Raw genomic sequence first — 57,671 nt, 5'->3', positions numbered from 1 at the left:
AGCAACCCGAACGATTTACAAAAGCATATTCAGCAAACTAAGTTGGAGCAGCAGCAAAAAGCTGAAGAGCTCAATAAAGCGCGCCAAGAAGAATTAAAGCAGCGCGAGCAAGTCGCCCGTGTTAAGCAAATTTTAGAGCATCATAATCAAGAGTCAATTCGCGGTGAGCGTACCTTTAACTTCACTTATGAAAATAAAGTGAAAGGGCTTGATGTGAATGAGCAAACGCAAAAGGCGCTCTCGGGCGGGCGTTTAGCTATTTGTGTGTTAGAAGGTCAGTTTTACGTATTAGAAGATGAGCCTGCGCGTAAAGTGGCTGAGGTGGATGAAAAGTATATTGTGTTTCATGTTGAGCCTGAAAATAAAGCCAAAGATGAAGACGATCCGTATGCTGATTTTGAAGTGCCAGACGATCTTATTTGGTAAGCCTATTAAGTATCTGCTCAGTTACAGCAAGCTAGTATGTGTTTTATGAGGGATACACGTATTTGTTCTGATTGATCGTCAAACCTTACCAAGGACGTATGCTTTTTAAAGATTTATTGACTACAATAATCACAACCGTTTTTTTTAACCGTAAAAAGAAGAGTAAATACAATGAGCAAGATAAAAACACTTTTATTAGGCGCGGGTATTGGTTTAGCCGCAAGTTTTTCATTTTCAGCAGCCGCTGCAGATGGCGCTGCACTTTACACAGCTAAAAATTGTCAAACATGTCATGGTGCAGAAGGTAAAGCACCTATTATGGCGATGTACCCTAAACTAAATGGTCAAAACAAAGAATATTTAGTAGCGCAAATGAAAGACATCAAGTCAGGCGCTCGTAACAACGGTATGTCTATGGCGATGAAAGCGATGGTTGCGACTGTGACTGATGAAGAATTTGAAGCGATTGCCGATTACCTATCAAAAGTACAATAACCGTTAACGCTAATTAAAAAGAGCCACACCTATGTGTGGCTTTTTTATTTGGTGATTGCCATCATGCTAATACTCATTTAGACTTCTAAACATCTACAATCACTAGCGCTATGCTGTGTTTTAAAAGGCTTGTTATGTTTGATTTACCCCAGCTCAATTTAAAAAATAAAGTATCAGAACAAGAGTGGCAACTACGTGTTGATTTAGCCGCATGTTATCGATTAGTTGACCATTTTCGTTGGGGGGATTTAATTTATACGCACCTTTCTGCTCGCCTACCGGGCACTGATCATTATTTAGTGAATGCCTTTGGCTTAACGTTTGATGAGATCACTGCATCTAACTTAGTCAAAGTAGATTTAAATGGCCGCATTATTGACGATACACCCTTTAATATTAACCCTGCAGGGTTCACTATTCACAGTGCCATTCACGAAGTACGTGAGGATGCACATTGCGTTATACACCTGCACACAAAAGAAACAATTGCGGTTGCAACACAAAAAGAAGGGCTGTTACCGCTAAGTCAGTATTCGATGTTTTCATTGCCGTCTCTGTCTTACCATGGCTATGAAGGTTTAGCGGTGAATGACGATGAGCGTAAACGCCTGCAAACAGATTTAGGCACCACCAATCATATGCTATTGGTCAACCACGGCGGTTTAACAGTAGGCCCAACGGTAGGCGATGCGTTTATGCGCTTTTATGACCTTCAGCGTGCCTGTGAAATACAGTTAGCCATTCAATCAAGTGCGCAAGAAGCGGTGGCTGTGCCTCAAGCTATTATTGATAACATTTATAACCAAGCGAACGTCGTTCACAGCGGCAGTACAGGGGGCCAGCTAGCATGGCCTGCCATGTTACGAAAAGCGTATCGTCTTGATCCTAGTTTTGCAAAATAACCCACTGAAGGTTAATAAGGAATTTTTATGAAAGTAAATCGCGTTGAAGTCTTTGATATTCATTGCCCTGATCGTCCTGCATGGACGCCGGTATTTGTTCGTATTCATACCGATGAAGGTATTAGCGGTGTGGGTGAAGCAGGTCTTGCATACGATTTAGGTCACAGTGCAGCTGCTGCGATGATCAAAGAAATGGCCGATGCCTTTTTAATTGGCCATGACCCGTTTCAAACTGAAAAACTATGGTCGCGCATGTTGCGTGAAAGTTTTTGGGGTCTAGGCGGTGGGCCGGTGGTTTACGCAGCAATGAGTGCGATTGATACGGCACTTTGGGATATAAAAGGTAAAGCATTAGGTTTACCGGTTTATCAGTTGCTTGGCGGTAAAGTTAACGACAAGCTGCGTACTTATGCATCACAGCTGCAGTTTGACTGGGACAGTGAATTTAAAGCGCTGGTACAGCCACAAGAATATGCAGAAGCGGCACTAAAAGCGGTGGCGGAAGGTTACGATGCGGTAAAGGTCGATCCAATTCAATACGATAAAGACGGCAACACCTATTACGACCGCACAAATATTATTTCTCGTCCAGAAATGAAACTATACCGCGCACGTATGCAGGCTATTCGAGAGGCCGTGGGTGACGAAGTAGATATTATTTTTGAATGTCATAGCTTACCAGGGGCGACATCGGCAATTCAAATTGGTGAAATTGCAGAAGAATTTGATTGTATGTATTTTGAAGAGCCGGTGAATTACTTAAACCATTCATTACATGCAAAAGTGGCTGACAAAGTGGCTGTGCCTATTGCAGGCGGCGAGCGCTTGTATAACCGCTGGGGTGTACGTCCTTATTTAGAAGATCAAAGTATTGATGTACTACAGCCAGATATCGGCTTATGTGGTGGCTTTACCGAAACTAAAAAAGTATGTGATTACGCTGATATTTTTGATGTGCGTATTCAGGCACACGTATGTGGAGGGCCGGTTGCAACGGCGGCATCATTGCACTTAGAAACAGCGATCCCTAACTTTTTAATTCACGAGCATCATACTTACGCGATTAAAAAGTGGAATAGAGAGCTATGCTTACAAGATCCACAACCTAAAAATGGTTTTTTTGAAGTATCTGAAGAACCAGGTCTTGGGATTGAGCTTAACGATGAAATTGTAATGCGCTCACAACGCGTAGAAATAAAATAGTTTACTCTGTTGAGGAATAGCCGGTAAGTGAGTTGTCACTTACCGGCTTTTTTATCGCTGTGGGTTTATTTTACAAAGTACTTGTTTTAGTTCAATGGTTGCTTTGCTATCAAGGTGGCGAACAAAACAGCGCTCTCCCTTAGTCACGAGCTCAAATTGATCTGGCATATTAAGTTGCTTGCCCAAAATAGGGTTGCCCTGAGGATCTTTATGATTAAGTTGCTCAAGGGTAACTGTGCTTGAGGTGACAAAAACATCGTCTGCTAATTGAACCTGCGAGCTATGCAGCAGCTGCGCAATTGCGTCGGCTACTTTAGCGCTATTAGGCTCAATTAGTAACGCATGTTGCAATTTAGGTGTGGGCTCTGAGCTTTGTGCTAAGCACCCACTTAAAAATAGCGAAATTGCAGTTATTGCTAATAAAATCTTCATTGCTTATCTCATGTTATCGCTAAGAATAATATTCTGTTTAAGTACAGTCTGAATTCGCGCGTCTTTTACTTCAGGCATATCGGTGGCGATAGTGGGCGCAAAACCGAGAACACTATTTATTGAGCTTGGGGCTGGGCAACTGCCGGTTGCTCTATAACTAAGTGCGGTATTAAGTAAGCCTTCACTTGCATCACCTAAGCGTTTGCTAAAGTCATCGGCAACAGCACAGCCTGCAATAAGTACGGGCTGGCGCGCATTATCAATGGTATTTTGCGGTGCAAAGCCATCTGAATATTCACCAAAACCTTTGTTATTTTCGCCAGTAAATTGAATGGTAAAATAAGTAGTGTCGCAGTTATCGGTTGGGTAAAAGCCATACGGTTTACCACAGGTGCCAGCCCCTATCTGAATAATTTCAACATCGGCTCCGCGCAGCCCGTTAATTATAGCCTCACTGGCTGAGCAGGTGCTGCTGGTGGTGAGTACAAATACCCGATCTAAATTTAACGTTGGTAATGGGGTGCCTGCAGCTATTGCAGGGTTATTTTCAAACCCGACAAAACGATTTGTAAAGGGCATGGGGGTCAGTGTTTGCCCTGTGATAGGGTTGGTATTGGGATATTTATCGTTAAAAATAGTGCGTTCAAATATTTTGCCTTGGGTATTGCTACCTGCCACCATGTAGCCTACTTGGCTGGCCATTTGTAACAAACCACCGCCGTTATAGCGCACATCAATGACTAAATCTTTAATGCTGCTGGCAGCGAGTTGGTTAAAGGCGTTGTAAAGCTGCGTTTCGGCTATCGCGTTGTGGCTATTAAATTGAAAGTAACCCACATCGCCGTTTGCTAAATCAGTACGTACGTTCATTACTGGTTGCGACTCGATATTTTGAGATGTGAGCGTAACAATGCGATTTTCATTAGTGCTGATATCCCTAAATACAAATTCGGTAACTTTACCTGTTTGTTCTGGGAATAAACCTGCGTTAATAATAGCTACCTCGCTTGATGAGGTCGTGTTAATAAAATCAACACCATCAACTTCTAAAAGCTCAAAGCCCCTAATAATATTTTGATTACTAGCAGGGGTATTTGGCTCGGTATAGCTAACAATTGCTTGGCGCGGCGCACTACCAGCGATTATTTTTATATTAAAGCCATAACCAAAGCTTAGGCCTGATTGATTTTGTCTTTGCCACTCATCGGTTGGCAAACTAAAGTGAAAGTTATCTTTTTTCGCACCCGACTCAGTCAGTTGCTCCGTTTTTAAAGTATTAAAGTAATCAATGACGCCTGACGTTAATGCCGGATTAGTATCAATAATTTCGTCGTACCATAAGTAGGTTTCGTTACTCCAAGAGCGTAGCCAGTTTTTTTCATTAATTGCTTGGCATTGACCTTTAAATTGCCCTGAGCTAGCAAATACACCAGAAGCCCAGCCGCTATTGTCTGTTGTTGGGTTAGTCGCATTGTCGCTACCTCCACCGCCACAACCTGTTAATAAAGCGGCTAGCGAAAAAGGGAGTAATGTGTATTTGAGAGAAGATGAATTAAGAATGGCCATACGCATGCTCGTTTTTTAAACTGTTGAGCTAAATATAGCGGTTTTCATTTAGAGTTGATAGAGGCGCGCAGCATTTTTGTAACTCAAATGTTGCCATGTAAGATCATCGCTACATAGGCTTCGATAATGTTGCCATAACTCATTGTAGTTAATGTTAATTTGGCACACGGGGAAGTTGCTGGCAAACATCACTCTTTGCATACCAAAATGCTTTAAAATATGTGTAAAACATAGGGTTTGCTGCTCGCTATTAAGCATGAGTAATTCAAAGCCTGAAAACTTCATCGCAACATTAGGCTGCTGTGCGAGTAATTCAATGGCGCGTTGCCAGTTAGCAAGGTTGTGTGCAAGCCCTGCGTGATTAATGATGATTTGTAAGTCACTAACTTGGTTGGCATAAGAAATAAGTTGCTCGGTGATGTTGAGGTTTTCTATTTCAAATTGCGCTTCAAAATGCAGTTTTAAGTGGCTCAAGTGGCGCAGGTTATCGAGACAATGAGGGTTCAATAAGCGCGTGGCATCATGACCTTCAGTGATATCTCTAATGCCGACAAGGGATGAATGTTTTAGATGTTTAAGTGCTAGTTTAAATGCGTTATTTGGCTGGTTAATTGTTGCAAAGCTAATCGCTTTGTAAGGTAGCCTTTTTATATGCTTTGCTAACCAGTTTAATTCATTAATAGGTTGCTCATTATCAAAGCCAGCTTCTATATGCACTAAACCAACGAGTTCAAAGTCCGTACTTTTGATTAGTTTAGCAACGCTAATCGGTTGTTTTATTTTATCTAAGTTAGGCCAAGCGGGTGGGTTAGCACCTTGCAGCCAGGTGTATTGACCCTCCAGCAAATTAAAAAAATGCACATGCGGGTCAATAATTTTAGTACTCATTGCGCTGTGTAACCGCCATCAATGCGTTGCAAACTGCCGGTAATAAAGCTGGCTTCTGGACTTACTAAAAAGTTTACCAGTGCTGCAACTTCATCGGCTTGGCCTAAACGATTAAGTGGTTGTAAAGCAGCTTCTTCGGCAACAATATCTGCCTTATTTGCGCCACTTTTTTTGCAGTATGCATCAATCGCATTATGAAATAACGGTGTTTCTATGGTGCCAGGACACACGGCATTAGTGCGAATATTAAAGCTTGCGTAATCTAAGGCGGTGGTTTTAGCCATCGAAGCCAGTGCATGTTTAGTCAGGTTATAAGCAAATGAGTTTTGTTTGCCAATAATGGCCTGATCTGAGGCAATTAACACAATAGCGCCATCTTGTTGTGCTTTCATGGCTGGTAATACGCTTTGTATAGCCGCGTACGCACCTTTAACATTCAGTGCCATTAACGCATCGAATGTCGCTTCATCGGTTTGCTCAATTGTGGCACTTAGGTGCTTGCCAGCATTTGAAACAAGTACATCAATGCGTTGTGTTTTTTCAATAATAGCCTGTATACACTGACGTACGGTGGTTACATTACTAACATCACATTGATGAAAAACACCACTCTCACTGGGTTCAATATCTAGGTTATGAACCTGATAGCCGTTCATTAATAATCGCTGAACCACAGCAAAGCCAATGCCTTTAGAGCCACCGGTTACTATTGCAACTTTTGACATACTTGTTCCTTTAATTAGCAATTAATGTGCGTGGCCGCAACCACCTTCAGCATGAACATGACCGTGAGAAATCTCTTCGTTTGTTGCTTCTCGAACTGAGACAACCTCAACATCAAAAGTCAGCGTTTTACCAGCAAATGGGTGGTTTAAATCACAATCAGCATTAAAGCGGCCTACTTTTACAATGGTTACTTGGTGGCGACCTTGGTTTGATTGCACCATAGCAGTCATGCCTGGTTTCCATACTTTTACATCACCTTGAAGGTGCTTAAGCGGAATGCGCTGAATTAAGTCATCAACACGCTCACCGTATGATTCACTTGGAGATAACGTAACGCTAAATTTATCACCAGCGGCTTTACCTTCAAGTGCGGTTTCTAAACCGGGTAGCATGCCTTCGCTGCCGTGAATATAACTTAATGGCGCGTCGTTTAGGCTGCTTTCGATTTGTTCACCCGCTTCGCTTAGGGTGTAATGAAATTCAACGGCCGAATTTTTACTGATTTGCATGCTTGTCTCTTTGAGTTTTAAATTAATTAAAGGCAATTTTACGCGAAATACTGCGCTTTAGAAACTTAACGTGGATGATTTAATGTATTTTGTAAGTCGAGTAACAGATCTTTTTTCGCCGGGGTAGTTTTTGGTGTCGCGGCTTGAGGTATAAATAAAACCAACTGAGTCCCAGGCTTTAATACGCTTGAGGCAGATAATTTATTCCAACGCGCTAAATCGCTATGAGCAACGCCGTATAACTGACTTATATTCCAAAGGTTATCACCGGGTTTTACGTGGTAATCTACCTCGATGGTTGGAATGATTTGCTCTTTTTGTTCTAGATAAGGGCTTATTTTATAGTTAATAGTGAGTGACTCAGGCAACGTTTGCGGCTCCCCTAAAATAAGCTTTTCGCCAACGCCAATAAAGTTATTTTGCTTATTATTGAGCTGTTTTAATACTTCTAAAGGCAGGCCAAAATGCCTAGCAATACCGTACAGCGTGTCATTTTTCTTAACGATGTATTCGCCTGCAAAATTGGCTTTAAAAAAGCGGTTTTTTAATAAAGCTTGTTGCTCAATAGGGAGTAACAGAGTGTGCGGTCCATGGGGGGAGCTTTGATTTTTTAAATAACCCCGATTAAGGGCATGCAGTTGTTTGGCGCCCATGCCAGAGAGCTTGGCCATAACTGAAAAATCAAACTGTTTTGCCACATTTAGCGAGGTAGTCAGTGCTTTATAAGGAAGCTTTGGCCGTTTAAAATTTGCCTTAGGGTGTTTCACTAAATAGCTCAGTGCTAATAGTTTTGGTACATAGTCAGCGGTTTCTTTTGGCAGTGTTAGTGCCCAAAAGTCAGTTGATTTACCTCGTTTTTGATTGCGTTTTATAGCGCGCTTAACTCGGCCTTCACCGGTATTATAGGCCGCAAGTGCATGTAGCCAATTACCATCAAAACGTTTATGTAAATAGCTCAAGTAATCAAGTGCCGCATCGGTTGAGGCTAATACATCCTGGCGTCCGTCGTACCATTGATCTGATTTAACCCCAAAATGATGCGCGGTTGCTGCAACGAGTTGCCACACTCCCACAGCGTGCTCGCTTGAGCGTGCGGTAGGTCTAAAGCCACTTTCTACAAACGGTAACAAGGCGAGCTCCATCGGCAAGCGCTTTTGCTCAACTTTTTTTACAATATGGTATAAAAAAGGCGCTGCACGTCGAGACACTATTTTTAAATAATTAGGCTGTTTTAAATACCAGTTAATGCGTTTTTTTAACGCCTGATTTTGCTCAACCGGTAAATGTAAGTTATCAGCAATATGTGCCCATAACTCTGTGGGTTGAGCTATTTCAGGGGCTTTGGGGGTGGCTTTTTTATTAATGACTTTGTGAGTGTTTTTAGAGGTCGGCGTATTTGATAATGCCGGTTTTGACTCTACAGGTGTGGGAACTGCAGGCGCAATGATCTCTGGCTGAGTGGTTTTACAGCTGCATAGCAATACAATGGCAAAGCATAAGATCAAGTGACGCATTTTGTTCCTTTTTAAAAAATATATTTCCATATTTTAACACAATCCATTGTGTTCAGTTATTGACTGTTTTTAGCGCGAAGTAATCCCGATTGCAAAAATAAGTGACTTGATTTTATATCAAGTGGTTCTTGTTGATAAGGTTTTAGTGCCTCACTAGGGAAGTTTTTTTGTAATTGCTCAATACTGGCTTCAGGGTTATTTTTAGCATGCTCCGTAATCGCTTCTAAAAACGTGAGTGACTGTTTTAGTTTAACTTTATCGACTAAATCGCCATGTCCAGGAATAAAAAGTGACAGCGTATTATTATTTATATATTTTTTTAATAAGCGTTGCCATTGCTTAAGCTCGCCATGCCCAGGGTAAGGTAACCAATCGATGATATCACCACCAATTAAGGTTTTACCTTTGTCGGCAAGTAGTGTTAAATCGCCATTAGTATGTGCCTGATGCGGGTTTATAGTGAGTGTATAGCCACCTAAATCTAACGTTTTAGATTCACTAATACTCATTTTTGGTGGTGTTAATTGATAGTCTTGCCAGCGAAATAAGCGCTTTTTAGCGCGGGTAAGCTTTTCTCGCCATTGAACTTGCTCAGCATCGGGTAAGGTGGCTAATCGTTGATAGCTCAGCTCAATGCTTTTCTCGAATCCCTCTAACTTGTCTGTTAAGGCTTGCTGGTAAAGCGAAAAGTCGTTAGCGACTTGTTGGTGAGTAATAAGTTTTGCGTCTGGGAAGTAATGCTGCATAACCGCCATCCCCAGTAAGTGATCGTCATGAAAGTGGGTTGCAACTAAATAACACAAAGGCGTCTTTAGACGTTGTTTTAGCTCAGTTACCAGTTGTTCTACCGCCGCAAAGTTACCACTGGCATCAACGAGTAATGCACATTCACTGCCTTCAATTAATACTTGGTTAGAATCGTAAAAACGAAGTCTTTCAGGTTGCTTAAGAAATTGAATATTAGCTGACAACGGTTGCCACTCAATTGCCGCCTCACTTTTTGTTTGCATAAACAAGCAAATTAAAGGCAGTAAGCACTTACCTATTTTTTGAGCTTTACTTAAAAATGGTTGCATCTTTATCTCTAGCTGTATTTTTGACGGTAAAAACAATAAAAGCGCAAAATGCGCTTTTATTTAGTGTGCTCAGAGTTCGAGCTTAAGTAGTGACTCAATTTATCAATGAGTTGATCTTGATATTCAAGCTCAACTGATTTTTGAGTTTTCGCTTCAAGCAATTCGTGGCTTAAATTTAAGGCAGCCATAAGTAATGCTTTTTGATCGTTTCTGACTGTTGAACGTTGTTTCATTTGTTCAACTAAATCATTCAGATTTTTGGCGGCCGCTTTTAGTGCCTCTTCTTGCCCCGCAGGACAAGCAAATTGCTGCTCTTTACCAAGCAATTCAACAGTGACTCGCTGGTTTTGCAGCTCAGACATTAGCTTGCCTGTTGCGCGCTTTGTAATTTATCTAACAATGATGACAAGGTGGTACTTGCATCTTTTTGTTTTTCTTCATTTTCAAGGGCTTCTAACTGCAATAACTCATTTTCATCAAGTAGCTTGCTGTTTTGCTCTTTAAGCTCTGAAATATCAGTTTGTAACTGATTATTACGGGTAATTAGTTGGTCGATCAGTTGTTCGAGTTGTTGAAGAGTGTTGTTGTTCATAAATGCGCTCATATAACTGTAATTAATGTCATGCAAATGTAAAGCAAAGTGTGTTTATTTGCCAGCATTTACGCTGGTTTTAGGTGATTTTTATTCTATGTTAAGGGATAATTCACGCTATTGGCTTTTTCATTCAGAAGCGGTTCACGTAAACCCCCGCTTTTGCTGGTATCGATTGTCAAAGTAGTGTGCTTATGGTTCACTGATTTTATTAAATAGCGTATGGTGAAAATAAATAATGCTTAGTTACAGACACTCCTTTCATGCGGGTAACCCTGCTGATGTACTTAAACATTTAGTGTTAGCGCAAGTACTGGGTTATCAAACAATTAAAGATAAGCCGCTTGACTATATTGATACGCATTCGGGGGCTGGTTTTTTTGAGCTTGCTGCACCTGACGCGCAAAAAACCCAAGAGTACCAAGATGGCATTGAAAAACTGTGGCAACATACTAGCCAACACAGTGCCTTAAATGACTACATTGAACTAATAAAATCATTTAATGAGAGCGCATCGCTGGCGTTTTACCCAGGCTCACCAAAAATAGCCGAGCACTTTTTACGCCGTCAAGATAAGGGCTGGTTTTTTGAGCTGCATCCGCGAGATTTAGTCTTACTTGAAGAAAACATGCAAGGTAAGCGTTCTATTCGTGTACGCGGCGAAAATGGGTTTGCAGGCTTAATTGGTTTGTTACCGCCAGCTTCGCGCAGAGCCTGTGTGTTAATAGACCCACCTTATGAAATAAAAGACGATTACAATACGGTAGTACAAACCATTGTTAAAGCACATCAACGCTTTGCAACAGGGACTTACATGATCTGGTATCCGGTTGTGGACAGAGAACGTATTGATAATATGGAGCAGGGTTTAATTGACGCGGGCATTAAAAATATTCAATTATTTGAATTAGGTACTGAAGCAGATACAGAAGTACATGGTATGACCGCCTCTGGAATGATAGTGATAAATCCACCCTGGAAGCTGAAACAAACTATGGATGACGTGTTACCTGAACTAGTAAGCTTGTTGAGTAAGCCAAGTGGCTTTTATCGCAGCGAGCAGTTAGTTGCCGAATAAAAATAAATAAGCCTAGTTTAACTGGGCTTATTTATTTGCTTAGATGCGGAGTATTGTTACGCTTAATTAAAAGTAAACAGCGTTAAAGGTTGCAAGTTGCTTGCCTGCCTCATTTTGTAATACTAATTTTTCACCGTTAATTTGCCATTGCGTTGCTGCTTGCAGCACACCCGCCATGGCGCTTTCTTGTTCCATATTTTCATGACACATTTTTTGCGTGGTTGCTAACTGCGTAAAAGTAACCGTTTGCTTCGATACTTCATAACCGCCATTAAAGTTATTGCACCCTAAAAAACCGTGCACAGTGTTGTCACTATTAAATTGAATAAATGGCTCTTTAGTATTCACTTCAACGGGATTGCCATCGATTGAAACGGCTTTGAAGTAGGTATTTACTAAGTCAACGTCTGGCTTTGACGCTACTTTTGAAACAATAATTTCTAAAGGCTCTGATGAGGCCGTATTAGCAAAAGGCGAGTTACTTGTTGTGCTGGTGTAAAGTAAGTTTCCTTGATTATTAATGGTTGCGCGCAAGCTGTAGCGATGGGCTGGATCAATTTTTTCAAGGTTGTATTCAAGGTCTACTTTATACGGCGGTGCGCCTACTAAATCAATTACCTGCTCAGAAATAACGGTTGCTGCCACATCCATTTTTGACACATCAACCAAGGTAACGGTTAGCTGTGAATTAGGCGCTAATAGGCTGCGATCTAGGTAGCTAACTTGTACTGGTAGAGAGGCTGTTGTTTGTTTCACAGCACTATTTTGCTGTGTGGTGTCATCGTTACATGCGCTAAGCATAAGTGTGCCACTTGCTAAAAAACATAGGCCAGCAACCGACTTTAAGATTGAGTTTGGCTTTCGTGAGAACATAACAGTTCCTAGATATAATTACGGATATAAACAGTAGCATACGGCTAAGTTACTTAATCATCGCTTAACTTGTAAATACAGCCAATACAGAAAGTTGAGATATAAAAAAAGACGCTAGGCGCCTTGATTCGTTACTTATTTTTTAACGTATTTAGTTAAAATTACAATACGTTGTCCATCAACACGCCCTTCAATATGTTCTGGGTTGCTGGTTAAGCCAATATTGCGCACAGCAGTACCGCGCTTTGCCGTTAAGCTGCTACCTTTCACATCTAAGTCTTTTATTAAGGTGACGGTATCGCCAGCTTGTAGCACTACGCCATTACTATCAATGTGTTTAATATCATCATCTTCAGCAAGCGCTTGTTGAGCCCATGTTAATGTGTCTTCTTCAAGGTAAATCATATCAAGTGCGTCTTGTGCCCAGCCATTATCGGCTGCTAGTCGTGTCAGCATGCGATAAGCAACAACTTGTACCGCCGGTGTTTGGCTCCACATGCTGTCATTTAAACAATGCCAATGAGTAGGAGTTAAATCGCGGGTGCCCTCAATTTGATCTTTACATGTTTGACAGGTGTAAATGCATTTATCTGAATGAGCTTCGGTAACTGGAGGTACTTCGTATACAGTTAAGTTATCTGTTGCTGCGCAGAGTTCACATTGGTTGCTGCTACGCTCTATTAAGGCTTGTTCAATGCTCATATTAGGGGCTCTTGTGAGTTTATAAAAAATTTATAATCGCATTATACCTTATAACCATAACCTTTGGGTATGCTCAGAGCGGCTGATAGCAGCAAAACCTTATAAAAAATAAGGTTAATAAAGGTTTTTATTTTAAGAATATAAATTTAGGCTTAGTCGCTTGTTTTTTATTCGAATTAAAATTGCAGCAAGTCTTTAAAGTTTCACTATACTGGTTAGGTATAACAATAAAAATAACGCTTACATCACTGCAAAACAGGAAGGGTAATGCCAAATAATCCAGACGTAAAAAATTCATCTATTTTGGTCACTCAATATATTGCTAGGCAACCCATTTTTCATGCTGATAGAAGCATTTTTGCCTTTGAGTTACTTTATCGCGATTCAGTTAATAATGCCTTTCCTGCGGGAACAACCGACGGGCAGGCCACTGGGCGACTTTTTTTTAATGCGTTAATGCTGGTTGGGGTGGAAAAGCTGGCGCTTAATCAGACCGTGTTTATAAACCTATCTAGCGAAGGGCTTTTAGAGGATTTACCTACATTATTGCAGCCTGAAAATACTGTAATTGAAATTGTTGAGCGTACTGAAAATATCGAGCTTGTTACTCAACGAGTAACTGAGCTAAAAAAAGCAGGGTATGTATTTGCGTTAGATGATTATGACGCGCATGAAAAATGGCAACCTTTGCTCAGTTTGGTTGATTATATAAAGCTTGAAGTAGAAGAGCCTATAATAAAAACCACCATGCTACTTAAAAAGCTCAAACGCAATCACCCTGAGGTTAAAATAGTGGTAGAGCGAATTGAAACCTATGACGAATTTAGGCAGCTTAAAGAAGCTGGATGCGATTACTTTCAAGGATTCTTTTTTGCACGGCCAGAAATGCTCAGTTACGGTAATGTTGAGCCGTTAAAAATGGCGGTTTTTGATTTATTGCGCTGCACATCTCGTCCTGACTTGGATTTTAACGAAATTAATCAACGTATTTCTAAAGATGTGGGTTTAACCGCACGTGTTCTCAAACTAGTTAATGCCCGCTCTGCTAATAAAAATTTAGTGATTACGTCAATTCCACAAGCGGTTGTGTATTTAGGGGAAGATTCTATTAGAAAGTTTGTACGAGTACTGGCGCTGAGCGAACTTGGCTCAGACAAACCTAGTGAGCTTACTCGTTTAGGTTTATGTAGAGCGCAGTTTATGCAATTGATTTTAGAGCCCGGCGGAAAGATTATTGCAGAGCAAGGCTATTTAGTCGGCTTGATGTCGGTGCTTGATGCTATTTTAGATATGGAACTGGAAGCTATTGCCAAAGAGTTTAGTTTAGGGGCTGAGTTATCTGGTGCACTTTTAAGTTTTGATGGCATGATGGGGAACTCATTACATTTAATAAAAGCAGTAGAAGAAGATAACTGGCAATTGGCTAGAAAGTTGCTAGAGACTATTCGCCCTGCATCAGATATAGAGCTGGTGTATACAGCCATGTTAGATGCGCGCCAATATGCGGATGAGTTATTAGCCACCATTATTGAACAAGACTAACGTAAAACGTTTGGGTATGATTGGCACATATTGATTTTACTTAGTATTACACCATGCGTTTATTTTTACCTATCACGACTATTTTAATTGCCTTAGCTTTATTGATCCCCGGGGTGACCCAGCCCGTGCTGAGTATGGAAGGCAAAATTGATAAATCTAAACTTGCTCAAGCCGGTATTGAAATGCTGGCAGATGAAGGAAATCAAAACACCCGTAATATGCTAATGATGATCTCGAGTATGTTGGGGTTAGACAAACTTGAAGGTGAGATCAGCGCTTATCAAAAAACGCGCAGTATTTGGGGCACCGTTAACGAACTGGCCGATAACAAAAACTACTTAGTGGCGATATTAGTGGCGTTTTTTTCAATAGTGATCCCAACAATTAAGCTGCTGCTTCAATTGTTTTATTGTGCACTGAAGGAGACTTCGTTTAAGTACAAGCTTGGTAAAGTGATAATTGGCTTAAGTAAATGGAGTATGGTGGATGTGTTTGTTATTGCATTAATCGTGGCTTACATGGCTGGTAATGCAAACGCGAACTCAGAAGACTTACTTAATATGCATGCTGAGTTTGGTACTGGTTTTTGGTATTTTACCGGCTATTGCCTGTTCACCATTGCGGCTAGTAGCTTGATAAAGCCAATGGTAAAAACCAGTTAATGATTGAGTTTTAAAGCCAGTTACCATAAACTTTTAGCGTCTATTTACTTTTAGGTTATTTCATTGCAACGTATTTACTGTATTTTACTCACGCTAACTTTGTTACTCACTTTTGTGGGTCAAGCTGTTGCGTCTGTATCTATGGTATGTGATATGCCGCATATGAACATGGCAACCCATGCATCGATGCAGCATAGTGAAATGGCAATGAGTGACGACGCTGATACAACAACCATGTCTATGGATTGCTGTAGTGAGCAAAGCACGTTAACCCAAGATTGCAGTTGCCCGATGAGTGCTTGTAATTCGCATTCGGCCTTGCATGTAAACTCGCTATTTATAGCCTCTAAATTATCCTCTGAAAAAGTGCACCTTGCTGTCATGCAGCGCCAACCTAATTTTGCACGATCTCTCTATCGTCCTCCTATGCCTGCATAACCGCAGGATAGGTGTATTCAAAATCTAGCCATTTAGCTTTTTGTCATCTATCTGCTTAAAAATTTAATCGTTTTTTATTTTTTAATTTTAAGTGGAGCAAGTGATGAATCACTTCGCAGTATTAAAAGCCGTTTGTGTGAGCAGCTTATTGAGCATTAGTCTCTCTGTACACAGTGCTGAACTGAGTTTAAATGAGGCAATTAACTATGCCTTAAACCATGAGCCTTGGCTTAAAGCCAGCAAACAAAAACAAGCATCAATTGAAGCAAAAAGTATTGCCGCAGGTACCTTACCTGATCCGGTACTCACGCTAGGGTTAATGAACTTACCCACTAATGGTTTTGCTTTTGAGCAAGAAAATATGACCCAATTTAAAGTAGGAATTAGCCAATCGTTAAGCCGAGGCGATAGTTTAGCATTGCAGCAAAAAGCACTGTCTCAGTCGGCTGCGGCAGAGCCTTGGCTTCGTAAAGATAGACTCGCGCAGGTAAAAACCACAGTGACCGAGTCATGGCTCAATGCTTACAGAGCGCAGCGAACTATTGCACTTATTGAGCAGGACAAAGCCTTGTTTACTCAGTTAATCGATATTACCGAATCAAGTTATGTAAGCTCGGTGGGTAAAACACGCCAACAAGATATTATTCGTGCGCAATTAGAGCTAACCCGCCTTGAAGATAAACTAATGCAACTTGATCAACAGCTACAAGGTGCTAAAAAGCGGTTAACACAATGGTTGCCCATCGACATGCTAAGCCAGCCTGTTGGTGATGACTTTTCAGCGCTTGCAGCGTTAAAAAACTACACGGAATTAGAGTTTCAGCAATTAATGGCATTGCTATTAAAGCACCCCGCTATTATGGCGATTGATAATGCAATAGAGGCAAAGCAAACTCAAATAAGTGTGGCTGAGCAAGGCTATAAACCGCAAATTGGTGTGAATATGGGATATGGTTATCGCGATGATATGCCAATGGGTGGCTCACGAGCCGACCTTTTCTCTGTAGGAGTGAGTATAGATTTACCGCTATTTACCGACAATCGCCAAGATCAACTCGTTAATGCCGCGATTGCTGATAGCGAAGAGGCAAAAACACAAAAATTAATTGCCCTTAAAAAGCTACAAGGAATGTACTTTAAGGAAGTCAGCCAACTAACACGATTAAGTCAGCGAGCAGCGCTCTATAAAACTAAATTATTGCCGCAAATGGCCGAGCAATCCCAAGCGACCCTTAATGCTTATACTCGCGATGATGGTAATTTTTCGGATGTGATGCAAGCGCGGATCAGCGAATTAAATGCCAAAATAGACGCACTTAATATTCATGTTGATCAAAAAATTATTATTGCACGGTTAAATTATTACGCCAGTGCTGATGACGCCAGCTTAAAAAACTTATCACAGCAGGAGCTAACCTATGAATACTAATTTAAAATTGTCATTGGTGGCTATATGCAGTGCAGCGCTGACGGCCGGGGTGTTATTGAGCTTGCCAGCTGAGCACACTATGCCAAGCAATGACAAAACCAGTAGTAAAAAAGAGCCGCTTTATTGGGTGGCACCAATGGACAGTAATTATCGTCGTGATGAACCGGGTTTATCACCTATGGGTATGGATTTAGTGCCTGTTTATGAAGAGTCAGACAGTGGCGCCAATGAAGGCCCCGGCAGTGTTAAAATTTCACCTACCGTGATCAACAACTTAGGTGTACGCACGGCACCGGTGGAGTTTGCAGCGCTGGAAAATGAAGTCAACACGGTAGGCTATGTACAGTATAACCAAGACCAGCTCATTCATATTCATCCGCGGGTAGAGGGCTGGGTAGAGACATTATATGTGAAGGCCGCAGGCGATCAGGTTAAACAAGATGAGCCACTTTATACCTTGTATTCACCGCAATTAGTCAATGCCCAAGAAGAGTTTGTTTTAGCGTTAAAGCGCAATAATCCGGTGTTAATTCGGGCGGCTAAAGCACGTTTAAAATCGCTTAATGTGTCTGAGGGTTTTATTTCACGCTTACAAAAAAGTCAGCAAGTGCTACAAAATATTACTTTTTATTCTCGCCAAGGTGGCGTTGTAGATGAGCTTAATATTCGTGAAGGGTTTTACGTTAAACCAGATACATCAATGATGAGTATTGCTCAGCTTGACGAAGTGTGGGTTGAGGCTGAGGTATTTGAACGCCAAGCAGAACTTATTCGTGTTGGTTTACCGGTAACCATGACACTCGATTATTTAAGTGGTCAACGTTGGCAAGGGCAAGTGGATTATATTTACCCTACTTTAGATGCTAAAAATCGTACTTTACGAGTGCGTTTGCGCTTTAATAACGAAGGTCATCAGTTAAAACCAAATATGTTTGCGCAAGTGAGTATTCATAGCCAAAAAGCTGAAAAGCAGTTAATTGTGCCTAAAGAGGCGGTTATTCGCACTGGTAGCCAAAACCGCATTGTAATTGCGCTTGGTGAGGGGCGTTTTAAATCGGTTGAAGTAACCTTAGGGCGAAGCGATGCGACTCATACTGAGATTTTATCGGGTGTTATGGCTGAAGATGAAGTGGTTACTTCTGCGCAGTTTTTAATTGATTCAGAGTCGAGTAAAAGCTCTGACTTTAAGCGTATGCAAGCACCTTCGCACAGCACCATGACAATGAGTGATAGTGCCCCAAGTATGGCTACTGTGAATGGAGTGATTAATAGCATAGACCCTAGCACGCGGGTTATGAATATTAGCCGTGAGGCGATTGAAAAGTGGGGGCGCGGACCTGCAACTATGGACTTTGTGTTAGCAAAAAATGTAACCATTGAGGCGTTTAAGCTAAATGATGAAGTTATATTTACCTTTAGTATTGAGCAAGGTGAGTTTGTGATCCATACAATGACTTCTGTGCATGCTATGCACAGTCAGCACGAGTAGGAGTGGTTATGATTACTGCAATTATTCGCTGGTCTGTTGTTAATCGTTTTTTTGTACTGTTACTGACCGCAATACTTATTGGTGGCGGCTTGTATGCTGTAAAAAACACCCCAGTAGATGCCTTACCCGATTTATCTGATGTACAGGTTATTGTTAAAACATCTTACCCTGGGCAAGCGCCGCAAGTAGTGCAAGATCAGGTCACATTTCCTATAACCACGGCGATGTTATCGGTACCAGGGGCGCAAACAGTACGCGGTTTTTCGTTTTTTGGTGACTCCTACGTGTACGTTATTTTTGACGAAGACACCGATTTATACTGGGCGCGAAGTCGTGTTCAAGAATATTTAAGTCAAGTATCTGCGCGTTTACCCAATACGGCAATTGCAGAGCTTGGCCCCGATGCCACAGGAGTTGGTTGGGTGTATTTATATGCACTCACTGATACCACAGGTAAGCATGACATAAGCCAACTACGCAGTTTACAAGATTGGTTTTTAAAGTTTGAACTGCAAACTGTGCCCGGTGTATCCGAAGTAGCATCGGTAGGTGGCATGGTGAAACAATACCAAGTTAACGTACAGCCCGATAAGTTACGTGCCTATGGTATTCCGCTAAGCCTTATTCAAACTGCCATTAAGCAAGGTAACCAAGAAATGGGGGCATCAGTTGTTGAAATGGCAGAAGCCGAATACATGGTTACCAGCACTGGCTATGTAAAAAGTGTGGCTGATTTAGAAGCGATTCCTCTAGGTATAAACGCTAACGGTACTGCACTACAGTTACGTGATGTTGCTAATGTGCGTTTAGGTCCTCAAATGCGCCGTGGTGTTGCCGAGCTTAACGGCGAAGGCGAGGTGGCTGGTGGCGTAGTAGTGATGCGCTTTGGTGAAAACGCGCAAAAAACTATAGAGCTCGTCAAAGCTAAATTGGAGTCACTTAAAAAAGGCCTGCCTGAGGGGGTTGAAATTGTACCTGTGTACGATCGCTCTCACTTAATAAAAGACGCAGTTGATAACCTCACCTCTAAATTGACGGAAGAACTTATTGTAGTGGCTTTAGTGTGTGTGGTGTTTTTATTCCATGTACGCTCATCGCTGGTGGCTATTATTACCTTGCCCTTAGGCATACTCACCGCCTTTATTATTATGTATTGGCAAGGGATTAATGCCAACATTATGTCGTTAGGGGGCATTGCTATAGCGATAGGTGCCATGACCGATGGTGCGATTGTGATGATTGAAAACATGCATAAACACATGGAGAAAAAACCGCTGACCGATGAAAATCGTTGGCAAGTGGTGATTGATTCTGCCAGTGAAGTAGGGCCTGCATTATTTTTTAGCTTATTAATCATTACAGTTAGCTTTATGCCGGTGTTTATTTTAGAAGCTCAAGAAGGGCGAATGTTTGCGCCATTGGCTTACACAAAAACCTATGCAATGGCGGCATCTGCCGGCTTAGCAATTACCTTAGTACCCGTACTGATGGGGTACTTTATTCGCGGTAAGGTGATATCTGAAAATAAAAATCCGGTAAACCGTTTACTAGTAAATAGTTATAAGCCACTGTTAAACACAGTCTTAAAATTCCCCAAAAGCACCTTGTTGGTGGCACTGATTATTACTTTAGTGGGCTTTTATCCGGTAAATAAAATAGGCAGTGAGTTTATTCCACCTCTTGATGAGGGGGATTTAATGTATATGCCAACCACTTACCCTGGGATTTCTATTGGTAAAGCGCGCGAGCTATTACAGCAAACCGATAAGCTGATTGCCACTGTGCCCGAGGTGAAAACCGTATTTGGTAAAATTGGACGAGCGGAAACGGCAACCGATCCGGCACCACTCACCATGATTGAAACCTTTATACAGTTTAAGCCTAAAGATCAGTGGCGCGAAGGCATGACCACCAAAAAGCTCAAACAAGAGCTGGATGCTTTAGTAAAGTTCCCAGGACTCACAAACGCTTGGGTAATGCCTATCAAAACGCGAATAGATATGCTGGCTACAGGGATTAAAACCCCTGTGGGTATAAAAGTCGCGGGGCCGAATTTGAGTGAAATTCAAAAAATAGGTCAACAAATAGAAGTACTGCTTAAAGATCTTCCAGGTACCGCATCGGTTTACTCAGAGCGAGTAGCGGGTGGGCGTTATATCAAGGTCGATATTAACCGTGAAAAAGCAGCGCGTTATAGTTTAAATATTGCAGATGTGCAGCAAGTGGTCGCAACCGCCATTGGGGGAATGAACGTGACTGAAACGGTTGAGGGTCAAGAGCGATACCCGGTTAATATTCGTTATCCGCAAGCGTATCGTGATTCACCAGAGGAGTTAATGCTGCTGCCTATTGTAACCCCTGCTGGGCAACGCATTGCACTTGCCGACGTGGCTGATGTATACATTAGCGATGGCCCTCCTGGCATAAAAAGTGAAAATGCCCGTTTAAATGGTTGGAGCTTTATTGATATTAAAGATACTGACATTGGCAGCTACGTAGAAAGTGCTCAGCAGTTACTAAACGAGCAGCTAATTTTACCCGCAGGGTATTCTATAACTTGGGCAGGGCAATATGAATACATGGAGCGCGCTAAGGCGAAACTGAGTTATGTGTTGCCGTTAACCTTAGCCATTATTGTGGTACTGCTTTACCTGAATTTTAGAAGCTTCACTGAAGTATTTATTATTATGGCGACATTACCACTGGCAATGATAGGGGGTATTTGGCTCATGTATTTAGAAGGCTTTAATTTCTCTGTTGCTGTGGGGGTCGGCTTTATTGCCCTTGCTGGGGTGGCCGTAGAAATAGGCGTTATTATGTTGGTGTATTTAAACCAAGCCTATAAAGCGCAGGTACAGGCCGCCTCTCAATTAGGAAAAAGCATGAGTATTGAGCAGCTTAAGCATGCCATATTAGAAGGCGCCGGTTTGCGCGTTCGCCCGGTAATGATGACGGTAGCAACCATAGTGATTGGCCTGTTACCTGTTTTATATGGCACAGGTACGGGGAGTGAAGTAATGAGTCGAATAGCCGCCCCCATGGTTGGCGGTATGTTTAGCGCCATTGTTTTAACATTGCTGGTATTGCCTGCTGTGTATTTATTATGGCGAAAGCGAAACCTATAATTTTTACACTGGTTGTGTAACTTGTACTGTAAAAAATCAGTACAAGTTACCCATCCTTACTTTACCTACTGATTTTATTGTGTTTTTTGTTGGCATGATTCACGCATCTATTTAATCATTAGGGTTAAATAGTAAGGAACGCACATGCAAGTTAAAACAATCCAAGAAGTGTTCGATTGGACCGTCCAGTTTCACACACAAATGGCCGCTAATTTTTTTAGTGTAAAGGACCTACTCGGGGAGCATAACAAACAGCTAATTGATTATTGTGTTGAGTATGAAAAAAAGCTCGCTGAGGATTTAATTGGCTTTAAAGCCATCACGCAAATAAACACTTTAGATACGTATTGTTATGAATATTTTTCAGAGCACTCAGAAATTATTAACTTTACTGATTTAGATCGCAGTAACCAGTTAGATGAGCAAGTAATTCAAGAATACTTATCAAAGCAGCATCAAAAAGTATTGAACGCATATAGTTATTTGGCTGATAAAGCACAATCACCTGAGGCTCAAGAAAAACTAAGTGAGCTGTTGCAACTTGAAGAGCAAGGATTAAAGCAAATGATACAAAGCATTAATCGTCATGCAGATATGTAGCAACAAGTGTTACGCATAAAAAAGGCGCTGTAATAAGCGCCTTTTTCGTGTTTAAAATAATAGAGCACATTTAACTTTGCTCTACATCAACCACTAAGTCACTCGTAATCGACTCAAGAGCGTTAATTACTTCGTCTTTGTTAAGCCCATTAGGCAGGCTAACGGTGGCAACGGCACTAAAAATTGGCACCCCCCAGTTTGGCGCACTTTGCTGCCTTGAGTTTAAGTTCGTAATATTAGCGCCTTTATGACGAATAACACTTGCCAACTCCTGGACAATACCGGGACGATCGTTCCCGGTGATCACAAAATTAAGCTGCTCGAGTTCAACAGGCTCAATTTCGGTGTTGCCTTTTTCAATACGGACATCTAATTTAGGAAGCCCATTAAGCGCATCTTGAAATGCCTGTAAATGCTCTTCAGCCACCTCAACTTGTATAATGCCAGCAAAGTGGCCAAGCAAATGACTTAAATTACTGCTTAACCAATTACCGTGGTTTTCCAATATAACCGATGAAATACTTTCTACTAAACCGGGGCGATCTTCCCCTAAAATGGTTATTACCAACTGCTTCATAATAGTTCTCTTTTTAAGCCCAAATGAAAAAATAAATGCATAGGCATTAAGTGATGCGATCTAATGTATGTGATTCTTAATGTATGTAAAAGCTAACCACAAAAGGATTGTTATATCTTAATAGGTTACTTTATTATTGTTATATTAGATGCCCATTGAGTATTGTCTTGGATAAATAGTTTGTCCAATTAATAATTGATTTAGTTTATTAATAACACATAAATAAATACAATTATTTAATAAAACAATACTTTAATATTATTTTGTGGTTCCAGTAAAGAATTATTACGACTGTAACATTACTGTCACTTTGATGAAATATAATGCGCCCAACGTTAAGATATAAGGGTGTTTTGATGACTTCAAATCCGAATAAACCGACTTTTAATACGGATCGAAGCCGTCTATTTAAAGACCGGTTTGCTAAGTTTGGCATAACCGCAGGCGGTATAATGGTATTAATAGCACTGCTATTGATCTTTTTTTACCTTCTTTATGTAGTGCAGCCTATTTTCGAGTCAGCTAAAGTTGAAAAGCGCGCTAGCTTTAATGTTGCTAATGCTGAGCAAATAGTTGGGCTTGGTGTTGAAGAGCAAACTGAGGTTGCTTACTTACTTGATAATCAAGGTCAAGTTAACTTCTATAGTGTTGATAAAGCAAACTTTGGTAAAAAACTAAAAACACTTAATGCCACTTTACCTGCGAAGGTAACCAGCTTTGCAAATAGTGCTCCTTTTCAAGGTCATTATGCGTATGGCTTAGAAAATGGCACCGTGACTATTGTTGCGCCTAAGTTTTTAGTCACCTTCCCTAATAATGAACGTAAATTAAGCCCGCGTTTAGGTTATCCATTGGGTGAGATGGCGTTAGAAGTTGATGAACAAGGTGCTGCTATTAAGCGTTTTGCCTTTAGCCATTATGAGGACAAAACAGCCGTTGTGGCACTTACCGCCGATAAACGTGTGGTATTTAGCAGCTTTGTAGCCGAAGAAAATATGTTTACCGGTGAAGTCGAATGGCAAGTTGAACGTACCGAATTGAACGTTGATGGTCGCGTAGATGAGTTATTAATGTCGCCGGATACCACCCGCACATTTGTTCGCTCTGCTAATCAAATTTACGTATTCGATACTCGCTACCCAAGTGAAGTAGAGCAAATCCAATTATTATCTGCCAACGAAGAAAACGCTAATATTGTGTCATCACAATTATTAGCTGGTGCTAACTCCCTGATGCTGGCCAATGATAATGGTGAAATATCGCAGTGGTTTGAAGTAAACACTGACTCAGGTCGCGAGTTTCAAAAAATTCGTTCGTTTGAAACCACTAAGCAAAGTAAGCTCAATGTTTTTACTGAATTCTACCGCCGTACCTTTTTTACAACTGGTCAAAATGGTGAGCTAGGTGTTTATTACACAACCAGTGAAGCAAAGTTGTGGCAAGGTAAAGTCAGTGAAGGTGCAATTGAACAGTTTGCTATTGCTCCGCGTTCAAATGCCGCGTTGATTTTGGCTGATAACAAGCTAACGGTATTAGAAATTCATAACGAACACCCAGAAGTTACGTGGTCAGCGCTTTGGCAAGAAGTATGGTACGAGGGTTACCCTGAGCCGGGTTATATTTGGCAATCAACGTCTGCAAGTGATGATTTTGAATCTAAGTTCTCACTGGTACCAATTTCATTTGGTACTTTAAAGGCTGCTATGTATGCAATGTTATTTGCTGTGCCTATTGCTATTTCAGCCGCTATTTACACCGCTTACTTTATGTCGAGCGAATTACGTCGCGTAGTTAAGCCGACCGTTGAAATAATGGAAGCTTTGCCAACGGTAATACTCGGCTTTTTAGCTGGCTTGTGGTTAGCGCCTTTAATTGAAGAGCACCTGCCGGCTATTGTTGGCTTACTCGTATTACTGCCATTAGGTATTTTAGCAACCGCTTTAGGTTGGACTAAATTACCTGCAGCTATTCGCCATAAAATTCCTGAAGGCTCACATTCAATTTTATTAATTCCTGTGGTGTTATTTATTGGTTGGTTGTCATTTGCGATGAGCGAAAGTATTGAACTGTGGATGTTTGATGGCAATGTGCGTCAATACTTAACCAATGAGCTTGGTATGACTTTCGATCAGCGTAACTCGCTTGTGGTTGGTATTGCGATGGGCTTTGCGGTTATTCCCACTATCTTCTCAATTGCGGAAGATGCGGTATTCAGCGTTCCTAAGCATTTATCCAATGGATCGTTAGCATTAGGTGCAACGCAGTGGCAAACGCTAATTCGCGTGGTGTTACTAACGGCTAGCCCAGGTATTTTCTCTGCGGTTATGATGGGGTTAGGTCGCGCCGTAGGCGAAACCATGATTGTACTGATGGCAACCGGTAATACGCCGATTATGGATTGGAGTATTTTCCAAGGTATGCGTACCTTAGCCGCTAATATTGCCGTCGAAATGCCAGAGTCGGAAGTGGGGAGTTCGCATTATCGAATTCTATTCTTAGCCGCCTTTGTATTATTCATATTTACCTTTATTTTCAACACAGTTGCTGAGTTTGTTCGTCAGCAGCTGCGTGAAAAATATAGCTCAATGTAAGTGGAGAAACACGACATGGTAAAGCAGTGGTTTAGGTCTGGTTCTCCTTGGATTTGGATGACCGGTGGTGCCGTCAGCATCAGTTTAATTTCAGTAATTGGTTTACTCGCCATGATTGCATGGAAGGGATTAAGCTTTTTTTGGCCATCTCAAGTTATGCAATATGAGCTTGAAGGCTCGATTACTAAACAAACCGTTATTGGTGAAATTTACGACCGTGAATTAGTACCTAAGTCGCGTTTAGCGGCAACCGGTATTGATGTTTCTAAATTTGAAAAAGACGAGGTTGAGCGTTTACTAATTAAAACCGGTAACCGTGAGTATGTAGATTTAGACTTTCGCTGGATACTTGAAACTGATATTACACAAAGCTCAGCACCAAAAGCACTCGCGGTATTTGAGCGTAGCAAAAACGGTAACTTTTACGGTTATGTAGAATCAGTAATTAAAGATGGTGAAACAATAACTACAGATAAAGTTGAAACATTACATGATCTTGTAGAGCGTGCGGTTGATTTAAATGACGAAGCACTGGATTTACAAAATGGTGATATTGGTCATATAAACTACGAGTTAGAGCGTTTACGTTTGCAGGAAAAAGCCTATTTGCTTGATAACGAGCTAACTGATGAGCGCGTAGCTGAACTTGCTCAAGCCCGTGCTGATTTACGTGCGCAATATGGTGAGCTTGAAAAAGAGTTATTTGCACTGCGTAACCAAGCTAAGCGTGACCAAGTAACTGTGAAAGATATGCGTGGTGAGATTGTTACTATCCCGCTTTATCAAGTGTTGGATGTATGGTTTCCAAACGATATGGGCTTTTTTGCTAAACTAGGCCATTACTTTGTGCAGTTAGGCAAGTTTGTTTCAGATGACCCACGTGAAGCCAATACCGAAGGCGGTGTATTTCCTGCTATCTTTGGTACGGTATTCATGGTGATGTTAATGGCTGTGATTGTGACGCCATTTGGTGTGGTTGCCGCTATTTATTTGCATGAATATGCAGCTAAAAACGCAATTACTAAAATGATCCGTATTGCGGTTATTAACTTAGCGGGTGTTCCGTCAATTGTATATGGTGTATTCGGTCTAGGTTTCTTTGTGTATATGGTAGGTGGCAGTGTTGACCAACTATTTTACCCAGAATCATCGCCTACGCCTGTATTTGGTACACCCGGTGTGATGTGGTCGGCACTCACCTTGGCTATATTAACTCTGCCTGTGGTAATTGTGTCAACCGAGGAAGGTTTATCTCGTATTCCAAGCACAGTACGTGATGGTTCATTAGCACTGGGCGCGACTAAGGTAGAAACGTTATGGCGAATCATTATTCCTATGGCCAGTCCTGCTATTATGACGGGGTTAATTTTAGCGGTTGCTCGTGCTGCGGGTGAAGTTGCACCGCTTATGCTGGTGGGTGTGGTAAAAATGGCACCAACGTTGCCGCTTGATGGTAACTTCCCTTACATACACTTAGATAGAAAGTTCATGCACTTAGGTTTTCATATTTACGATGTTGGCTTTCAAAGCCCTAACGTTGAAGCGGCGCGTCCGCTGGTATATGCAACGGCCTTTTTGTTAGTGTCGGTTATTATTACCCTTAACATCACCGCCATTGGTATACGCAACCATTTACGTGAAAAATTCAGATCGCTTGAGCATTAATTTAGTATAGGTAACAAACATGATTACAGTCGCTCCAAAAGTAAACCAAGCAAAGCCAAGCTTGAAGTTAGATTTAAATAATTTAACAGACGAACAAAAAGCGCTAGAAATTAAAGATCTCGACCTTTACTACGGTGATAAACAAGCACTGAGTAAAGTAAATATGAACATTCCGAAAGGCCAAGTAACGGCATTTATCGGTCCGTCGGGTTGTGGTAAGTCAACTTTGCTGCGTTGTATTAACCGTATGAATGACTTGGTTGATATTTGTCGCATAGAAGGCGAAATAATGCTGCACGGGCAAAATATTTACGACAAAAGCGTAGATGTTGCTGCGCTTCGTCGTAATGTTGGCATGGTGTTTCAGCGTCCAAACCCGTTTCCTAAATCAATCTACGAGAATGTGGTTTACGGTCTTCGCCTGCAAGGGATCAAAGAAAAGCGTAAGCTTGATGAAGTGGTAGAGCAATCGCTACGTGGTGCGGCATTATGGGATGAAGTAAAAGACAGACTTCACGATAGCGCATTCGGTTTATCGGGCGGTCAGCAGCAGCGTTTAGTTATTGCTCGCTCAATTGCGATAGAGCCAGAAGTATTATTACTTGATGAACCAACATCAGCACTCGACCCGATTTCAACTCTAGTGATTGAAGAACTAATTAATGATTTAAAGAATAAATTTACTGTGGTTATTGTTACTCATAACATGCAACAAGCAGCGCGGGTATCTGATCAAACCGCGTTTATGTATATGGGTGAGCTCATTGAGTATTCAGATACCAATACCTTATTTACCACACCAACGAAGAAAAAAACTGAAGATTATATTACCGGACGCTACGGCTAGTCGGGTTAAAACGCTAAAACAATGAATTATTAAAGAAGGTCATTATGGAACACAACATTAATAAACATATTTCTGGTCGTTTTAACCAAGAGTTAGAAGATGTGCGAAACCATGTACTGAGTATGGGTGGGTTGGTTGAGCAACAACTTAATAGCGCGCTTGATGCAGTTAGCAAAAACGATGCGGTATTGGCACAAAAAGTACGTGAAAACGACTACAAAGTTAATGCAATGGAAGTCAGTATTGATGAAGATTGCACCCGTATTATTGCTAAGCGCCAACCGGCAGCCAGTGATTTACGTTTAGTAATTGCAATAGCAAAAACCATTGCTGATTTAGAGCGAATTGGTGATGAAGCTAAGCGAATTGCTAAAGTTGCACTAGACTCATTTACTAAGGATCAACAAGATTTATTAGTAAATATTGAAAATATGGGTCGCCAAGTATCTAAAATGCTGCATGACGTTTTAGATGCATTTGCACGTATGGATGTGCAACGTGCATTTGAAGTGCATAAAGAGGATGCTAAAGTAGATAGAGAGTATGAAGCTATCACCCGTCAAATAATGACGTACATGATGGAAGATCCGCGCTCAATTCCAAAAATTATGGATTTAGTATGGTCTGTTCGCTCATTAGAGCGTATCGGTGATCGTTGTCAAAACATCGCTGAATATGTCATTTATTTTGTAAACGGTAAAGATATTCGTCATACATCTCAAGAAGATATTGAAAAATCACTGTAGTGATACGAATAACTAGAAAATAAGAAAGGCAGTAATACACTGCCTTTTTTATTTTTTGTAAATAATTGAATGAGAAAAAGCGTTCACAATCTAGCTTAATGCTGTAAAATTCACGCTGAACAGCATATTGAATTGATTAAAGGGTCAGTTATGCCAACAAATTTTTTAGGTGTTTTTGCAAAATCACCTATAAAACCAATAGAAGAACACATCAGAAAAGCGCATCAAGCAAGCGAAAGTTTGATACCTTTTTTTAATCATGTTTTTAAAGAAGAATGGCAACAAGCTGAAGAGCTACGTTTAACTATTCGTAATTTAGAACGTGAAGCCGATGAAATGAAAAGAACTATACGCTTACAACTACCTGGCGGATTATTCATGCCGGTAGAGCGTACAGACCTTCTCGAATTAGTAACCCAACAAGACAAAATTGCTAATAAGGCAAAAGACATTGCTGGGCGTGTAATTGGTCGTGAGATGATCATACCAAAAGAGATTCAAGAAGACTTTTTGGCGTATGTAACTCGTTGTGTTGATGCAACAAAACAAGCATCTAAAGCGATTAATGAATTAGAAGAATTGTTAGAAACGGGCTTTAAAGGCAGAGAAGTTACTCTGGTTGAAAAAATGCTCGTAGAATTGGATGCCATAGAACAAGACACGGATGAAATGCAAATTAGAATACGCCGCCAACTACGTAAAGTAGAAAGTGAGCTAAATCCAGTAGATGTAATGTTTTTATACAAAATCATTGAATGGGTTGGCGAGCTTGCAGATATTGCAGAGCGCGTAGGATCACGTCTTGAGCTGATGTTAGCTCGTTAATTTAAAATCAGTTCAAACACGAAAGATTAAGGTTACACAATGGATATCATTGCATCTTACGGCACGGTATTAATTTTAATTGCCGCAGCAGTCGGCTTTTTTATGGCTTATGGTATTGGCGCAAATGACGTTGCCAACGCGATGGGTACATCAGTAGGTTCAAAAGCACTTACCATTAAACAAGCGATTTTTATCGCGATGATTTTTGAGTTTGCAGGTGCTTATTTAGCCGGTGGTGAAGTAACATCAACAATTCGTAAAGGGATTATTGATGCGGCCCCATTTGCCGACATTCCTGAATTGATGATTTTAGGTATGATCGCCTCTTTATTTGCCGCGGGCAGTTGGTTATTAATGGCCTCGTTTTTAGGCTGGCCGGTATCGACGACTCATTCAATCATTGGCGCTATTATTGGCTTTGCTCTGGTTGCAGTAGGCACAGAGGCTATTCAATGGGGTAAGGTTGCCGGTATCGTAGGTAGCTGGATTGTAACGCCGGCGATATCAGGTTTTATAGCGTACTTAATATTTATGAGTGCGCAAAAGCTGATATTTGATACAGACGCTCCACTTAAAAATGCCAAGCGCTTTGTACCAATATACATGGGTTTAGCTGGCTTTATTATGGCACTTGTGACCATTAAAAAAGGCTTAAAGCACATTGGTATTAATTTAGGTACCTTTGAAGGTTTTGCTATTTCTATAGGTATAGCGGTACTAGTTGCTGTTATTGGTAAAATTGCGATTTCTCGTTTAAATATCGATCCTAAAGCGGATAGAGAAATGCAGTTTAACAATGTAGAAAAAGTGTTTGCAGTACTTATGGTGCTAACAGCCTGTTGTATGGCATTTGCTCATGGTTCTAATGATGTTGCTAATGCAATTGGACCACTAGCTGCTGTTGTAAACATTGTTGAAAATAATGGTGAAATCGCGAAGAAAGCGGCTATTGCTTGGTGGATATTACCACTGGGTGGTTTAGGTATTGTTGCCGGTCTTGCTATTTTAGGCAAAAAAGTAATTAAAACCATTGGTGAAGGAATTACACATTTAACACCAAGCCGTGGTTTTGCTGCTGAATTAGCTGCTGCATCTACCGTTGTTATTGCATCGGGCACAGGCTTACCTATCTCAACCACACAAACCCTAGTGGGTGCCGTGTTGGGTGTAGGTATGGCACGTGGTATTGCCGCACTTAATATGGGTGTAATAAGAAATATTGTAGTTTCTTGGGTAATTACATTGCCAGTTGGTGCTGCCCTTGCTATTGTTATTTTCTACGTACTAAGAACCGCTTTTGGGGTTTAATAAAAAGTACTTAAAAGACTTTTAGCTTGAAAAGATCTCAACGCCCTTGGTGTTGGGGTCTTTTTATTTGTGGAAAGAAAAATGACCAATCTCCCTAGTATAAAGCAGCTACAGTATTTATTAGCTGTGCATCAGCATCAACATTTTGGCCGCGCAGCAAGTGCCTGCTTTATTGGCCAGTCAACGCTGAGCACCGCAATTCAAAACTTAGAAGAGACCTTAGGGTGTCAGCTTATAGAACGAGAAAATCGCAGCCTTATGTTTACCACCATTGGTGAAGAGGTTGTTGAGCGTTCAAGAAAAATCATTAACGACACTATTAGCTTAAAAGAGCTTACCAAAAGCTTTTTAACGCCGCTTAGCGGCACATTAACGGTAGGTGTTATTCCCACGATTGCGAGCTTTATTGCAGCGCCTCTTTATCACTTTTGTCAGCAAACGTTTGCTGACTTAGAGTTAGTTTTAGTGGAGGATACCAGCGACAAGCTACTTGATAAGTTAGAGCATGGGCAAATTGACTTGGCACTATTAGCGCTGCCCTACGAAACCGATAAATTTCATACACAAGTACTTGCACAAGATCATTTTAGCTTAGTGCACCATAAAGACTACACACCAGCTAAAGGCATTGAAGACTTTAATTTACTACCAGAAGCGAGTGTATTTTTACTTGAGCGAGAGCACTGTATGACTGGGCATGCGCTCAGTGCGTGCCATTTAAACCGCTCTAGCTGTATAAATCCCTTTGAGGCAGCTAGCTTACATACTTTATTGAGTATGGTTGAGTACAAACTTGGCGTGACTTTTTTACCGCAAATGGCGATTAACGCGGGTATTTTAGAAAACAAAAACATGCTTGCTACGCCATCACAAGGTGATGCCTATCGTGATATTGGTGTACTGTGGCGCAAAACAACGGGGCGGATTCGTGACTTTAAATTGTTTAGCCAACAGTTAGAGGTCTTTTTGAAAAAGCAGTGCAGTGTTGATTTTAAGTAACGTAAAAAAAAGCGTATTAGAGATAATACGCTCAATAACACAGGGAATTAAAGTGGCTGCTTGTGCTGGCCATGGTAGCTCTCTAGAGGCGGTAAAAACAATAAGTAAACCCACACAACAACATTGAAGTAAGGCACCAGTCCAAGCACTGTAAAGGTTTTTACAGGGTAGCCTTTAATCTGGGCATACTTGTAACATTGAAGCGCAATAGCAAAGTGTATAAACAATAATAACGTGATTAGTTGCGTCATAAACATCCTCCTTATGACCAAATGTCCATCTTTAAGAGTATAGACATCTAGACGATAAGAAATAAAGATGTCATGTAAAATCAAGGTAATCACTTAATTTTCATGACATTGTGCTGCCGATAAGCAAAGTATAGGTTAGATGGGCAATTTTGGTAGTAATAAATTGCTTAAATTTGTTTATTAATGTTTATAGTGATGTGAGGGTATCTTGATAAAAAATAGGGTTGTTCTTTATTTTTTCTAATTCAATCAGTACCTTGTCGATAGGGACAGGGCGAGCAATAAAATAGCCTTGCCCGTAGTCTACGCCTATTTCTTTGAGTGCAAAAAATACTTCAGCGGTTTCCACATATTCAGCCACAGAGCGCTTATCTAGTGACCGACTGATGTCGTTTATAGCTTTTACTAGCGCTAAATCAATGGAGTCGTTAAGCATATCGCGGACAAATGAGCCGTCAATTTTCACATGTTGGGCTGGTAATTGTTTAAGATAATTAAAGGTACTAAATCCGGTACCAAAGTCATCAATCGAAAAGTGGCAGCCTAAATTATTTAACCGTTCAATCATTTTACGAGTGGCAGCCAAATTATTAATGCTAGCCGATTCGGTTATTTCAAAAATAATTTTTGACGGAGACACTTGGTATTTTTCGAGGCTCGACTCTATTAACGGCAGTAAACGCTCATCTAAAAATGACTGTGCCGATAAATTTATTGCAACCTGAAGAAGCTCTGGGTGCGCAGCAACACTCGCAATACTGTTACGAATAACACATTGATCCATTAAAAAGGTGTCGTTAAGCATTTCCAATGAGGGAATAAACTGATTTGGGTAAATAAGTTCGTCGTCGAGCTTTAATCTCAGTAGTACTTCAAAGTAAGCAACCTGATTAGTTTTAAAATCCCAAATGGGTTGATAATGAAGTTCTATACTGTCTTGTTGTAGAGCTTGGCGTACGCCATGGCCCCATTCTAAGCCCGTTTGCAGCGCATTGTTTTCACCATCTTGTTTTGAATAACAATGTACTAAGTTACGGCCTAAATTTTTAGCAATATATAACGCAATATCTGATTGCTTTAAACATTCATTTGGGTCGCAGTTATCAGCGGTAATTTGTGTTAAGCCAATAGAGCAGCTAATTGAATACACTTGATCTTCTGACTTAAATTGGTTGCCTTCAATGGCACTACAAATCCCCTCTGCAATTAAATGTGCGTCTAATAAATTGGTGTTTTTAAGGATCACCGCAAACTCATCGCCACCCACACGGCAGATCAGGTGCTCATTACTAATATTGGCAATAAACAGTTGTGCCACTTCTTTTAAAACAATATCGCCTTGTTGGTGGCCTTTACTGTCGTTGATTATTTTAAAGTGATCAAGATCGATATAAATAAGCGCATGCTCAATATTTGCATAGGTATTTTCGCTTTGACAAATATAGTTAAGTTGTTGGTCGAAGTAATAACGATTATGTAGGCCGGTTAACGTGTCATGCAATGCTAAATGGCGTAATTGAAGCTCAGCTTGCTTACGCTCATGAATATTATCGAGTGTGGCGGTAATGGTCGCGTTATTACTGCTATTTTTTATTAGCTGGAGGCGGCATTCAACCCACACCGAATTGCCATTTTTTTGTTGCAGTTTAACTTCTATTTTTTGTTTATTTGCGCCACCTTGTAAAATGTCATCAATAGTGGATTGTAATGACTGTTTATACTCTTTGGTACAAAATGCAGTTAATGGCTGTTTCAAGGTCGATTTAACCCCAAAACCACTCAAAGACTCCCATGCAGGGTTTATAAAGCGAATATTGCCTTGCTGGTCTAGCTCAAGCACCACGGTATTTAGGTGCAATAAAATACGTTGATGTGCTGAAAACAGGTCGCGATACTTTACTTCACTAATACTTAATTGCTGCACTTTATTGGCAAATTCAGCATAGCTGACCATAAAGTCTTCACGACGAGCTGCGTGGTCACAGACTTTATTTAAAAATGAGGGGTCGTAAGGGGCGCGAATAAAGTCGGTAACGCCTGAAAGTAATAACTGCTCTGCGTAATCGGCATCGTTTTTATCAATAATAGTAACAATGGCTTGCTGAGGGTTATGCTGCAGAATTTTTTCGACTAATTGATTTGAGCTTTCTGCTTGTGCCGCTGTGGCATCCAGTAGCACGATAGCAAAAGGCTGCTGATTATAAGCACTTAGCGCCGCTTTTTCAGTTGTGACATGGGTGATAGCAAAGTTAAGTTTTAATTGCTCACTCATATCATTTGCCCTGCTGGCAAAGGGTTCTAATAACAACAGGTTTAAGCGACTACTTTTTTCTAAATGGCTCGACAACACATTTGCGAGTATTTGCGGCAGAATATCTTGGCGCTCAAAAGGCAGTACCGCATCTATGCCATAACTTCGTGCAGTAGTCTCGGCGATTCGCTCACAATAAATGGGCGGAATTAGCAAAATAGGCGTGTTTTTAGGCGTGTTTAGTAATCCAGAGCGGATCATACGGGAAAACCGCCAACCATCAATTTTACCTACATCTAAGCCGGTTATGATTATATTTACGCTTTGATTTTTTAATATTTTTAGGGCGTCTTGGCTGTCTGATGCTTCAATGAACTCAAACACATTAAGCCTCTCTAACGTGGCACGAATAGTCTGGCGCTCATCATTACTTGCATTCAATATTAGCAATTTAAGCTGTTTTGCCACGTAGGTACCACTCCGAGAGATGCAGATCATAAAACAGTAAGAGTAATGATATTTAGCGATAAGAACAAGCGTATTTAACCGCTATTTTAAATGTAGTTCATTGGTGGCTAATTAGGGAGAATATAGGAGTTATCTTGAGCTTCATTAGTAATAGTTAAATACCCAAACCACCTCAAAATGCAGAATTCAGCGCTTCACAGGGGCTTAATATCAAGGCGATACTTTGCAGTAATGGTAATCCCTTTCAAGAAGTAGCAACGATGAGAGTATGCCCCTGTGAAACGCCCACGGGTTGGTTTAAAAGCGATTTATACTGCGTTATTGATATTAATAATAGAACCACTATTATTTGCAATCAATGCCTTGCCTAAATCGCTTTTAATTCCAACTGAAACTCGCATTTTGAGGTGGTTTGGGTATACACTTGGCGCGATTTTAAATGATGTGGAATTCTAACAATGCGCGTAGCTGATTTTAGCTTTGACTTACCTGATGAATTAATTGCTCGTTTTCCTAAAGCAGATAGAACGAGTAGCCGTTTATTGAGCCTAAACGGGCCAACTGGTGAGATTGAGCATAAAATATTTAGTGACATACTTGAGCTTGTAAACGAAAACGATTTACTGGTTTTTAATAATACCAAGGTTATACCTGCGCGTATGTTTGGTCAAAAAGAGTCTGGTGGTAAAGTTGAGGTACTCGTTGAACGCGTATTAGACGAACACCGCGTACTTGCGCATATTCGTGCGAGTAAATCCCCAAAGCCAGGTAATGTACTCATTTTAGAGGGCAAAGCAAAAGCTATTATGGTGGCACGCCACGATACTTTGTTTGAGCTTGAGTTTGACCGCAGTGAAAATGTGCTCGATATTTTAAATGATGTCGGCCACATGCCGCTTCCTCCTTATATTGACCGCCCAGATAACGAAGCCGACCGTGAGCGTTACCAAACGGTATATGGCGAAAAGCCAGGCGCTGTTGCTGCACCTACGGCAGGTCTTCATTTTGACGATAAACTCATGGCTGCGCTCAAAGATAAAGGCGTGCAAATGGCGTTTGTAACCTTGCACGTTGGTGCTGGCACCTTTCAGCCTGTAAGAGTTGAGAGTGTTGATGAGCACATCATGCACTCTGAATATATTGAAGTGCCACAAGATGTGGTTGATGCGGTTGCAAGCACCAAAGCCAAAGGCGGACGTGTGATTGCTATAGGTACAACTTCAGTACGCTCACTTGAGTCTGCAGCAAAAATACATGGCGGCAAGCTAGATACTTACTTTGGCGATACCGATATCTTTATTTTTCCGGGTTATCAATTTAACGTTGTTGATGCCATGGTAACTAACTTCCATTTACCCGAATCAACTCTGATCATGTTAGTTAGTGCCTTTGCAGGGCAAGACAACATTATGGGCGCTTACAATACGGCGATTGAACAACAGTATCGCTTTTTTAGCTATGGTGATGCGATGTTTTTGACCCGTAAATAATTTACAGCGTTATCGGTTTTTATTTTACTCCTAAGCATAGTGAATTTCTCACTGCTAATAGTAATAGGGTGGTAAAAAGGGTAGAATCGAGCGGTTAAATTATAGCTTGTTGGACTGTTTTTCCGACACAGAGGATATTATGAAATTTGAATTAGACTGCACTGATGGTAAAGCGCGCCGCGGCCGCTTGATTTTTGACCGAGGTGTAATAGAAACACCGGCGTTTATGCCTGTAGGTACTTACGGCACGGTTAAGGGTATGACACCTGATGAAGTAAAAGCAACGGGTGCACAAATTTGTTTGGGCAATACATTTCACTTAATGTTGCGCCCTGGTACTGAAATCATTAAACAGCATGGTGATTTACACGACTTTATGAATTGGGACTTCCCAATTTTAACTGACTCAGGCGGTTTCCAAGTATTTAGCCTTGGTGCAATGCGTAAAATCACTGAAGAAGGCGTGATGTTCCAATCGCCTGTAAATGGTGACCAAATTATGATGTCGCCAGAAAAGTCAATGGAAGTGCAGCGTGATCTTGGCTCAGATATCGTGATGATATTTGACGAATGTACGCCGTACCCTGCCACAGAAAAAGAAGCCAAAGACTCTATGGAGCTTTCTCTTCGTTGGGCTAAGCGTTCTAAAGAAGGGCATGGCGACAACCCATCAGCATTGTTTGGTATTATTCAAGGCGGTATGTATCCTGAGCTTCGTGCACAGTCACAAGCGGGCCTTGAAGAAATTGGTTTTGATGGTTATGCACTCGGTGGTTTATCGGTGGGTGAGCCTAAACATGAAATGATTAATATTCTTGATCATTGTGCTTATAAAATGCCAGAAAACAAACCGCGTTACCTAATGGGTGTTGGCAAGCCAGAAGACCTAGTTGAATCGGTTCGCCGTGGTATAGATATGTTTGACTGTGTAATGCCAACACGCAATGCACGTAACGGTCACTTATTTATTACAACTGGCATCATAAAAATCCGTAACGCAGTGCATAAAACAGATACTGGCCCACTTGATCCAGAGTGTGATTGCCATACCTGTAAGAATTATTCGCGTGCTTATTTGCATCATTTAGACAAATGTAACGAAATTCTTGGCGCACGACTAAACACTATCCATAACTTACGATACTATCAACGTGTTATGGAAGGTTTGCGTAATGCTATTAGCGAAGGTCAACTAGAGACATTTGTCCACGATTTTTACGCTCGCCGAGGCCAAGAAGTGCCAGAGCTAGCTGATACAACAAATTAAAATTTAAAAATTAAAGAGGAAGTATTATGAGTTTATTTATTTCAAACGCACATGCAGCAGCGGGTCAACCTGCAGCTGGTGGTACTATGCAAATGCTAATTATGTTAGCGATTTTTGGTTTGGTTTTTTACTTTTTAATTTACCGCCCGCAAGCAAAGCGCGTAAAAGAGCATAAAAGCTTAATGAGCGCGATGGCAAAAGGCGATGAAGTGCTAACCCAAGGTGGTTTAGTAGGTAAAATCGTAAAAATTGCTGAAGATAAAGACTTCATCGTGATCTCATTAAATGAGCAAGCAGAAGTAACAGTACAAAAATCAGCAGTATCTGCTGTATTGCCTAAAGGCACAATGAAGTCGCTATAAAAATAATAAGGACGACCCCGTGTTAAACAAGTTTCCAATTTGGAAGTATTTACTTGTTTTAGCTGTGTTAGCCATTGGCCTTTTATATGCCTCACCAAACCTGTATGGCCGCGATCCGGCCATACAGGTTTCTGGCGCTAAAGGCACCGATGTCGACCTCAGTGTTGTAGACAAAGTAAACGCAATCCTCAAAAAAGATAACGTCAGCGCTAAATCGACGAAACTCGAAGACGGACAAATTCTTGTTCGTTTTAAAAACGTTGAAGACCAACTAAAAGCGCAAGACTTATTGCGTAACTCGCTTAGTGACGATTATATCTCAGCTATCAATATGGCACCGGCACAACCGGCTTGGTTAAAGTCGCTTGGCGGTAACCCAATGAAGTTAGGCCTAGATTTAAGTGGTGGTGTACATTTCACCATGGAAATCGATATGGTCACTGCGGTTGATAATCAGCTTGAGCAAATGGAGCAAGATTTTCGTAGCGACCTGCGCGAAGAAAAACTACGTTATCGTAGTGTGCGCCGTGTAGCAGGCTCAGAGCGTATGCGTGTAGAAATGCGTAACGAAGAAGACAAAGAAGCCGCAGAGCGCTTTTTAGAAAGCCGTTACCCATTAAACGTTTACATTGATGATAGCAGTAACGATAACGCATTCTTTGCCACTATGAGTGAGCTAAAGCTAAAAGAAATTCGTGACTATGCCATCAAGCAAAACGAAACGATTATTCGTAACCGTATCAACCAAATTGGGGTTGCAGAGCCAAACGTACAGCGGCAAGGTGCTGAACGTATTATTGTGCAATTACCAGGGATTCAAGATACCGCTCGCGCTAAAGAGATTTTAGGTGCTACGGCCACGCTTGAGTTTCGTGAAGTTGACGAAAATGCTGACATAAGCGCCGCTGCTCAAGGTCGTATCCCACCGGGTACTGAAATGATCATGAGCCGTGATGGTTATCCTGTGGTACTAAAAAAGCGCATTATTCTTGAAGGTAGCCATATTACTGGCGCGCAGTCAGGTGCAGATGAGTACCAGCGTCCACAAGTAAGCATTAAACTCGATAGTAAAGGTGGGGCAAAAATGAATGCCTTCACCAAACGTGCTATTGGTAAACGTATGGCTACCGTATTTATTGAGTACAAGCCATCGGGTAAAAAAGATAGCGAAGGTAAAGCACTTCCACCGATTAAAGTGGAAGAAGTGATTAACGTAGCAACCATTCAAGCGCGTCTTGACCGTTCATTCCGTATTACCGGTATTGATAACCCCGCTGAAGCACATAACTTAAGTTTACTACTTCGTGCGGGTGCGCTGGTTGCGCCTATTCAAATAGTAGAAGAACGTACGGTTGGGCCAAGCCTAGGTCAAGAAAACATTGAAGCAGGTATGACCGCTGTAGCCTTAGGTTTTGCATTTGTACTGGCCTTTATGCTTATTTACTACAAAGGTTTTGGTCTTGTTGCGAATATCGCACTGGCTGCCAACTTAGTACTTATTATTGGTGTAATGTCGTTAATTCCAGGTGCAACGCTTACCCTACCGGGTATCGCAGGTATTGTATTAACCGTGGGTATGGCTGTTGATGCGAACGTACTTATATTTGAGCGTATTCGTGAAGAGCTCGCTGATGGCCGCAGCCCTCAACAAGCGGTTCATTTTGGTTACGATAGTGCCTTTAGTACTATTTTTGATGCCAATATCACCACATTAATTGCGGCGATTATCTTGTTTGCTGTTGGTACCGGTCCTGTTGCAGGCTTTGCGGTAACCCTAGCAATTGGTATTTTAACCTCTATGTTTACAGCAATTGTAGGTACCCGTGCGGTGATCAACCTATTTATTGGTGGTAAACGTGTTGATAAACTTTCAATTTAAGGAGCAGACATGCAAATTTTAAGATTGGGCGGAAAAACCCTTCGTTTCATGTCTCTTCGAAAAGTGGCAATGGGCTTTTCTACGTTATTAATCATAGCGTCGCTGGCGTCACTTTTTGTTAAAGGCTTAAATTTCGGTTTAGATTTTACCGGCGGTACAGCAGTTGAGGTAGGTTTTTCACAACCTGCCGATCTGAAAAAAGTACGTAATGTACTGGCTGAAAACGACTTTGCTGATGCATCGGTACAGCTTTTTGGCTCAAGCCAAGAAATACTGGTCCGTTTAGCCCCTCGTGGTGATGATGTAAAAGCAGAAGTGATTGGTAACCAAGTAATTGCTGCCCTTAAACAAGCTGATGATAGCGTAGTAATGCGCCGTATTGAGTTTGTAGGCCCAAGCGTAGGTGAAGACTTAAAAGAGCAGGGTGGCCTTGCCATGTTAACTGCGCTTATATGTATCTTAATTTACGTGGCATTTCGCTTTGAATGGCGCTTTGCTGTAGGTGCGGTGGGTGCACTATTACACGATGTAATCATTACGATTGGTTTATTCTCGGTGCTTGGTTTAGAGTTTGACCTAACTATTTTGGCTGCAATACTCGCCGTGATAGGTTACTCACTAAACGATACCATTGTTGTATCAGACCGTATCCGTGAAAACTTCCGTAAAGTACGTATTGACGACACCATTGAAATTATTGACCTGTCACTTACGCAAACACTTAATCGTACTTTAGTTACATCAATTACCACTATTTTAGTATTGATTGCACTCTTTGTATGGGGCGGCCAAACTATTCATGGCTTTGCTACCGCACTATTATTTGGTGTATTTATTGGTACTTATTCTTCAGTTTACGTTGCCAGCTCGGTGGCTATTGCCATGGGCGTAAGTAAAGAAGATTTAATACCAGAGGTGATTGAAAAAGAAGGTGCCGATTTAGACTCAATGCCTTAATTGAGATTAAATTATCCTTTTTAAAAAACCGCTCCTTGTGAGCGGTTTTTTATTGCTTAGCGTGTAAGACATATAATTGTCATACGAGCTTGATATTTTATTACTCTTATTTAATTTTGATCAGAGCTAGTAGTGACTGAGCAACGTAAAGCCTTAGAGTCAATTTTACAACAAGGGGCAATAACAACCTTGTTCCAACCTATTTTTGATATAACTAAGCAATCTATTATTGGGTATGAAGCGCTGAGTCGAGGCCCTAAAAATAGCCCATTAGCGATGCCAAATAAGCTATTCGAAACGGCTCATAAATATCAATTGATCTCAGAGCTTGAGCTTTTATGCCGTTCTCGCGCCATAGAAAACTTTGTAAAACTAAATCTACAAGGGAAGTTATTTTTAAATGTCAGCCCAAAAATTCTACTCGATCCGAGCCACCCTAAAGGCGAAACTTTACATTTAATTGAACAGTTTGGTCTTGCGGCTAATCGTGTGGTGATTGAAGTCACCGAACAAGAAAAAGTAGATGATGGCTTTTTACTGTTAAAAACCATTGCTCATTATCGAGAGCTAGGCTTCACTATTGCTATTGACGATCTTGGTGCAGGTTATTCCGGTCTAAAGCAATGGTCGCAGTTATGCCCAGATATTGTAAAAATTGATCGTTACTTTATTGATCATTGCGATCAAAGCGAAGTTAAAAAAGAATTTCTAAAATCAATTGTGGTGTTAGCACGGGCAACAAATACAGCGGTGATTGCAGAGGGAATTGAGCGTACTGAAGAACTCGATTTAGTTAAAAGTATAGGCATAAGTCATGTTCAGGGATTTTTGTTAGAAAGACCCAGCCAACAACCAAGCTATGACTATAACTGTAAGCAGTTACAAGCATTTACATCGACTCAAGCAGGGTCAAAGTTTGAACAATCAATGGCTATCGGGGTGCTTGCTGTTGCTCAGCCTGCCATTAGCAGTCACACGCGTTGTAAAGAGGCTCATGCGCTTTTTGAGCAAGACAAGCGCATAATTAGCTTACCCGTTTTAAATAGCAATCAGCAGCCAATAGGGCTGTTACACAAAGATCAGCTAACAGAAGTGTTTGCCGCGCCATACGGGCATGCACTTTATGATAAATGTGAAGTCACTGAGTTAATGGATAAACAGCCTTTGGTGGTTGATGAAAATCAAATGCTTGATATTGTCTCTCAGCAAATAACAGAGCAAGACTTTGATATTCGTCGCCATATTGTTATCACAAGTAATAATAAATATTTAGGTTTGGCACCGCTAAGGGACATATTAAAGCACATTACCGCTGAAAAAATCCGCCACGCCCAACATGCTAACCCTCTAACCATGTTACCGGGTAATGTGGCAATTAGTGAAGTAATAGAGCAGCGTCTGCAACATAAACAGCCATTTTCACTAGCTTATATCGATTTAAATCATTTTAAACAATTTAACGATCTGTATGGTTATGCCAGTGGGGACAGCGTGATAAAACTTCTGGCCGATGTGACTGTAAAAGCGTGTGCGCACAGCGCTAACTTTGTCGGGCATATTGGTGGCGATGACTTTATGGTGGTGTTTGAAAAAAAAGATGCGGTGGAGGTTTGTAATACCATTATCACGCAATTTGAATTGCAGTCACGCGTATTTTTTACGCCAGAGCATATTGCTGGAAAAGGGTATTGGGCAACTAATCGAGAGGGCGAAAAGCAGTTTGTACCTCTACTTACATTATCGATAGGTTTAGTTGAGCCGGATCTGCAGCAGTGTAAAAATAGCCATCAAGTAGCGGCATTAGCCACAGATGCTAAAAAAGAAGCAAAACGTTATCGTCACAGCTACTTATTTATTTGTAATCGAAGAAGGCCTGCACCCGCTGTTGTGCGTTTATCCAATAGTAAAAAAAGTGGCTAACAAAAAGCAAAAAAGGAGCCTCGGCTCCTTTTTTTAGTGCGGTATTACGATTAACGTAATAACGACTCAGATAATACTGGGCGCATTTCACGAACAATCGCTTGTGTTAGCTTAGGTGCACCACAAATAACGTTACCGCTCACGTTGTAGTTATTACCGCCAGCAAAATCAACAACCATGCCGCCAGCTTCTTTAACTAATAGCTCGCCTGCTGCTGTATCCCACGGTTTTAAACCAATTTCAAAGAAACCATCAACACGACCCGCTGCAACATACGCCATATCAAGTGCTGCAGAGCCTGCACGACGAATATCAGCGGTATGTACGAATAATGCTTTAAACGCTTCAGAATAGGCATCTAAGTGGTGTTTTTGTTTGAAAGGGAAACCTGTTGCAAGAACAGAACCGGCAAGTTCAACCGTTTTAGATACACGTAAACGTTTGCTGTTTAACTGTGCGCCTTGACCACGAGAAGCGGTGAAAAGTTCGCCTCGAATTGGATCGTAAATTACGGCTTGGTCTAAACGACCTTTAACTTTAAGTGCAATAGATACTGCGAAATGAGGGATACCCTTGATGAAGTTAGTTGTGCCATCAAGTGGGTCAACAATCCATTGGTAATCAGCATCCTTACCTTTGTGTTCGCCTAACTCTTCACCAACGATGCAGTGATCAGGGTAAGAACGTAAAATAGTGTCACGAATTACGGCTTCGGCTTCTTTATCAATGTTCGTAACTAAATCATTAGTGCCTTTTTGTTGCACTTCAACTTTTGATAAGTCTTCACTTGCACGAAGAATAAGCTTGCCTGCGTTACGCGCAGCGCGAACCGCAATGTTTAACATTGGATGCATGGTATTACCTTTGGGTTGTAAAAGAACGTTTATATATTTAAGCCGGCGTATTTTAGCGGTTTTTGCCATAAAGTAAACCATAAAGCCTAAATACTTGTGAGTGTTTTTTGTACAGGCATGATCTTTCAATATATTTATCGGAATAAAAACAGACAATAAATTTGTAAATTAGCGCTTTACCTAAAGTTAACTTGAGGTTTTATGATGTTCTATATTCAATTAATAGGAAGAAAGTTATGAAATTAGAACACGTAAATTTAGTTGTTAGTGACATAAATGCTATGCTTAAGTTTTACCAAGCAGCGTTTCCCTATTGGTCAATTAGAAGTGAGGGAGAAGGAACCTGGTATGGTAAAGCAAGGCGCTGGATACATTTTGGTGATAACGAGCAATATATTGCTATAAGCGATCATGGGGAAGGGGAAAACCGCGACCTATCAGGACATCAAATTGGTTTGGCACACTTTGCCTATGTAACCAATAACTTAAATGCAGTAATAGCGCGCCTAAAACATGCGGGCTTTGCAATAAGTAAAGAAGGTGCTGTAAATCTATTTAGAAAAAACATTTATTATATTGATCCCGCAGGGTTTGAAGTTGAGTTTGTAGAGTACATGAGTGATGTACCTAGTGAGCGAAATAACGACTTATAATATGAATGAAGCCAACTGTTTTGGCTTCATTCAATGTTTAGCATATTTAATAATGTTTACCATTCATGCCAAGTTGAGTTTTTAGATCATTTGCAAAGCTAATAAATTTTTCTTTAATAGTGCGTTTAACTTTAACTTCCACAGAGCCTAAAACAGTTTTTCCTTCAATGTGAATCGTTGGCCCTTGGCGTTTATTAAGTGACACTGTTTTATTTTCAAAACTGCCTAAAATACAAAACATTTTAGAAACTACATTAACGTGCTCTGGCACATATATTTCTTCGCTGCCAAAATAACAATTAACGTGAATAGTGACATGTTGGTGGGTAAAAATCGCATCTGTAAAATCAAGATTGATTGACCCCATGTAGTTTTCTATGTAAATGTTTTGAGGAACTACCCATTGGCCGCTTCGTTCACTCGAACCAAGAATGCTTCTTAATGTAAGTGGCTCTTCATCAGTCTCATGCTGCGCGCTATAATTAGGTGCAAACTGAGAGTGCTTTTGCGCCTTATATTGCTGGTCAGTATTTAAGGTTAAATCTTCAACGAGATCCATAAGTGCTTTATTGTCACTCGCTGCCATGGCGTCGTCTAAGCGCCTTTCAAATGCTTCAACAGAAATAACACCATGGCTGTAATTATAAATGAGCTGATCAATCACTTGCTCACGAACTTGCTCAATAGGGCGGTCTTCAATTTTAACAGACATTTAAATTATCCTTTTATGGTTGCTGGTTATTTCAAAGCAAGCCTTATACCAAATTTTAAATTGTTTAAATTCAGTGGTTTATGATTTTGGGTTTTTGATTCTTTATTATATTAACGACAGATTAACCAAATATACAATTATTTAGTAAGTTTCGCTATTCGAGAAACTTTTACGCAATAGTCTGTAAATGTTTACTTAGTAGGTTTAAGCCAATATCTACTATTTTAAATTAACCTATTGAAATTAAAGATTAAAAAATGTTGGCCCGATGCTCGCATTAGCTTAAGTGTCTTTAATCAAAAGGAGAACGATTATGAAAACATTTAATAAGTCTATGATTGCAGCCCTAGTATTAGGAACAACCGCAATGGGTGCTCAGGCAAGCAGTTGGGAAAACGAAAGTAAAGATGCTTGGATTGATGGGAAAGCAGAAACAGTCTTGCTTATGAACACCAATCTAAATAACTTTGATATCAACACGGACGTAAAAAACGGCAAGGTAATGCTAACAGGTAAAGTAAACAGCGAAGTAGATAAAGAGCTTGCTGAAGAACTTGTGCTAAGCCTAGATGGTGTAACTGATGTTGAAAACAGTCTAACTGTGGTAAAAAACACCGACATGAAGAAGCATGATTCTAAAATGATGGGTAACGACACTGAAAGTGATTTAACCGATGCTAAAATCACTACAGTGATCACAACACGTTACTTATTTGATTCTGAAGTAGGTGGTACAGACATTGATGTTGATACCGATAATGGTGTGGTAACTCTTAAAGGTACAGTTGAGTCTGATGCTGAAAAGCAATTAGCGATGGAAATTGCTAAAAACGCTGAAGATGTTCGCAAGGTAGTTGATGAATTAACTGTTATTGCAGAATAATACACTATACTAAAGCCCAGCCCTGCTGGGCTTTTTGCTTTGCTAACATTATAAGGATTAAATTATGGATATCATTAGAATTATTTTTTCTATTTTATTACCACCACTGGGTGTGTTTTTACAGGTAGGACTAGGGATGCATTTTTGGTTAAATATTTTGCTAACTTTGCTCGGCTATTTCCCAGGATTAATTCATGCGATTTATATTATCGCCAAAAAATAATGTAGCAGCATAGCAGGACATTTAATACTGAGTTGCTAAGTGCTCCCAAAGGTATGTGTATTAGTTACTCAGGCTGCTATTAATAGATGGATTTGTTTTACAAAACTCATCACTAACAAAACCTCAAAGCCTACTATTTGAGCAGTTAGCCCCTTGATTGTTAAAATAAAGCTTTTTGCTAGTGACAAGCCCCTAAAAACTTTTTATACTGCAACCCGCTTTAGTCGCTCTGTGGCTAAACGCTTCAAAAATTAACTGCTTACAGTTATACAAAGATGGCCCCTTAGCTCAGTTGGTTAGAGCACACGACTCATAATCGTTAGGTCCCCAGTTCGAGTCTGGGAGGGGCCACCACTTTTAACCTTTAACATAATCAATATCAGATAGTTAAAGTATATTCAGAAATTTTTTTACACCTTTTTTTACACCCCTATAAGTTATCATTGCTCAATTTCTTTGTCTATTAGACGTTGAAATAATGCTTTTAGCTCTGGGAATTCCAGTTCCGCTTTCTCTACCATTCGGTCTTTCAATTCGCTGAGCTTTTCAATACTGTGATTTCCATACGATTCTGCTTGCTCTCGAGGTAAACGGCCCAAACATTTTTCTTTTTGCCCTTCTGAGGCTGAAACATCAAGTAGTGCTTGCTCTACTAAATCTCTGATCCTGTGCTGAGTGAAACTACTTATGCTTTTTAAATCTGCTTTAGTTGATCCTAATCGCTCCTTTTTAGCTAATAGGCTAGCTTTCACATCGCTAAATTGTTTGTTTAGAGTTGTATCAACCTTACCGCGGTTGTATGGACTTTCAAACATGAACAAGGGCTCACCATTACAATCCTTAGTTACGTTCACATCCCTTTGTTGTTTACTTTTTTCTGTACTCAGTATATCAACTAGTCGCTCAGGGATAGGGTGTCGTCTAAACCCAGTTTTACTTTCAGGGGCGGGCACTTCAATAGACTGGTCATCTAAGTTGACGCGAGTCCACTGCCGTTCGTTAGTATTCCTCTCACGGGTTGATGCCATAAACTGAATAATTAGTTTTAGTCCCAATGAGTTGTAATCGCTCTTATAAGCTTCAATTATAAATTGAGTTAACGTCGACATCTTAGGTATCGTTTTATCTGTTTTATCAGCTCTAGAGCGCTCCCCCCTCATGATTAATTCTTGAACATTGATTTTGATACTTTCACTAGCTTTAGCTTTGTTAACAGCGGCTCTTACCATTTTAATAATTTCATTCCGATCGGATTTACAGCGAGATGAAACGGACCTGTCTAAGTAATCAGTTCTGAATGTTGCAATACTGTAGTTGGCCATTATTTTCTCTCCCCATTGACCAGAAAAATATCGTGTTTGAATACGGCTAATCGCATCAGCACGTTTTTTTGAAGCTAATTCCTTATAAAATTCGAACAAGTCATGGAATGTGCTCAACTCACGATAGCTACCACCTAGAAGGTAACCTCGCTCTTTCCATGGCATTTTGGCTTTTCGTCTATCTATAAATCGCTTGTGTGCATCAATTATTGTCTGTATGTCCTCCTTAGTGAATTGGTGCTCTACCGGATATGAAATCAGCTTAAAATATTGACCATCACCACCATCTCTTAGCTGAATGATTTTTTCTTTGCGCGATACTTTGATTGACATACCAGGGTAGCCTTTTAACACTTTAGGCTTTCCTTCAAACGTCTGAATAAACTCTTTTATATTTAAATCTTTTGTTTCATTAGGTAGTCGGGTAATAACCTGAGAGCTTAATTTTATCTGGCTATCAGCAGTACCAGCTGAAATATTCACAACATTGCAATTTTTACCTAGATTCGCGTTTTCATTCATATTAGTTAAATCAGTGGCGGCTAGCGCTAATTCAGCAACCAGCTGATTTAACTCCGATTTATTCAATCCTAAAGCAAGTACGTTGTTTCTAGCTGCTCGAACTTTTTGATTTGCAACGTGCCCATTGAGCACTAAATTCTCTATCGCATCCATGCGCATTCATCCTTTATAACACCCCTTCCTGGAGACGATGTAGATGTTAGCGTATTAGACAGAACTGGACCGATAAAAAAATAAATATTATTTATCAATGTATTAGGTTTGTTTTTTAATTGGTTTTATTCAGTGATATTTTTTGTAAAAAATTAAATTTGTTCACTTTATTCTTTAACAGATTATTTAAATCCTTGAGATGACAGTATATTTTTTTCATATAAAAAATATTTTACTTTGTTTCTGCCCGGTCCAGAAAAACCTGTCATGATATTGGAAGTGTGCATGAGTTCAGGATTAAAAGTTTGGCTCATTGACACTTTGAAAGGATTGTTTGTTTAAGTGAAAAAAAATGCTCTTACACCCCAGCACCTATGATGCTACCAAGTCACATTCGGAATTCGTGTAAAGCCAATATTTTTAACTAAAAGAGACAAAATTTAAACTGAGATCAATTCAAGTAAATAGCTTTGCTAACCCAAATATTTACAAATGGTTTCATTAAATTCATGGAAGATAAAATGAAAAGCTCAAAAACTAGTAAGCAAATCAGTGTGCGCCTACCTGCTCAAGACTTCGAGCGTTTAGCTTTAGAAGCTGAGAATCAAGGAGCGACGATAGCAGAAATAGCACGTCAGCGAATTCAGCTCGCCGAGAAACAGGTTGAGCTGCGTGATTTGATCAATAATCTGCGAGCTGAAATTACCCAAAACACATTTGTGATTACCTCTGTTGTTGCTGGGCTTGATCCTGATGAAGCTCATGCTGCTAAAGTCTCTATTAGAAATAAGTTGGCAAGGAAAGTAAGATGAAGCAATCGCAGTTATCGCAAAAATGGAGTCACCTTAATGTTGCCTTGATTCTCTCTTGCATCATTTTCTTGATTTCAGAAATAACCATTATGGAAAGCCTTGGGGGTTCATCCGTATTAGTTAAGCTAGTTGTATGGGGCAAAAATTTACTACTATCAGCTTTTCTTTTGCAGCAAGCACCCACTGTTTTTTCTATGCCATCAACAGCTATGTTTGGTAGCTTATCTATATTAATTTTATCAACACTCATCGCTTCTATAATGGTTTGGAAGTTTCGAGTTAAGCACTTTAACCAAACTGACTTATTTCATATACGTGGTCCGCGTTTACTCAAAGGTTCAAAAGCAATACATCATTTTAAATGTGCTACAAAACGAGAAGGGACGCGAGGGCTATTTATACATCCCTCACTTCAAATCCCCTTGATAAAAGAAGTTGGAAATTTTCTTATCTGGGGGATGCAAGGCGCGGGTAAATCGAACTTAATTAAGTCTTTCATAAAACAGATACTTCAGCGTAAAGACCGTGCACTGATTTACGACATCAAAGGCGAATATACCGAACTATTCTTGGTGAACGATTGCCTATTGTTGAGCCCTAAAGATGAGCGCAGCATAAATTGGAATTTGGGTTTGGATATAACTGATGTTGGGCTTGCTGAAGTATTTGCTGAAGCAGTTATCTCATCCAATATAACCAAGGAGACTTTTTGGGTCGATTCTGCTCGGGTTGTGCTGATTGGTGTAATTGTTGGTCTTATTAAAGCTGGTAAACCTTGGTCTTGGGCTGAACTCTCAAAACACTTGTTCTGTAAAGATGAAGAGTTACTAAAGTGGCTAGGCTCTTACCCTCAGGCTGCGACGTTTATTAAACCAGAAGATAAAACTACTGCATCGATTCGTTCCATGATTGCAACTCAGCTTTCTTGGGTGAAAACACTTGCAGAATTAAACCAAAATAGTGGCGACGTATTTTCAATTGGGGAATGGTTAAAGGGGAGAACAAAGAAAACACTTATTGTCCAAGGTGACCTTACTTCACCCTTGATGAGTTCAGCGTTAATAACCACGTTACTCGCAATATTGACCAATAAAGTGTTATCCCAACCAGATACCCAAACAGAGTCAATTTGGCTTATTCTGGATGAGCTTGCTACATTGAATAAATCTAAACGGTTAGAAACCTGGTTAGCTCTAGGACGAAGTAAAGGGTGTAAAACGATTGCAGGTGTTCAACTACTTTCCCAACTTGAGTCGATATACGGGAAAGAAGACGCAAATACTGTGCTAGGGTTATTTGGCAATGTAGTTACATTCAAGCTCGCTCCAACTGGTGATTCAGCTGAAAAAGCATCAGACTCCTTAGGTAAAAGAAGGGTCGAATATCAGACTGCAACAACTAATGAAAAGGGAGAAAAGTCTAATTCTCAGCATCAAGAAGATATAGCTATTGTTAAACCCGAGGACTTAATTCACCTGCCTCAACCCACCTTAAGAAACGGTATCGAAGGTTTCGCATTAATAAGTGGAACAAATGCTGTTTATCGTCTTAATTGGCCAATTAATGAATATAAGAAGGTAGCTGACGCTGTCATCAAAAAACTAACTCGTGATCGAACTCCCCTAGTAAAGACCGAGAACAGATTAAATAGGAGGGGAGCCAAATGATGACATTTGCAAAGATTGGAAGCGCTGAATATTACTTGGATTTAGCTACTGAGGATTACTACTTGAAGGGCGGCGAACCAGATGGGAAATGGTGTGGCTCAGCTGCATTATTGCTAAAGCTTAAAGGGCCCGTCACATCTGATGTGTTAAGCAACCTGTTACAAGGTTACTCTCCCTGTGGCAAAACAGCTTTGTGCCAGAATGCCGGTAAGAACCATACATTGGGTTGGGATCTTACACTTAATGCGCCAAAATCAGTCTCAGTCTTATGGGCTGCCGCTGATCCAGAATTGCGAAAAAAAATACAAACTGCCCAACTAAGAGCAGTAAAAAAGGCTATTGCTATTATCGAAGAGTACGCCGCATTTACACGCAGGGGTAAAGCAGGTTGTTACAGAGAAAAAGTCGCAGGATTGGTAGCAGCTGCTTTTGAGCATAGCACTAGCCGAGCTATTGACCCCCACTTACACTCGCATGTAATTGTTGCAAACATAGCTCCAAGAGAAGATGGAACATGGGGATCTATAGACTCACGCACCATTATGCTTTGGCAAAAAGCAATTGGAATGGTTTACAAGGTGAGCCTAGCTGATTCCATTCGAGGTTTAGGTTTTGAAACAGAGTTAGATGGTGATGCCTTCAGAGTTATTGGCATACCTAAATCAATATGCAAACACTTTTCAAAACGTTCAGCACAAATTGAAGATGAACTAAAAGAGCGTGGTATTAAAAATCGTTCTTCCGTTTCGGGAGATCTTGCTTCATTAAGTACGCGTGATGCAAAAGGTGAAATCAACAGAGCTGATTTTTTTCAACAGTGGCAAACAGAATTATCAACGCTTGGTCTATCACAATTAGATGTTCAGAAACTTCTGGATAAGACCATAGATAATGCAAGTTTATTTCCTAAGGGAATTTTTGACAAAGAAGAGCTTGTTAACCTTCTTACTGAGAAATCGTCTACCTTCACGAGACAACAAGCCTTTTTCCTTGGAGGTGTTAAGGCCATAGAGTCTGGCCAGTCGCTTCAATCACTGCACGCAGTGATCAAAAACTTAATCGACAACGAATCAACCATTGAGCTTGGTACCGACAGAAAACACAACGAGATTTTTACCACCAGAAATGTATTAGAAAAAGAGCAATCACTAATTAAAAGCGCCAAGTATTTAGCTGGTTGTAATTGGGCTAATATACCATTAAAGACAATTGAGCATCATATCCACAATCAATCAATTCAGTTGAGTGATGAACAAAAATTTGGTGTATATAACGTTTGTATGGAATCTCAGCTGGCGATATTACAAGGTTCGGCCGGTGCAGGTAAATCCGCTTCAATGCGATGTGTAAGAGATATCTACGAATCAATCGGTAAGCAAGTTTTAGGCGCATCTGTAGCCCAATCTGCTGCCAAAAATCTTAAAAATGAAGCACATATCAAGTCATTAACAATTACTCGACTTCTCGCATGGTTAGATACTGATAGGCCTCCTATTTCAAATGGTGGTGTGCTAATCATTGACGAAGCAGGTCAAGTTGGTACTTTCCAGCTTGAACAATTAATGAACTTTGCAAAGGAGTTAGATTTTAAAATAATTCTTGTGGGTGAGGATAAGCAATTAGATGCGATCGAACATGGCGGCGTATTACGCTATTTATCAAGTCCTGAAGTGATCGGAGCTGCTAGAGTTGAAACGATTCGCCGGCAGAGTAATACATGGGATCGACAGGCGGTTGCAGACTTTCGTGATGGGCATGCTAATAAAGCATTGGCTCAATACGATAAACATGGACAGCTTTATTTTGAAAACAATGAACAAATAGCAAAAGAAAAGATTATTAGTGAATGGACCTCATTCAGACATAAACAGCCAACAAAGCGTTCCATGGTTATCGCACAAAGCTGGGTGGATGTAGTTGAACTAAACAATGGAATGCGGTCTCAGCTTCAATCGGAAGGATTGGTAGGTAACGAAAACGTATTGGTGAAAGGTGTTGTAAGTGATCGCGATATAGATGTGCTCATATCTTTAGGTGAGCGTATTAGGTTTACCAAAAATGATTATGACAGAAATTATACCAACGGTGATATAGGTACAGTAACCAAAATTAAATTAATGGATGATGGCGATATTTGGATTCGTGTTAAATTAGATTCAGGGCGTGAAACTCAGTTTATGTCATCTTCATACGCAAATGATGAGGGGCGAACATATATTACACAGGCATACGCACAGACTGTATATAGCTCACAAGGGTTAACCATTGATGGTGATGTTTTTGTTTACTACACACAATACATGGATCGTGCTCACACCTATGTTGCTTGTTCCCGCCATAAAGACAAGGCTCATATTTTTGTTAACTCACAAGAGTTAGAAGAAGATATTCCTGATAGCTTTCAACATGCACCTCGTGAGCGAGGTTTACGCGAGGCCTTATCGAAAAATATGTCAAGAGATAATCGTCCTAAATTAGCTTCTGAGTATTTATCTCAGAAGGAACTTGATATTGCTCTAAATAAAGAGGTGAAAGTTATGGAGCAAGAATTTATCATTTAGCGAGTTAAATCTCTCTTTATGATTGTATCCCTCAATTTTCCTTGATTCTTATTTTAGTCATAAATGTCGCTTAAGTATGAATCTAAAAAGTATGCAACTAAAACGGCCATAAATATGTGGCCGTTTTTTGTATATATATCTTTTTGATTAAGAATGTATAATTTTTAACTTATATTGGTATTATGGCTGAAAGTAATAAGCTTAATGGTATTCAACAATAAAAATATAAGTTGAATAAGTAGATGTCCAATAAGTTAGATCAAGTGCTTAAATGGAGTTAGCTGTGGATAATAAAATGGGAAATTTTTACTTTCTTTCTGAACACGACGATCTTTTTGTCGAGCTAGCGGGTGCGGCTGAAAAAGCGTTTGCTAGTGACCCTAATACCACGTTAATTAAATTGAGACAGCTAGGCGAGGCGATTGCGCAACACATTGCTGTATTAGTAAGAGTTAACTTTGAAGACAATACTTCGCAGCTTGAATTAATACACAGAATCAGTAGAGAGCTTCAATTAGATCAGGTTGTTAAAGACCTTTTTCATACGCTGAGGGTTGAAGGGAATAAAGCAACTCACAAATTTAGAACAAAACATAAAGAAGCTATTAATGGCTTAGTTGTCGCACGTAAGTTAGCGATATGGTTTCATCAGTCATTTGGTAAGCAGGGTACCTCATTTAAACCGGGTGCTTTTACCCCTCCTCATGACCCCAGTGAGCAATTACGTAGTTTACAAAGTGAAATAGATAACTTAAAAGTCGACCTGCAAAAAGCAAACCTCGATCTTGACTCCAGCCAACAACTCAACGAACTAATAAATAAAGAAAAAACAGAATATGAATCGCTAGCTTTTGAGATGGACCAAGAGTCCAAAGAGCTAGCTGAGCAAGCGAAAGAACATGAAAGAGCGCTTGCCGACCAAAAACACAACTACGAAAAGAAGATAGCAGAGTTACAAACTAAGCTTTCAAACCTAGATGACGAATCAAACACCTCATATAAGCAAAAGCTAAGTACAAGTTCAAAAGCTGCAACTAAGAATATTGTCCTGGATGAAGCGTTAACACGTATTCTAATCGACCAACAGTTACAAGAATCTGGCTGGGATGTTGATACTGAAGTGCTCACCCATAAAAATGGCACTCGCCCAGAGAAAGGAAAAAACATCGCCATTGCTGAGTGGCCTACTGAATATCAAGGAAAAAAAGGGCGTGCTGATTACGTACTTTTTGCAGGCCTTTCACCTATTGCGGTGGTTGAAGCTAAAAAAGAAAACACCAATGTTGCAGGTAAAATTTCACAAGCAGAGCGATACAGTAAAGGCTTGAATGTTCAATCCTCTTTAATACCTGCTTGGGAGCTACAAGGGTTGACCATAGCATGGCCAGATGAAGAGGATGGCCACTATAAAGTACCGTTTGTTTATTCCTGTAACGGTCGCCCGTATGTACCTCAACTTGCTGAACAATCAGGTACGTGGTTTCGTGATGTACGCGAACCTGCGAATATTAAACGCGCTTTGCCAAAGTTTCATACCCCTGAGGGGTTGCTTGATCTACTTAAGCGCAGCAAAGACGCCGCCCAACAAAAACTAAAAGATGAGCCTTTTGGCTACTTAAAAGTGCGTGATTACCAGCAAAAAGCGATTATCGCTGTTGAAAATACCTTAGCGAAAAATATTCGTCATGCTTTGCTAGCAATGGCAACAGGCACCGGAAAAACCCGTACAATTATTGGTTTAATGTATCGCTTTTTAAAAGCTGAACGCTTCAAGCGAATTTTATTTTTAGTCGACCGAACAGCTCTAGGGCAACAAGCAATAGACGCTTTTAACGAAGCGCCACTTGAACAAAATCACACATTATCAAAGATATACAATGTGGCAGAACTAGGTGATATGGCGGCCGAGGCAGAAACCCGCGTACAAGTTGCAACTGTTCAAGCTATGGTTAAGCGTATTTTTATGAGTGATAACCCGCCACCGCTAGATCAGTTTGATTGCATTATAATTGATGAAGCCCACCGAGGTTATACACTCGATCAAGAAATGACAGAGGGTGAACTGGCTACTCGCGACACCAGCCAATACTTGTCGAGCTATCGCCGAGTATTAGATTATTTTGATGCAGTAAAAATTGCACTTACGGCGACACCGGCAAAACACACGAGTGATATTTTTGGCAAACCTGTTTATACCTATTCATACAGAGAAGCAGTAGCTGACGACTGGCTAATCGATCACGAACCACCGATTCGTTATGAAACCTTATTGACACAAAATGGCATTACTTTTACCAAAGGTGAGGAAGTTAGCGCTATTAACACGCAAACTGGTGAAGTACAAAGCGCCGAACTCGATGACGAACTAAGTTTCGAAGTTGACGCGTTTAACCGCCGAGTTATTAACGAAAACTTCAACCGTGTTATTTGTGAGCAACTTGTGCAAGAGCTAGATCCCTTTGGTGACGAGAAAACCATGATTTTTTGTGCCACCGATTTGCACGCCGACATGGTAAAACGCTTACTCGATGAGGCTTTTAAAGATCTTTATAACGGCGAATATAATCAGGCTGCCGTGGCTAAAGTAACTGGCCAAAGTGATAAGGTAGAGCAGCTTATCCGCCAATATAAAAACGAGCGATACCCTAATATTGCCATTACCGTTGATTTATTAACGACCGGCATTGATGTGCCTAAAATTTGTAACTTAGTGTTTATGCGCCGAGTAAAATCTCGCATTTTATACGAGCAAATGGTTGGGCGTGCAACCCGCCGCTGTGATGACATAGGTAAAACCGTATTTCGCATTTATGACCCAGTAGATATCTATGCTGCATTGCAAGATGTTAATACCATGAAGCCCTTGGTAAGAGATCCGAACGTTACGCTCGACCAATTAGTGGATGAAATTACCAATCCTGATCTACTCGAACGAGCGCTTAGTGCTCCAGGCGATACGCCAGAACAAAGCCATGCTGACGTCGTGCTGAGTCAACTAAGCCAAAAGGTGATGCGGGTATTACGTAAGGCACAGAAAAAGTCAGAAAATAAACCAGCCCTCAAGCAAAAGTTAGATGAGTTACAAGAGTCATGGGGCGTAGAACCAAAAAGCTTGCACACCCATTTAAACCAGCTAGGGCCAAAACAAGCGGCAACGTTTATAAACCAGCACAGTGGTTTATTAAATCAATTAGCAGAAGTAAATAGCTTGCTAGGCAGCGAGCGACAACCTGTTATTTCAGAGCATCACGATGAAATCCGCGATCGCAGCCAAAGCTATGGTGCGCATCAAAAACCAGAAGATTACCTCGATAGTTTTAATCAGTTCGTTAAAGAACAATTAAATCAAAATGCAGCGCTTGCTGCGGTTGTTAACAAGCCGCGCGATTTAAATCGCACCCAGCTCAAAGATATTAAGCTGCTGCTTGATGGTGCAGGTTACACCGAGCCTAAGCTGCAAAGTGCAGTGCGTAACCAAACTAATCAAGATATTGCAGCGAGCATTATTGGTCATATTCGTCGCGCGGCATTAGGTGAGGCACTGGTTCCGTTTGAACAAAGAGTTGCGCAGGCTATGGCGCGCATTTACCAAAGCCATCTGTGGAACCCTAACCAGCGCAAGTGGTTAGACCGGTTAGCTAAGCAACTCGTACATGAAGTCATTATTGACCGTGACTTTGTTAATAACCGCTTTGGTGAGCATGGCGGCGCAAAGCAATTTGATAAAGTATTGAATAATCAACTTGATATAGTGCTAGAGGAGCTTAGTGAAGCCATATGGCCAGCTAAAACAGCTTAACAATAAAGTATATAAATAAATGGAATTGCTATACATGTTATATAGCTTATGTATAATTTTCTAAACAATTTATACATAACTAAACAGACATGTATAAAAAAGGATAAAAGTAATCTATGTCGACCTATATTGAGCCTTTACCCCTCCCTAGCATTGAACAGTGGGAAACCCGTGCCGTTTTAAAAAAAACCGCCACAGCACATCGTCATTTAGCAGAGCTAAAAGGCGTTGCCGCAAGTATACCTAACGAAGCCATACTGATTAATACACTCGCTCTACAAGAAGCAAAAGACAGCTCAGAAGTAGAAAACATCGTAACAACGCACGATGAACTTTATAAAGCTAACTTGTTTGAAGAAGCTGTAACCAACCCCGCCACAAAAGAAGTACAAGATTATGCAGTTGCTTTAAAGCAAGGGTTCGAAACGGCGCGTAAAAGCAAACTTATTCGTCTTAATGACATTCTAGCAATACAAAAAAACCTAGAACATAATGATGCAGGTTTACGAAAGCTCCCGGGGACTGATCTTAAAAATGCACGAACAGGTGAAGTGGTTTATACCCCACCACAACACGGCGATGAAATTACAAAACTTATGGATAACCTTGTTCAGTTTATCAATAACGATGAGCTATGTGACGCTGATCCATTGGTAAAAATGGCCATTATTCACCATCAGTTTGAAAGCATTCACCCATTTTACGATGGTAACGGCCGTACCGGGCGTATTTTAAATATTTTGTACTTGGTGACTAAAGACTTACTAAACCTACCGGTGCTGTACCTAAGCCGATTTGTGATTAAGAACAAAGCTGATTATTACGCTAATTTACAAGCAG

Annotated in this window: 50 protein-coding genes and 1 tRNA gene (2 of these 51 cut by a window edge); 34 read left to right on the top strand and 17 right to left on the bottom strand. The window is 40.6% G+C overall.

Annotated elements, in window-relative coordinates; all coding sequences use genetic code 11:
- The 4 genes from AAGD16_RS13760 to AAGD16_RS13745 all read left to right on the top strand — a co-directional run.
- Positions 1 to 426: the 3' portion of a DUF2058 domain-containing protein gene (locus AAGD16_RS13760; RefSeq protein ID WP_010391699.1), read on the top strand. The gene continues 114 nt to the left of window position 1, outside the view; 426 of the gene's 540 nt are visible here — the last part of the coding sequence; its start codon lies beyond the left edge, outside the window; its stop codon occupies positions 424 to 426.
- Between the two features lie 171 nt (positions 427 to 597).
- Positions 598 to 921 carry a c-type cytochrome gene (locus tag AAGD16_RS13755; protein ID WP_010391700.1) on the top strand — a complete coding sequence of 108 codons (324 nt, stop codon included), beginning with the start codon at positions 598 to 600 and terminating at the stop codon, positions 919 to 921.
- Positions 922 to 1,055: 134 nt separating this feature from the next.
- Entirely contained in the window at positions 1,056 to 1,823 is a 768-nt protein-coding gene (locus tag AAGD16_RS13750) for a class II aldolase/adducin family protein (protein ID WP_013466014.1), read from the top strand.
- Positions 1,824 to 1,850: 27 nt separating this feature from the next.
- Positions 1,851 to 3,026: a mandelate racemase/muconate lactonizing enzyme family protein gene (locus AAGD16_RS13745; RefSeq protein ID WP_010391702.1), complete on the top strand. Its 1,176-nt coding sequence runs from the start codon at positions 1,851 to 1,853 to the stop codon at positions 3,024 to 3,026.
- Between the two features lie 51 nt (positions 3,027 to 3,077).
- Here AAGD16_RS13745 and AAGD16_RS13740 read toward each other — a convergent pair whose 3' ends face one another.
- The 9 genes from AAGD16_RS13740 to AAGD16_RS13700 all read right to left on the bottom strand — a co-directional run bounded on the left by AAGD16_RS13740 (position 3,078) and on the right by AAGD16_RS13700 (position 10,329).
- Entirely contained in the window at positions 3,078 to 3,458 is a 381-nt protein-coding gene (locus AAGD16_RS13740; protein ID WP_013466013.1) for a hypothetical protein, read from the bottom strand.
- Positions 3,459 to 3,461: 3 nt separating this feature from the next.
- On the bottom strand, positions 3,462 to 5,024 hold the full coding sequence (locus AAGD16_RS13735) for a S41 family peptidase (RefSeq protein ID WP_010391706.1): 1,563 nt from the start codon (positions 5,022 to 5,024) through the stop codon (positions 3,462 to 3,464).
- Positions 5,025 to 5,072: 48 nt separating this feature from the next.
- Positions 5,073 to 5,912 carry an amidohydrolase family protein gene (locus AAGD16_RS13730; protein WP_377112461.1) on the bottom strand — a complete coding sequence of 280 codons (840 nt, stop codon included), beginning with the start codon at positions 5,910 to 5,912 and terminating at the stop codon, positions 5,073 to 5,075.
- Positions 5,909 to 6,637, bottom strand: a complete 729-nt coding sequence (locus AAGD16_RS13725; protein ID WP_377112458.1) for an SDR family NAD(P)-dependent oxidoreductase — start codon at positions 6,635 to 6,637, stop codon at positions 5,909 to 5,911. Before AAGD16_RS13725 ends, AAGD16_RS13730 begins: the two co-directional genes overlap by 4 nt.
- A gap of 21 nt (positions 6,638 to 6,658) precedes the next feature.
- The gene (locus AAGD16_RS13720) at positions 6,659 to 7,147 is read right to left on the bottom strand and encodes a peptidylprolyl isomerase (RefSeq protein ID WP_008466307.1); all 489 of its coding nucleotides are present in this window, start codon (positions 7,145 to 7,147) and stop codon (positions 6,659 to 6,661) included.
- Positions 7,148 to 7,212: 65 nt separating this feature from the next.
- Positions 7,213 to 8,661: a transglycosylase SLT domain-containing protein gene (locus AAGD16_RS13715; RefSeq protein ID WP_377112454.1), complete on the bottom strand. Its 1,449-nt coding sequence runs from the start codon at positions 8,659 to 8,661 to the stop codon at positions 7,213 to 7,215.
- Positions 8,662 to 8,717: 56 nt separating this feature from the next.
- Complete coding sequence (locus tag AAGD16_RS13710) at positions 8,718 to 9,737, bottom strand: MBL fold metallo-hydrolase (protein WP_377112451.1); 1,020 nt, start codon at positions 9,735 to 9,737, stop codon at positions 8,718 to 8,720.
- A 56-nt stretch (positions 9,738 to 9,793) separates the two neighbouring features.
- Positions 9,794 to 10,099, bottom strand: coding sequence for a cell division protein ZapA (locus AAGD16_RS13705; RefSeq protein ID WP_377112448.1), 306 nt, complete (start codon positions 10,097 to 10,099; stop codon positions 9,794 to 9,796).
- Complete coding sequence (locus tag AAGD16_RS13700) at positions 10,099 to 10,329, bottom strand: hypothetical protein (RefSeq protein ID WP_008466311.1); 231 nt, start codon at positions 10,327 to 10,329, stop codon at positions 10,099 to 10,101. The genes AAGD16_RS13705 and AAGD16_RS13700 overlap by 1 nt, the downstream gene beginning before the upstream one ends.
- Positions 10,330 to 10,567: 238 nt before the next feature.
- Between AAGD16_RS13700 and AAGD16_RS13695 the strand changes: the two genes are divergently transcribed.
- Positions 10,568 to 11,407: a 23S rRNA (adenine(2030)-N(6))-methyltransferase RlmJ gene (locus AAGD16_RS13695; protein WP_013466006.1), complete on the top strand. Its 840-nt coding sequence runs from the start codon at positions 10,568 to 10,570 to the stop codon at positions 11,405 to 11,407.
- 66 nt (positions 11,408 to 11,473) lie between these two features.
- On the opposite strand, the gene AAGD16_RS13690 is transcribed toward AAGD16_RS13695, so the two are convergent.
- Positions 11,474 to 12,280, bottom strand: a complete 807-nt coding sequence (locus AAGD16_RS13690) for an META domain-containing protein (RefSeq protein ID WP_377112443.1) — start codon at positions 12,278 to 12,280, stop codon at positions 11,474 to 11,476.
- A gap of 135 nt (positions 12,281 to 12,415) precedes the next feature.
- Positions 12,416 to 12,982: a PhnA domain-containing protein gene (locus AAGD16_RS13685; protein WP_377112440.1), complete on the bottom strand. Its 567-nt coding sequence runs from the start codon at positions 12,980 to 12,982 to the stop codon at positions 12,416 to 12,418.
- A gap of 267 nt (positions 12,983 to 13,249) precedes the next feature.
- Between AAGD16_RS13685 and AAGD16_RS13680 the strand changes: the two genes are divergently transcribed.
- The 7 genes from AAGD16_RS13680 (at position 13,250) to AAGD16_RS13650 (ending at position 22,267) form a co-directional block, all read left to right on the top strand.
- A complete protein-coding gene (locus AAGD16_RS13680) occupies positions 13,250 to 14,524 on the top strand; it encodes an EAL and HDOD domain-containing protein (RefSeq protein WP_377112437.1) in 1,275 nt (424 codons plus the stop codon).
- Between the two features lie 53 nt (positions 14,525 to 14,577).
- Positions 14,578 to 15,186: a paraquat-inducible protein A gene (locus tag AAGD16_RS13675; RefSeq protein WP_377112434.1), complete on the top strand. Its 609-nt coding sequence runs from the start codon at positions 14,578 to 14,580 to the stop codon at positions 15,184 to 15,186.
- A gap of 63 nt (positions 15,187 to 15,249) precedes the next feature.
- Positions 15,250 to 15,624 (top strand): hypothetical protein, encoded by a 375-nt coding sequence (locus AAGD16_RS13670; protein ID WP_024601952.1) that lies wholly within the window; start codon positions 15,250 to 15,252, stop codon positions 15,622 to 15,624.
- A 103-nt stretch (positions 15,625 to 15,727) separates the two neighbouring features.
- Positions 15,728 to 17,053: a TolC family protein gene (locus AAGD16_RS13665; RefSeq protein ID WP_377112431.1), complete on the top strand. Its 1,326-nt coding sequence runs from the start codon at positions 15,728 to 15,730 to the stop codon at positions 17,051 to 17,053.
- Entirely contained in the window at positions 17,043 to 18,542 is a 1,500-nt protein-coding gene (locus AAGD16_RS13660) for an efflux RND transporter periplasmic adaptor subunit (RefSeq protein WP_024601953.1), read from the top strand. Before AAGD16_RS13665 ends, AAGD16_RS13660 begins: the two co-directional genes overlap by 11 nt.
- An 8-nt stretch (positions 18,543 to 18,550) precedes the next feature.
- Positions 18,551 to 21,667 (top strand): efflux RND transporter permease subunit, encoded by a 3,117-nt coding sequence (locus tag AAGD16_RS13655; protein WP_377112427.1) that lies wholly within the window; start codon positions 18,551 to 18,553, stop codon positions 21,665 to 21,667.
- A gap of 144 nt (positions 21,668 to 21,811) precedes the next feature.
- Positions 21,812 to 22,267: a hypothetical protein gene (locus AAGD16_RS13650; RefSeq protein ID WP_024601955.1), complete on the top strand. Its 456-nt coding sequence runs from the start codon at positions 21,812 to 21,814 to the stop codon at positions 22,265 to 22,267.
- Between the two features lie 70 nt (positions 22,268 to 22,337).
- On the opposite strand, the gene AAGD16_RS13645 is transcribed toward AAGD16_RS13650, so the two are convergent.
- A complete protein-coding gene (locus AAGD16_RS13645; RefSeq protein ID WP_013465996.1) occupies positions 22,338 to 22,844 on the bottom strand; it encodes a glycine cleavage system protein R in 507 nt (168 codons plus the stop codon).
- A gap of 356 nt (positions 22,845 to 23,200) precedes the next feature.
- On the opposite strand from AAGD16_RS13645, the gene AAGD16_RS13640 reads away from it, so the two are divergent.
- The 7 genes from AAGD16_RS13640 (at position 23,201) to AAGD16_RS13610 (ending at position 31,825) form a co-directional block, all read left to right on the top strand.
- A complete protein-coding gene (locus AAGD16_RS13640; RefSeq protein ID WP_024601956.1) occupies positions 23,201 to 25,435 on the top strand; it encodes an ABC transporter permease subunit in 2,235 nt (744 codons plus the stop codon).
- 15 nt (positions 25,436 to 25,450) lie between these two features.
- On the top strand, positions 25,451 to 27,100 hold the full coding sequence (pstA, locus tag AAGD16_RS13635) for a phosphate ABC transporter permease PstA (protein WP_013465994.1): 1,650 nt from the start codon (positions 25,451 to 25,453) through the stop codon (positions 27,098 to 27,100).
- Between the two features lie 19 nt (positions 27,101 to 27,119).
- Positions 27,120 to 27,947 carry a phosphate ABC transporter ATP-binding protein PstB gene (pstB, locus tag AAGD16_RS13630; RefSeq protein WP_008114812.1) on the top strand — a complete coding sequence of 276 codons (828 nt, stop codon included), beginning with the start codon at positions 27,120 to 27,122 and terminating at the stop codon, positions 27,945 to 27,947.
- A 44-nt stretch (positions 27,948 to 27,991) separates the two neighbouring features.
- Positions 27,992 to 28,693 (top strand): phosphate signaling complex protein PhoU, encoded by a 702-nt coding sequence (gene phoU / locus AAGD16_RS13625; protein WP_008114815.1) that lies wholly within the window; start codon positions 27,992 to 27,994, stop codon positions 28,691 to 28,693.
- A 150-nt stretch (positions 28,694 to 28,843) separates the two neighbouring features.
- Positions 28,844 to 29,518 carry a TIGR00153 family protein gene (locus tag AAGD16_RS13620; RefSeq protein ID WP_008114817.1) on the top strand — a complete coding sequence of 225 codons (675 nt, stop codon included), beginning with the start codon at positions 28,844 to 28,846 and terminating at the stop codon, positions 29,516 to 29,518.
- A 39-nt stretch (positions 29,519 to 29,557) separates the two neighbouring features.
- Positions 29,558 to 30,826, top strand: coding sequence for an inorganic phosphate transporter (locus tag AAGD16_RS13615; RefSeq protein ID WP_008114819.1), 1,269 nt, complete (start codon positions 29,558 to 29,560; stop codon positions 30,824 to 30,826).
- Positions 30,827 to 30,907: 81 nt separating this feature from the next.
- Positions 30,908 to 31,825, top strand: coding sequence for a hydrogen peroxide-inducible genes activator (locus tag AAGD16_RS13610; RefSeq protein ID WP_013465992.1), 918 nt, complete (start codon positions 30,908 to 30,910; stop codon positions 31,823 to 31,825).
- A 47-nt stretch (positions 31,826 to 31,872) separates the two neighbouring features.
- Here AAGD16_RS13610 and AAGD16_RS13605 read toward each other — a convergent pair whose 3' ends face one another.
- Together AAGD16_RS13605 and AAGD16_RS13600 are read right to left on the bottom strand one after the other, a co-directional pair.
- Entirely contained in the window at positions 31,873 to 32,076 is a 204-nt protein-coding gene (locus AAGD16_RS13605) for a hypothetical protein (RefSeq protein WP_008114823.1), read from the bottom strand.
- A 187-nt stretch (positions 32,077 to 32,263) separates the two neighbouring features.
- Complete coding sequence (locus AAGD16_RS13600) at positions 32,264 to 34,795, bottom strand: EAL domain-containing protein (RefSeq protein ID WP_013465991.1); 2,532 nt, start codon at positions 34,793 to 34,795, stop codon at positions 32,264 to 32,266.
- Positions 34,796 to 35,253: 458 nt separating this feature from the next.
- On the opposite strand from AAGD16_RS13600, the gene queA reads away from it, so the two are divergent.
- The 6 genes from queA to AAGD16_RS13570 all read left to right on the top strand — a co-directional run bounded on the left by queA (position 35,254) and on the right by AAGD16_RS13570 (position 42,670).
- Complete coding sequence (gene queA / locus AAGD16_RS13595) at positions 35,254 to 36,285, top strand: tRNA preQ1(34) S-adenosylmethionine ribosyltransferase-isomerase QueA (RefSeq protein ID WP_013465990.1); 1,032 nt, start codon at positions 35,254 to 35,256, stop codon at positions 36,283 to 36,285.
- Positions 36,286 to 36,424: 139 nt separating this feature from the next.
- A complete protein-coding gene (gene tgt, locus AAGD16_RS13590) occupies positions 36,425 to 37,552 on the top strand; it encodes a tRNA guanosine(34) transglycosylase Tgt (protein WP_028835575.1) in 1,128 nt (375 codons plus the stop codon).
- A gap of 26 nt (positions 37,553 to 37,578) precedes the next feature.
- A complete protein-coding gene (yajC, locus tag AAGD16_RS13585) occupies positions 37,579 to 37,914 on the top strand; it encodes a preprotein translocase subunit YajC (RefSeq protein WP_193049314.1) in 336 nt (111 codons plus the stop codon).
- 19 nt (positions 37,915 to 37,933) lie between these two features.
- Positions 37,934 to 39,793: a protein translocase subunit SecD gene (gene secD / locus AAGD16_RS13580; RefSeq protein ID WP_013465988.1), complete on the top strand. Its 1,860-nt coding sequence runs from the start codon at positions 37,934 to 37,936 to the stop codon at positions 39,791 to 39,793.
- A gap of 9 nt (positions 39,794 to 39,802) precedes the next feature.
- The gene (gene secF, locus AAGD16_RS13575) at positions 39,803 to 40,750 is read left to right on the top strand and encodes a protein translocase subunit SecF (protein ID WP_013465987.1); all 948 of its coding nucleotides are present in this window, start codon (positions 39,803 to 39,805) and stop codon (positions 40,748 to 40,750) included.
- A gap of 132 nt (positions 40,751 to 40,882) precedes the next feature.
- Positions 40,883 to 42,670, top strand: coding sequence for a bifunctional diguanylate cyclase/phosphodiesterase (locus AAGD16_RS13570; protein WP_033103724.1), 1,788 nt, complete (start codon positions 40,883 to 40,885; stop codon positions 42,668 to 42,670).
- A 50-nt stretch (positions 42,671 to 42,720) separates the two neighbouring features.
- On the opposite strand, the gene suhB is transcribed toward AAGD16_RS13570, so the two are convergent.
- A complete protein-coding gene (gene suhB / locus AAGD16_RS13565) occupies positions 42,721 to 43,524 on the bottom strand; it encodes an inositol-1-monophosphatase (protein ID WP_010391751.1) in 804 nt (267 codons plus the stop codon).
- Positions 43,525 to 43,760: 236 nt separating this feature from the next.
- Here suhB and AAGD16_RS13560 point away from each other — a divergent pair, with 236 nt between their 5' ends.
- Complete coding sequence (locus AAGD16_RS13560; RefSeq protein WP_377112412.1) at positions 43,761 to 44,177, top strand: VOC family protein; 417 nt, start codon at positions 43,761 to 43,763, stop codon at positions 44,175 to 44,177.
- A 46-nt stretch (positions 44,178 to 44,223) separates the two neighbouring features.
- Here AAGD16_RS13560 and AAGD16_RS13555 read toward each other — a convergent pair whose 3' ends face one another.
- Positions 44,224 to 44,889 carry a LiaF domain-containing protein gene (locus tag AAGD16_RS13555; protein ID WP_013465984.1) on the bottom strand — a complete coding sequence of 222 codons (666 nt, stop codon included), beginning with the start codon at positions 44,887 to 44,889 and terminating at the stop codon, positions 44,224 to 44,226.
- A 313-nt stretch (positions 44,890 to 45,202) separates the two neighbouring features.
- Here AAGD16_RS13555 and AAGD16_RS13550 point away from each other — a divergent pair, with 313 nt between their 5' ends.
- The 3 genes from AAGD16_RS13550 to AAGD16_RS13540 all read left to right on the top strand — a co-directional run bounded on the left by AAGD16_RS13550 (position 45,203) and on the right by AAGD16_RS13540 (position 46,349).
- The gene (locus AAGD16_RS13550) at positions 45,203 to 45,772 is read left to right on the top strand and encodes a BON domain-containing protein (RefSeq protein ID WP_033103722.1); all 570 of its coding nucleotides are present in this window, start codon (positions 45,203 to 45,205) and stop codon (positions 45,770 to 45,772) included.
- Positions 45,773 to 45,836: 64 nt separating this feature from the next.
- Positions 45,837 to 45,995 carry a YqaE/Pmp3 family membrane protein gene (locus AAGD16_RS13545; RefSeq protein ID WP_008466367.1) on the top strand — a complete coding sequence of 53 codons (159 nt, stop codon included), beginning with the start codon at positions 45,837 to 45,839 and terminating at the stop codon, positions 45,993 to 45,995.
- A 277-nt stretch (positions 45,996 to 46,272) separates the two neighbouring features.
- A tRNA-Ile gene (locus tag AAGD16_RS13540) sits at positions 46,273 to 46,349 on the top strand.
- 86 nt (positions 46,350 to 46,435) lie between these two features.
- Here AAGD16_RS13540 and AAGD16_RS13535 read toward each other — a convergent pair.
- Entirely contained in the window at positions 46,436 to 47,992 is a 1,557-nt protein-coding gene (locus AAGD16_RS13535; RefSeq protein ID WP_377112407.1) for a hypothetical protein, read from the bottom strand.
- 521 nt (positions 47,993 to 48,513) lie between these two features.
- Here AAGD16_RS13535 and AAGD16_RS13530 point away from each other — a divergent pair.
- The 5 genes from AAGD16_RS13530 to AAGD16_RS13510 form a co-directional block, all read left to right on the top strand.
- Positions 48,514 to 48,804, top strand: a complete 291-nt coding sequence (locus tag AAGD16_RS13530) for a hypothetical protein (protein WP_377112404.1) — start codon at positions 48,514 to 48,516, stop codon at positions 48,802 to 48,804.
- Positions 48,801 to 50,471, top strand: coding sequence for a type IV secretion system DNA-binding domain-containing protein (locus AAGD16_RS13525; RefSeq protein ID WP_377112401.1), 1,671 nt, complete (start codon positions 48,801 to 48,803; stop codon positions 50,469 to 50,471). The genes AAGD16_RS13530 and AAGD16_RS13525 overlap by 4 nt, the downstream gene beginning before the upstream one ends.
- Positions 50,468 to 53,032 carry a MobF family relaxase gene (gene mobF / locus AAGD16_RS13520; protein WP_377112398.1) on the top strand — a complete coding sequence of 855 codons (2,565 nt, stop codon included), beginning with the start codon at positions 50,468 to 50,470 and terminating at the stop codon, positions 53,030 to 53,032. Before AAGD16_RS13525 ends, mobF begins: the two co-directional genes overlap by 4 nt.
- Before the next feature lie 271 nt (positions 53,033 to 53,303).
- On the top strand, positions 53,304 to 56,831 hold the full coding sequence (gene hsdR, locus AAGD16_RS13515) for a type I restriction-modification system endonuclease (RefSeq protein WP_377112395.1): 3,528 nt from the start codon (positions 53,304 to 53,306) through the stop codon (positions 56,829 to 56,831).
- A 116-nt stretch (positions 56,832 to 56,947) separates the two neighbouring features.
- Positions 56,948 to 57,671 carry the 5' portion of a Fic family protein gene (locus tag AAGD16_RS13510; protein WP_377112392.1) on the top strand. The gene runs 356 nt beyond the window's last position, so 724 of the gene's 1,080 nt are visible here — the first part of the coding sequence; its start codon is at positions 56,948 to 56,950; the stop codon falls past the right edge of the window.

Origin of the sequence: Pseudoalteromonas sp. M58 (genome assembly GCF_042604605.1) — a bacterium.
Taxonomy (GTDB): Bacteria; Pseudomonadota; Gammaproteobacteria; order Enterobacterales; family Alteromonadaceae; genus Pseudoalteromonas; species Pseudoalteromonas tetraodonis.
The sequence above is the reverse complement of the archived record's forward strand: the minus strand, read 5'-3'. Positions and strand labels throughout refer to the sequence as shown.

Excerpts from the sequence above, each read along its gene's own strand:
- secF (WP_013465987.1), top strand. The coding sequence starts at position 39,803 with ATGCAAATTTTAAGATTGGGCGGAAAAACCCTTCGTTTCATGTCTCTT.
- AAGD16_RS13645 (WP_013465996.1), bottom strand. The coding sequence starts at position 22,844 with ATGAAGCAGTTGGTAATAACCATTTTAGGGGAAGATCGCCCCGGTTTA.
- AAGD16_RS13750 (WP_013466014.1), top strand. The coding sequence starts at position 1,056 with ATGTTTGATTTACCCCAGCTCAATTTAAAAAATAAAGTATCAGAACAA.
- tgt (WP_028835575.1), top strand. The coding sequence starts at position 36,425 with ATGAAATTTGAATTAGACTGCACTGATGGTAAAGCGCGCCGCGGCCGC.
- AAGD16_RS13700 (WP_008466311.1), bottom strand. The coding sequence starts at position 10,329 with ATGAACAACAACACTCTTCAACAACTCGAACAACTGATCGACCAACTA.
- AAGD16_RS13695 (WP_013466006.1), top strand. The coding sequence starts at position 10,568 with ATGCTTAGTTACAGACACTCCTTTCATGCGGGTAACCCTGCTGATGTA.
- AAGD16_RS13735 (WP_010391706.1), bottom strand. The coding sequence starts at position 5,024 with ATGGCCATTCTTAATTCATCTTCTCTCAAATACACATTACTCCCTTTT.
- AAGD16_RS13545 (WP_008466367.1), top strand. The coding sequence starts at position 45,837 with ATGGATATCATTAGAATTATTTTTTCTATTTTATTACCACCACTGGGT.
- AAGD16_RS13555 (WP_013465984.1), bottom strand. The coding sequence starts at position 44,889 with ATGTCTGTTAAAATTGAAGACCGCCCTATTGAGCAAGTTCGTGAGCAA.
- yajC (WP_193049314.1), top strand. The coding sequence starts at position 37,579 with ATGAGTTTATTTATTTCAAACGCACATGCAGCAGCGGGTCAACCTGCA.
- queA (WP_013465990.1), top strand. The coding sequence starts at position 35,254 with ATGCGCGTAGCTGATTTTAGCTTTGACTTACCTGATGAATTAATTGCT.
- AAGD16_RS13550 (WP_033103722.1), top strand. The coding sequence starts at position 45,203 with ATGAAAACATTTAATAAGTCTATGATTGCAGCCCTAGTATTAGGAACA.
- AAGD16_RS13675 (WP_377112434.1), top strand. The coding sequence starts at position 14,578 with ATGCGTTTATTTTTACCTATCACGACTATTTTAATTGCCTTAGCTTTA.
- pstA (WP_013465994.1), top strand. The coding sequence starts at position 25,451 with ATGGTAAAGCAGTGGTTTAGGTCTGGTTCTCCTTGGATTTGGATGACC.
- suhB (WP_010391751.1), bottom strand. The coding sequence starts at position 43,524 with ATGCATCCAATGTTAAACATTGCGGTTCGCGCTGCGCGTAACGCAGGC.
- AAGD16_RS13620 (WP_008114817.1), top strand. The coding sequence starts at position 28,844 with ATGCCAACAAATTTTTTAGGTGTTTTTGCAAAATCACCTATAAAACCA.
- AAGD16_RS13640 (WP_024601956.1), top strand. The coding sequence starts at position 23,201 with ATGACTTCAAATCCGAATAAACCGACTTTTAATACGGATCGAAGCCGT.
- pstB (WP_008114812.1), top strand. The coding sequence starts at position 27,120 with ATGATTACAGTCGCTCCAAAAGTAAACCAAGCAAAGCCAAGCTTGAAG.
- AAGD16_RS13715 (WP_377112454.1), bottom strand. The coding sequence starts at position 8,661 with ATGCGTCACTTGATCTTATGCTTTGCCATTGTATTGCTATGCAGCTGT.
- AAGD16_RS13710 (WP_377112451.1), bottom strand. The coding sequence starts at position 9,737 with ATGCAACCATTTTTAAGTAAAGCTCAAAAAATAGGTAAGTGCTTACTG.
- AAGD16_RS13655 (WP_377112427.1), top strand. The coding sequence starts at position 18,551 with ATGATTACTGCAATTATTCGCTGGTCTGTTGTTAATCGTTTTTTTGTA.
- hsdR (WP_377112395.1), top strand. The coding sequence starts at position 53,304 with ATGGAGTTAGCTGTGGATAATAAAATGGGAAATTTTTACTTTCTTTCT.
- AAGD16_RS13525 (WP_377112401.1), top strand. The coding sequence starts at position 48,801 with ATGAAGCAATCGCAGTTATCGCAAAAATGGAGTCACCTTAATGTTGCC.
- AAGD16_RS13705 (WP_377112448.1), bottom strand. The coding sequence starts at position 10,099 with ATGTCTGAGCTGCAAAACCAGCGAGTCACTGTTGAATTGCTTGGTAAA.
- AAGD16_RS13755 (WP_010391700.1), top strand. The coding sequence starts at position 598 with ATGAGCAAGATAAAAACACTTTTATTAGGCGCGGGTATTGGTTTAGCC.
- AAGD16_RS13615 (WP_008114819.1), top strand. The coding sequence starts at position 29,558 with ATGGATATCATTGCATCTTACGGCACGGTATTAATTTTAATTGCCGCA.
- AAGD16_RS13610 (WP_013465992.1), top strand. The coding sequence starts at position 30,908 with ATGACCAATCTCCCTAGTATAAAGCAGCTACAGTATTTATTAGCTGTG.
- AAGD16_RS13535 (WP_377112407.1), bottom strand. The coding sequence starts at position 47,992 with ATGGATGCGATAGAGAATTTAGTGCTCAATGGGCACGTTGCAAATCAA.
- AAGD16_RS13650 (WP_024601955.1), top strand. The coding sequence starts at position 21,812 with ATGCAAGTTAAAACAATCCAAGAAGTGTTCGATTGGACCGTCCAGTTT.
- AAGD16_RS13720 (WP_008466307.1), bottom strand. The coding sequence starts at position 7,147 with ATGCAAATCAGTAAAAATTCGGCCGTTGAATTTCATTACACCCTAAGC.
- AAGD16_RS13745 (WP_010391702.1), top strand. The coding sequence starts at position 1,851 with ATGAAAGTAAATCGCGTTGAAGTCTTTGATATTCATTGCCCTGATCGT.
- AAGD16_RS13730 (WP_377112461.1), bottom strand. The coding sequence starts at position 5,912 with ATGAGTACTAAAATTATTGACCCGCATGTGCATTTTTTTAATTTGCTG.
- AAGD16_RS13665 (WP_377112431.1), top strand. The coding sequence starts at position 15,728 with ATGAATCACTTCGCAGTATTAAAAGCCGTTTGTGTGAGCAGCTTATTG.
- AAGD16_RS13660 (WP_024601953.1), top strand. The coding sequence starts at position 17,043 with ATGAATACTAATTTAAAATTGTCATTGGTGGCTATATGCAGTGCAGCG.
- AAGD16_RS13685 (WP_377112440.1), bottom strand. The coding sequence starts at position 12,982 with ATGAGCATTGAACAAGCCTTAATAGAGCGTAGCAGCAACCAATGTGAA.
- phoU (WP_008114815.1), top strand. The coding sequence starts at position 27,992 with ATGGAACACAACATTAATAAACATATTTCTGGTCGTTTTAACCAAGAG.
- AAGD16_RS13530 (WP_377112404.1), top strand. The coding sequence starts at position 48,514 with ATGAAAAGCTCAAAAACTAGTAAGCAAATCAGTGTGCGCCTACCTGCT.
- AAGD16_RS13560 (WP_377112412.1), top strand. The coding sequence starts at position 43,761 with ATGAAATTAGAACACGTAAATTTAGTTGTTAGTGACATAAATGCTATG.
- AAGD16_RS13690 (WP_377112443.1), bottom strand. The coding sequence starts at position 12,280 with ATGTTCTCACGAAAGCCAAACTCAATCTTAAAGTCGGTTGCTGGCCTA.
- mobF (WP_377112398.1), top strand. The coding sequence starts at position 50,468 with ATGATGACATTTGCAAAGATTGGAAGCGCTGAATATTACTTGGATTTA.
- AAGD16_RS13740 (WP_013466013.1), bottom strand. The coding sequence starts at position 3,458 with ATGAAGATTTTATTAGCAATAACTGCAATTTCGCTATTTTTAAGTGGG.
- AAGD16_RS13725 (WP_377112458.1), bottom strand. The coding sequence starts at position 6,637 with ATGTCAAAAGTTGCAATAGTAACCGGTGGCTCTAAAGGCATTGGCTTT.
- AAGD16_RS13680 (WP_377112437.1), top strand. The coding sequence starts at position 13,250 with ATGCCAAATAATCCAGACGTAAAAAATTCATCTATTTTGGTCACTCAA.
- AAGD16_RS13605 (WP_008114823.1), bottom strand. The coding sequence starts at position 32,076 with ATGACGCAACTAATCACGTTATTATTGTTTATACACTTTGCTATTGCG.